The sequence below is a fragment of the Enterococcus sp. LX10 genome (assembly GCF_023539285.1).
GTDB classification, from domain to species: Bacteria; Bacillota; Bacilli; order Lactobacillales; family Enterococcaceae; genus Enterococcus; species Enterococcus faecalis.
The window spans coordinates 1,955,932-2,013,602 of sequence record NZ_CP092784.1 but is presented as its reverse complement, the minus strand read 5'-3'; the positions used below and the strand labels follow the sequence as shown (position 1 = coordinate 2,013,602).

Here is a 57,671-nt window from a genome sequence, read left to right as displayed (position 1 = left end):
CAAGAAAATGTCTTAGGCATTATGCCAACAGGTGGAGGCAAATCAATTTGTTATCAGTTGCCAGCCTTACTTCTGGATAATTTAACATTGGTGATTTCACCATTAATTTCTTTAATGAAAGATCAAGTAGACGCCCTGAATTTAATGGGAATTCCAGCTACATATATCAATAGTACCATTTCCTATCAAGAAATGAATCATCGTATTCAACTAGCGGTTAACAAAGAAGTCAAGCTATTGTATGTTGCGCCAGAGCGATTAGAATCTTATGATTTTCAACAGATGCTGACACATGTACCGATTGATTTATTGGCAGTAGATGAGGCACACTGTATTTCACAATGGGGGCATGATTTTCGTCCAAGCTATTTGCGTTTAGCAGAGATTATCGATCAATTTCAACAACAACCAACTGTGATTGCACTAACAGCTACAGCAACGCCACAAGTAGCGGAGGATATTGTCAAGCAATTAAGAATTCCATCAGAAAATGAAATCAAAACAGGATTCGCTCGAGAAAATTTATCTTTTCAAGTCGTGAAAGATCAAAATAGAGACGTTTTTCTTTTGGAATATTTAAAGATGAATACTGGGCAATCAGGTATTATTTATGCAAGCACGCGGAAGGAAGTTGAACGAATTTATCATTTATTAGAGAATAAAAAAATTGCGGCTGGGATGTATCATGGGGGTATGAGTGAACAGCTACGTAGTGAAAATCAAGAAGCGTTCTTGTATGATCAAGTGCAAGTGATGGTAGCAACAAATGCCTTTGGTATGGGGATTAATAAGAGTAATGTTCGTTTTGTCATTCATGCACAAGTACCAGGAAATATTGAATCTTATTATCAAGAAGCCGGCCGAGCTGGTCGTGACGGTCTGCCTAGTGATGCTGTGTTAATGTTTGCTCCACAAGACTTACAAATTCAACAATACTTTATTGAACAATCTGAAATGACCATTGATTATAAGCAGAAAGAGTACTTGAAATTACGGGAAATGTCACAATATGCGAATGCACAAATGTGTTTACAAAAATATATTTTACGCTATTTTGGTGAAGAAGGGACGGACTGCGGTCGCTGCTCGAATTGTCTGGATAATCGAGAATTAGTCGATATTACGGTCGATGCCCAAAAAGTCTTGTCTTGTGTAAAACGTATGGGAGAACGTTTCGGTAAGGGCTTAGTTGGTAAAGTCTTGACTGGTTCAAAAGATCAAAAAATTGATCAATGGCATTTTGATCGTTTGCCAACATACGGACTAATGAAAGGTCGCACGCAAAAAGAAGTCACACAGCTGATTGATTATTTAACAGCAGAACGTTATTTAATTCCTTCTGATGGGCAATTTCCGTTGTTATCAGTCTCGACAGAAGGTGTTCAGGTGCTCTTAGGGGAACGGAAGGTCTTCCGAAAAGAAGACCAAAAAGTTCGAAAGGTAGCAGTGGATGATGCCTTGTTTGAACGATTGCGCGAATTACGTATGGACATGGCTCAAGAGGCAGGCGTGCCGCCATATGTAGTCTTTTCCGATAGTACACTTAAAGAAATGTGTGAAAAATTACCGCAAACAACGATTCAATTATTGCAAATAAAAGGGGTCGGCCAAAATAAATTAGATAAATATGGCACCGCCTTTTTAGAAGTAATTAAAGAATATCAAGAAACAAAAAAATGATATAGTTTGTTATTTTATTTAAAATTAAAAGCAGAAAATAAGAAAAAAGTCTTTTAATGTATTTGTTGTTGTATTGATAAAATAAGCTTGTTATATAAAGAGATTTCTTACTTAATATATCGCTTGGTTTTAGAAAATTTCTTAAAGGAAATTTTCTGAAATCATCATGTATCTAACTGAGAATTATGTTATAATTATTTAATTAAGATAGGGAGGTTCTGTACAAATGGACGAAGGAATTTCAAAGAAATTTGCCATTCAATTATTAGAAGACGATGCAGAACGCATTAAAATGCTTATTCGTAATCAAAAAAACAGTTTGTGCATTTCTCAATGTAAAGCATTTGAAGAAGTGGTGGATACACAAATGTATGGTTTTTCAAGACAAGTGACCTATGCGACCCGTTTGGGGATTTTAACTAATGATGAAGGACATCGCTTACTAAGTGATTTAGAACGCGAATTGAATCAATTATATACAGATGTTTATGAAGAAACACAAGAAAAAAACGAGATTGGCAAGGAGGGTTAAGCTTTGCCAAACAAAGTAAAGAAACGGCATTTGCTAGACTATAGTATTTTTATTCCATATTTAATTTTAAGTATCGTGGGATTGATTATGGTATATAGTTCCACATCCGCATTACAAGTAATGAAAGGTTTTTCACCTACTTCATTCGTTATTAACCAGGTTGCCTTTTGGGTAGTAGGGTTAGTTGCAATGTTTTTTATTTATAAGATGAAAACATCCGTTTTCCAGAATCGAAGTTTTATCATGTTTGCTATTGCAGTAATTACGGTTATGGTTTTAGCCGTTCGGATTCCTGGTATCGGGAAAGAAATTAATGGCGCACGTGGTTGGATTGAGATTGGTGGATTTTCGATGCAACCAGCTGAGTATTTAAAAATCATGGTTGTTTGGTACTTGTCTTATATTTTAGCACGGCGACAAAAGACAATTAATGGAGGCATAGATCAATTTAAACAAGCTGCCGGGCGCCCGTTGATGCTCGTTTTTGTATTAATTGCTCTAGTTGCAATCCAGCCTGACTTCGGGAATGCGGCCATTCTAACATTAATTACCATCGTGATGGTTTTAGCAAGTGGGATTAATTATATGTATACCTACTTGGTCGGTGGCTTGGGCATTTTAGGTAGTATCACGGCTATTCAGTTATTAATTATGTCTAAAGGAAAAATTTTCCCAGCGCGTTATCAATATATTTATAATCGTTTTGCTGTCTTTAAAAATCCATTTTTAGATGAACGGAACTTAGGCCATCAGTTAGCTAATTCTTATTATGCAATCAGTAATGGCGGCTGGTTTGGCAAAGGTCTAGGGAATAGTGTTCAGAAAAAAGGCTTTTTACCAGAAGCACATACGGACTTTATCTTTGCGATTACTTTAGAAGAGTTAGGCATTATCGGCGGTCTAGCGATTTTAGGATTGTTGATGTTTATGATTGCGCGAATTATTTTAGTTGGTGTACGCTCGAAGAAACCTTTTAATTCACTAATGTGTATTGGAATTGGTACAATGTTATTAATTCAAGTCTTTATTAATGTTGGTGGGATTACTGGGATTATTCCATTAACAGGAATTACTTTCCCGTTCTTGAGTCAAGGTGGGAATAGTTTGCTGATTATTTCGATTGCTGTGGCCTTTGTCCTGAATATCAGTGCAGATGAAACACGTCAGAAATTAGAAAATGAGTACTATTTATCTTTAGAACAGAACCAATAAATTTGAAGGAAATTGATGGTAGGAGTGACGTTATGAAAAAGGTATTAGTTGCCAATCGTGGCGAAATTGCGATTCGAATTTTTAGAGCTTGTACAGAATTAGATATCCGTACAGTAGCGATTTATGCTGCAGAAGATGAGTATTCTGTTCATCGTTTCAAAGCAGATGAAGCGTATTTAGTTGGTAAAGGGAAAAAACCAATTGAAGCCTATTTAGACATTGAAAATATTATCCAAATTGCCAAAAAATCGGGAGCAGATGCCATTCATCCTGGTTATGGCTTTTTATCTGAGAACTTGCGCTTCGCCGAACGTTGTGAAGAAGAAGGAATCATTTTTGTTGGACCTAAAACACACCATTTAGATATTTTTGGCGATAAAATTAAAGCGAAAGAAGCAGCTGTAGCTGCGGGGATTGCTTCGATTCCAGGCTCAGATGGGCCAGTAGCAACGGTGGAAGAGGTCGTAGCCTTTGGTGAAACGCATGGCTTTCCTATCATGATTAAAGCTGCTTTAGGTGGCGGCGGTCGCGGGATGCGGGTTGCCCACGATGCCAAGGAAGCACGAGAAGGTTACGAAAGAGCAAAAAGTGAAGCGAAAGCAGCCTTTGGTTCTGACGAGGTTTATGTTGAAAAGTATATTTCTAATCCTAAACATATCGAAGTACAAATTTTAGGCGATCATCATGGGAATGTCTTGCATTTATTTGAACGTGATTGTTCCGTTCAACGGCGCCACCAAAAAGTGGTAGAAGTCGCACCATGTGTATCAATGAATGAAGAACAACGAGCAGCCATTTGTTCGGCTGCTGTGCAGTTAATGGCGCATGTCGGCTACGTGAATGCGGGAACGGTTGAGTTTTTAGTAGAAGGGGATCAGTTTTATTTTATTGAAGTGAATCCTCGTGTTCAGGTAGAACATACTATCACAGAAATGATTACAGATATTGATATTGTGATCTCTCAATTACAAATTGCGCAAGGGCTTGATTTGCATAAAGATATGCATTTGCCAAAACAAAACGAATTGACATTAAAAGGCGCGGCTATTCAATGTCGGATTACGACTGAAGATCCCCTGAACCAGTTTATGCCAGACACAGGGAAAATCGATACGTATCGTTCACCAGGTGGTTTTGGTGTGCGTTTAGATGTAGGGAATGCTTATTCTGGCTACGCTGTGACGCCCTACTTTGATTCTTTATTGGTTAAAGTCTGTACGCATGGTTTCTCTTTTGAACAGGCAATCAGTAAAATGCAACGCTGCTTAAAAGAATTTCGGATTCGTGGCGTGAAAACAAATATTCCGTTTTTACAAAATGTTGTGAGCTATCCAGCGTTTCAATCTGGCGAAGCCAAAACAACCTTTATTGATAATACACCTGAATTATTTGAATTTCCTCGTATGCGCGATCGTGGCAATAAAACGATGAAATACATTGGAGAAGTAACGGTCAATGGGTTCCCTGGTATTGAACGAACGGAGAAAAAATATTTTGAAGCTCCGCGCGTGCCGACAGATATTGAAGTTCCAGAAAAAGTGATCACAGCTAAAAATATTCTAGACGCTCAAGGAGCAACCGCCGTCATCGATTGGGTTAAGGATCAAGAAAGCGTGTTAATGACAGATACCACATTCCGTGATGCGCACCAAAGTTTATTAGCTACTCGTGTGAGAACACAAGATTTTAAAGCAATTGCTGGTCTAACTGATGCAGCCCTGCCTGAGCTGTTTTCTAGTGAAATGTGGGGTGGCGCTACGTTCGATGTTGCCTATCGCTTTTTAACCGAAGACCCATGGCAACGTTTAAGAAAAATTCGTCAGTTGATGCCAAATACACTTTTACAAATGCTGTTCAGAGGATCTAATGCGGTAGGCTATCAAAATTACCCTGATAATGTTATTGAAGAATTTATTAAAGAATCCGCTCGCCAAGGAGTCGATGTTTTTCGAATTTTTGATAGCTTAAACTGGATTCCTCAAATGGAAAAAAGTATTCAAGTCGTTCGGGATACCGGAAAAATTGCGGAAGTAGCAATTTGTTATACTGGGGACATCAATGATCCAGCCCGAGCAAAATATAATGTTCAATATTACCTTGATATGGCTAAAGAATTGGAAAATTTAGGGGCACAAATCATTGCGATTAAAGATATGGCTGGCTTATTGAAACCACAAGCTGCTTATCGTTTAATTAGTGAATTAAAGGCAGCCGCGGATTTACCAATTCATCTCCACACCCACGATACTAGTGGTAATGGGATCATCACTTATTCAGCAGCTACTAAAGCAGGCGTTGATATTGTTGACGTCGCAATGAGTGCGATGAGTGGCGCAACTAGCCAGCCAAGTATGAACAGTCTATATTATGCTTTAGTCAATGGTGAACGGACGCCAACTATTAACATTGATAATGCACAGAAAATCAATCATTATTGGGAAGATGTGCGCATGTATTATCAACCATTTGAAAATGGCTTAAATGCCCCGCAAACAGAAGTCTATATGCATGAAATGCCTGGTGGTCAATACTCTAATCTACAGCAGCAAGCAAAAGCGGTAGGCTTAGGGCACCGTTGGGATGAAATCAAAAAAATGTATCACACAGTGAATTTGATGTTTGGCGATATTGTAAAAGTGACGCCATCTTCAAAAGTCGTGGGAGACATGGCACTCTTCATGGTTCAAAATAATCTGACAGAACAAGATGTTTATGCGCATGGTGAAGAACTAAGTTTTCCTGAATCCGTTGTGACTTTTTTCCAAGGTGATTTAGGTCAACCAGTTGGTGGGTTCCCGAAAGAGCTGCAACGAATTATTCTAAAAGGTCGACCAGCCTTCACAGAGCGGCCAGGTGACTTAGCAGCACCTGTTGATTTTGCGAGAGTACAAGAAGAATTAGCCGAAAAAATTGGGTATCAACCTAAATTGGAAGAAGTTTTAAGTTATTTAATGTATCCACAAGTATTTTTAGAGTATCGTCAAAAATACGAAACCTTTGGAGATATAACCTTATTAGATACGCCAACATTCTTTAATGGTATTCGTCAAGGAGAGACATTGGAAGTTCAAATTGAACGAGGAAAAACGTTAATTATTCGTTTAGATGAAATTGGCGAACCTGATATTGACGGAAACCGTGTCTTGTTCTTCAATTTGAATGGGCAACGTCGTGAGGTTTTAGTTAAAGATGCCTCCATTAAGTCTGCTGTTCAAGTAAAACAAAAGGCGGAACCAACTAATAAAGAACAAATCGGCGCAACGATGTCTGGTTCTGTTCTACAAGTATTGGTCAAACGTGGCGATAAAGTAGAAAAAGGTCAGCCGTTGCTGATTACAGAAGCCATGAAAATGGAAACGACTATCGAAGCACGTTTTGCGGGCACGGTAGATCACATTTATGTTGAAGAAGGCGAAGCAATCAGCTCAGGTGATTTGTTATTAGAAGTGAAAGAAAAATAAGATGAGAGGGGAAAAAATGAAGCGATTTTGGGCCTTTACTGCTGTTTTTTTAACAGTTCTACTCATCGGATATTTAGAGCCAGTTTTTTTCCCTGCTGAAAAACCAACCGAAACAGCTCAAAGTGGGCGCTTATCCAGCGCTCACACCGCTGTTCCTCATGAAGAATTGCCAGCTTCTGGCTACGCAGCATACATAGGGAAAGATGTGGAAACCTTTATCCGCCAGTTTGGCAATCCTAAAGAAAAAATTAAAACAGGTCGTACGTATGAATTATGGACGTTCGGTTTGACGATGAATGATTACTTAGAAGTCAACGTTCGAGAAAATAAAGTCATCGCAATTAAGGCCTTTAACAATGACAAAATGATAGAACCGTTTAAGATAGATATGAAGCTTGCTGACTTGTCTGATTTAATGACGATTTATTCGAATTTTGCATTTAATTTTCATCATGAAGCTTACGATGTCGAGCTGATGGAAGAAGATATGAACTATCGACCACTGGTTGCTTTTGATAATGGCAGTTTTGCAGTGTTATTTTTTAATCAGCGGACAGGCGGTTTAATGGCAGTTAATTATGTCAATAAAGAAACGTTGCTCACGGAAATGCCGTATCAATTAAATGAAGGTTCTCCTTTGCCAGTTGATATAACGCAGTCAATGACCTTCGATCCTGTTCAAAGTAACCAAGCGATTTATGTCATGAATCTGGTTAAACAGCAAGAAAATCAAGCTGCTTTTTCAGTTTCCACACAAAGTCAAAAAGATGCCCAAACATTGTATCAAACGATGGCTAACCATACACCAACAATTTTGTCGGCAAATCGACAAGCAGAATTGTTACAAACGAGAGAGGAACATACAGCCATTCATCCCTTTCATTTGACTAAGGACGAATTTTCTTTATTAGTTAAAACGAGCAAACTTTCGTTGAGAGAACCAGCAGGTATTTTCCAAGAACCTGTTTATGATAGTACCTTTACTATTTTGTCATGGTTTTCGGACCCGCAATATGATAGCTATTTTGCTGAGTCAGAAACGACAGAATTGGGCGTTGCCTTTTCCAATGAAGGTGTGTTAGTCTTATTAGAGAAACGACCAGAAAATAGGCAAATCACGGAGAGTAGTGAAAAGTTATGATTGTAACAGAACATTTATTTGCAATTGAAGATCAAACAGAATGTTTAATTTCAGCACTTTTAGAAAGTGATGCTGTTCAAAACTATAAAGAAACAAAAAAAGCTATGTATGCTTCGGCGGAAGTTGCTCAGTTACAAAAAGCATTTTTAGAAGCTAAGTCAGCCTTTGAACGAGTAGAAGCTTATGGAATTCATGCACCCGATTTTCGGGAGAAACAACGAGCCCTACGTAAAGCGAAGCGGGCGCTTGATTTAAATGAAATCGTTGCAAATTATCGTTTTGCTGAGACAAACGTTCAAACGTTGCTAGATACAATTGGTTTAAAGATTGCGCAACTAATTTCTGAAGATATTAAAGTAGATGCTGGAAATCCTTTCTTTGAACGAGGAAAGAAACATTCAGGTTGTGGAGGAAGCTGCCATGCAAGCTAAAGAAGAAAAAGAATTTACGCTTCAAGAGCGTCGTTGCCTAATTGTTTGGGTATACACATTAAAACCGTTAAAACAGTTACGCCGATATGGACTGATTCACTATGTTTCACGAAAAATGAAATATGTGGTGATTTACATGAATGAAGAAAATATTGAAAGTAACATGGAAAAAATTAATCAGTTACATTTTGTTCGTAGTGTCGATAAATCGTATCGACCAGATGTCGAAATGAATTTTGCTGAAAAAATTGGTACCAAAGCGGCTTATCAAGAACAAGAAGACGATGGCTATGTAGTAGAGGAATTATCTACAGAGATTCGCTTAGCAGAGAATGTCTAATGTAAAAGAGTGAGAAATGTTATGAGAAATTTCAAACATTTTTCACTCTTTTTGTTATAATGAATTATAAAAGAATGATTGATAAAGGAGTCGAAACAATGCGTGTTATTTCTGGAGAATATGGTGGCCGACGCTTGAAAGCGTTAGATGGTGACAATACTAGGCCCACAACAGATAAAGTAAAAGAATCTATTTTTAATATGATTGGTCCATATTTCGACGGTGGAATGGCGCTGGATTTATATTCAGGAAGTGGCGGGTTAGCGATTGAAGCCGTTTCTCGTGGAATGGACAAAAGTATTTGTATTGAAAAGAATTTTGCTGCACTAAAAGTAATTAAAGAAAATATTGCGATTACAAAAGAACCAGAAAAATTTGAAGTTAGAAAAATGGATGCTAATCGTGCCTTAGAACAGTTTTATGAAGAGAAGCTACAATTTGATTTGGTCTTATTGGATCCGCCCTATGCCAAACAAGAAATTGTTTCACAATTAGAAAAGATGTTAGAACGGCAGTTATTAACAAACGAAGCCGTTATCGTTTGTGAAACAGATAAAACTGTCAAATTACCGGAAACGATTGGTACACTAGAAAAAACAAGAGAAACCGTTTACGGAATCACTCAAGTAACGATTTATCGTCAGGAGGCGTAGGATGCGTAAAATTGCTCTATTTCCCGGAAGTTTTGATCCGATGACAAATGGTCATTTAAATTTGATTGAACGCAGTGCGAAGTTATTTGATGAAGTCATTATTGGTGTTTTTATAAATACAAGTAAGCAAACATTATTTACGCCAGAAGAGAAAAAATATTTAATTGAAGAAGCAACTAAAGAAATGCCAAATGTGCGTGTTATTATGCAAGAAACCCAGTTAACTGTGGAAAGTGCAAAATCATTAGGGGCTAATTTTTTGATTCGTGGCATTAGAAACGTCAAAGACTACGAGTACGAGAAAGACATTGCTAAAATGAATCAACATCTGGCACCAGAAATTGAAACGGTTTTTCTATTAGCAGAAGAACCATATGCACATGTAAGCTCCAGTTTACTAAAAGAAGTTTTACGTTTTGGGGGCGATGTGTCTGACTATCTTCCTCCAAATATTTATCACGCGTTAAAACAAAAGAAGAATGACTGGAGCTAAAATAATGAATAAAAAAACAGAGAAATTTTCGTTTAAATCACTCATTCCAATGGTATTGGCATTGCTGCTAATTGGTTTGTTTATCGTCCCCATTCCTTATTATATTGAAGGACCAGGAACGACTGAAAATTTAAAGGAGTTTGTAACTGTTGATGGGAAAAAAGATACGCAGTCTGGTGCTTTTTATTTAACAACGGTGGGCATTCGTTCGGCCACTATTTTTTCTGCCATAAAAGCAAACTTTTCGGATTTTCAAGAAGTTATGTCTAAAAAAGAATTAATGGGGGATAGTAGTAATAGCGAATATAATCGAATTCAACAATATTATATGGATTCCTCAAAAAACGCCGCAATTGAGCAAGCCTTAAAATTAGCGAAGGTTCCATATGAGATGAAATTTAAAGGTGTCTATGTGTTAGCGATGGAAGACAACTCAAGTTTTAAAGGAAAAATTGAAGTTGGCGATACCGTGACAGGCGTGGATGGCAAATCTTTTAAAAGCAGTGAAGAATTAATGAATTACATTAAAGCACAAAAAGTAAATCAAAAAGTCACTGTTCAATTTATTCAAGATGGCAAAGCAAAAGAAGCGACCGGCAAATTAATTGAATTGCCAACAGATAAAAAAGCGGGGATTGGTATTGGTTTGACCGATCATACAGAAATTGATTCTTCTATCCCAGTATCTATTGAAGCGGGTGATATTGGTGGGCCATCGGCTGGGTTAATGTTTACTTTGCAGACCTATGAACAATTAAGTCATAAAGATTTACGAAAAGGTCATGAAATTGCTGGAACGGGTACGATGAACAGTCAAGGAATCGTTGGTAGAATCGGTGGCATTGACAAAAAAGTTGTAACTGCCAGTGAGAACGGCGCAGAAATTTTCTTTGCACCTGATGATGAAATAACTCCAGAAATGAAAAAAGTTGAGCCAAAAATCAAATCGAATTATCAAGAAGCACAAGAAGCTGCGAAAAAAATTGGGACAAAAATGAAAATTGTCCCAGTAAAAACGGTTCAAGATGCCTTGAACTATCTAGAGAAATTAAAATAAAAGTACGCCTGGACCAAAAATTACTAGTGATTTTTGGTCCAGGCGCATTTTTTTGTTAAAAAATGCGTAATTATATTTTGAAGGGAGGACAAACGATGGATTGGTTGAAACAGTTACCCAAAAAGTGGCTATTGCTAGGTAGTGGCGCGTCTATAGTTATTTTGATAACTCTATTAGTGGGCATTTATTTGATGGTTAATAAGGAGCCACAAGTAGACACCACAATGTGGGAAGAAACAAGTTTGACCACTACGACAGAGGTCGCCACAGATGCCACAAAAGAAAGGGCAGAAACAATGATCTATGTTGATATTAAAGGAGCAGTGAAAGTACCAGGAATCTACCAACTAAAAAATCAGCAGCGGATTTGGGATGCTTTAGCTTTAGCTGGAGGCGTGAGCGAGGAAGCTGATACTGCCCAGGTCAATTACGCTCAAAAAGTAAAAGATCAAATGATTATTTACGTGCCCAAAAAAGGAGAACCAGTGGCACAGTCATTAGAAACGCTGCAGGAATCAGCACCTGCTCAGCAAAATCAGGGGGAAAAGATCAACCTTAATACGGCAACAGAAGCAGAGCTACAAACGATTTCAGGAATCGGTGCGAAAAAAGCACAAGAGATTATTCGCTTTCGTGACGAACAAGGACCGTTTAAAACCGTCGAGGAACTGAAAAATGTTCCAGGTATTGGAGAGAAAACAGTAGAACGTTTAAAAGACATGTTGACAGTGACTGGCTAACTTTTAACAGAAAATTCCTGAGAATTCTTGACTATGGGATGCGGATAACATACTATTTGTAATAAGATTAAATGATTTGGCAAATCGAACACAGGAGTCATTAAAAATAAAGGAGGTTTATTATGGAACGAATTCCATGGGACCAATATTTTATGGGACAAAGCGTCTTATTATCATTAAGAAGTACTTGCACACGGTTAACTGTCGGAGCAACCATTGTTCGCGACAAACGAATTATTGCAGGAGGTTACAATGGTTCAGTCAGTGGCGGAACGCATTGTATTGATGAGGGATGTTATGTTGTTGATAATCATTGCGTTCGAACAATCCACGCAGAAATGAATGCAATTTTACAATGTGCGAAGTTTGGCGTCCCTACAGAAGGGGCAGAAATTTATGTGACACATTTCCCGTGCCTGCAATGTACAAAGATGATTTTACAAGCAGGGATTAAAAAGATTTATTATTTAAAGGATTACCGTAATGATGAGTATGCCCTAAATTTAATTGAACAAGTAGGTGCCACGGTTGAAAAAGTGACTTTAGTACCAAAATATTTTGCCGAATTACAATGGGGAGAAGAATTTGCCACACTTGAGGACAATCCTTCCTCAGCTGAGGAATAATTGGTTCTTCGTAGCTCTGCTGACTAGTTGTGGGCTGTGGTGTCTTTTCGCACCTAGTTTATTAGGAGCTCTTCTTCTTTCTATCACTGTTATCCGTATTGTCTGTACAAAAAGTTTTCCTGTTATATTGGGAGGTTTTTTGTGCAGTTTTTTAATAGTAGGAGGTGTATTGATTTTCCAGTGGTTAAAGCCAGTCTCTTTGTTGCCTAAAGAAGTCCGCTTGTCAGGACAGCTAACGATATTGCCAGATGAAATACAAGTAGATGGCGATCAAGTAAAATTTCCTGCCAATTGGATCGTAAAAGGCAAAAGGCAGAAAGTGATGGCATTTTATCAATTAAAAAGTGTGAAAGAAAAACAGCAATGGCAACAACTAGCCACAACCATTCAGGCAACCGCTGTAGGTATTTTAGAATCCCCCCAAGGTCAAACCAACAAAAATGGCTTCAATTATCAACTATTTTTAAAGAATCAAGGAATCGAAGCTATTTTATTCATTGAGGAGATAGGACAACCGCGTTCCTTTTTTTCTTGGCGGTTTAAAGAAATCATTAGCGGCTGGCGGAAATGGGCGATGGTACATATTCAGAAAAATTTTGCTGATACTAGTGCAATGTACATGAATGCGTTGCTTTTAGGTTTTCGTAATGAAGAATTTGCTGAAATAAGTGATAAATTTTCAGCATTAGGCATTTTGCATCTTTTTAGTTTGTCAGGGATGCATGTTTCTTTTTTCCTTCGTTTATTTCGCTTGCTGATGCTAAGAATCGCTCGTCGAACGCAAGAAAGTTATTTTTTGTGGCAATGCGGTTTTTCTCTGATATATGCTGGTTTAACAGGATTCTCAGTCAGTGTCATGCGGGCGCTTTTACAAACAAACCTCAATACGTTCAATCGACGGTTTAATTGGCAGGTTCCGGCCCTCGATTGTTGGAGTTTAACTCTCTTAGTGCACTTGATTGTTCAGCCAACCCTCTTTTTTTCAGTCGGCGGTCAATTTAGTTACTTACTTTCCTTTGTTCTGCTGTTTTTAGAGCAAACATTAGTCGGTTATTCTTCGCCTTTCATTAAAAATTGTGTAGGCTCTTTCCTATTGGCTGTGGCTTCCTTACCTATTTTAGTCCAATCATTTTATGAATGGCCCTTGTTAGGGAGTTTCTTAACCTTTCTCTTGTTACCAATTTTTGAACGGTTCTTGTTACCGCTTTTGACGTTGAGCTTTTTTCTAGTGATTATTATGCCAGCACGCTATTTAGCAGCCTTGCTCGAACCACTATTTTTAACAATGAATGGTTTATTTGAGTGGGTGCTAGTTCACTTAAATCCGAAGCTGACCATCGGCTATTTAAATGCTTGGATACAAATTAGTTTGTTATTACTAATCGGACTTTCAATGATTTATTTAGCAGATAAGTCTAAAAAAATTTTTTTCTCAATCGGACTACTAATTGTTTTGATAAATAGTAAATACCTTTCGCCAATTGGCATTGTTGCAATGATCGATGTAGGCCAAGGGGATAGTTTGTTTATCCAAGCGCCTTTTCACAGAAAAAATACACTAATCGATACAGGTGGTCGGTTGTCTTTTGACAAAGAAGCTTGGCGGAAACGGAAAAATAGTCGATCAGGAGCGGAATATTCAGTGATTCCTTTTCTCAAAAGTCAAGGAGTCAAACGTTTAGATGAAGTGATCATTACACACGCACATGAAGACCATTTTGGCGATTTATTAGCCATTGCGCAGAAGGTTCCAATTTCTGTTCTTTATTTCCCTAAAGGAGCAGCTGAAGCCAATTTTTCGTTTCACCAAGTCTTGAAACAACTCCAAAAAAGCGGGACAGACTGTCGGCCAATTTTAGCGCCCAAGCGAATTAATGGGCCCGTTTCTTTTCAAATTTTATCGCCAAATAAGAGCAGTATTGGGGGCAATAATGACTCGATAGTGTTTTCCACACAATTAGGTGGACGGCATTTTTTATTTACTGGTGACTTGGAAGCCGAAGGAGAAGAACAAGTGTTGGCTCGCTATCCCCAGTTGAAAATCGACATCTTGAAAGTCGGTCATCATGGTAGTAAAACGTCGTCTACTAAAAGATTTATCAAACAGCTTAATCCGCGAGAAGCATTGATTTCAGCTGGACTGAATAATCGTTTTAAACATCCTCATCAGGAGACATTAGCGACGCTGAAGGAGCAAAAAATAAATTATTATCGGACCGATCTTCAAGGAATGATTTATTATCAATGGTTACCTTGGCAAGGGCTTTCTAAAGCCAAATTTGTTAAAGAACAAGACTAGTATTTCCAGAAGTAACATGATAGGATAAACAAGAGAAACGAGAAAAGGAGCGAGCCAATGGAGTTACAAAAAGCTTTGAAAGAAGTGCGAGAGCAAAAAATCGCTCCAGTGTATTTATTAATAGGAACAGAACTTTATTTAACTGAATTATTTAAAACAACATTGATGAAAGAATTGTTGACGGAAGAGGATGATCAATTTAACTTTTTCTCATTTGATATGGAGGAAACACCTTTAAGTGGAGCGATTGCTGAAGCGGAAACAATTCCGTTTTTTGGTGATTATCGCCTTGTCTTTGTGGAAAATCCTTACTTTTTAACTGCCGAAAGAAAAACAAACGGTGTGGAACATGATGTCAATCTTTTATTGAATTATTTGGAAAGTCCATCACCAACAACTGTTCTTGTTTTTATGGCCTCATATGAAAAATTAGATGAACGCAAAAAAATTACCAAAGCATTGAAAAAAAATGCCACAGTAGTTGACGTCAATCCAATGGATGAAAAGGCTATTCGTCAGTACATTTCTCAAACGATTGAGAGCGAAGGGTACACTATTCGCTCCGATGCTTTTGATTTATTACTTCAATTGACAGACTTGAACTTATCAAAAATTATGGGAGAATTACAGAAGCTGTATTTATATGCCCTTGAAACGAAGACAATTACACGAGGTGCGGTTCAAGAATTAGTCCCTAAGTCTTTGGAACATAATGTTTTTGACTTAACCAATGAAGTACTTTCTGGAAACAGTGAAAAAGCTGTTCAATTGTATGAAGATTTACTTTTACAAGGAGAAGAAACCATTAAGTTAAATGCAATCTTATTGAATCAGATTCGCCTTTTTCTACAAACAAAAATTTTGGCTAAGATGGGCTATCAACAAGCGAATATCGCTGATACATTAAAGGTTCATCCTTATCGAGTCAAGTTAGCGTTACAACAAGTCCGACGATTTGAATTGTCTCGATTAGAAAGACTTTATGATGAATTAGTTGAAAATGATTACCGCATGAAAACGGGCCAAATGGATAAAGAATTATTATTCCAATTATTTATTTTAAAATTGACTGCACAAGCAAAATAAGAAAGTGCCAGAGGCAAACGTCATACAACGATTGTCTCTGGCACTTTCTTTTTATTTAGCTCCTAATAGTTCTTCCTTTCCGTGAACAAGCTGTGTCAACATGGCACAGAAAGGTGTTGCTACGTTGTATTTTTGTCCTTTGCGCCAAACGGCACCATTGATGTAATCAATTTCTGTGAGACGATGATTTTTAATTAAATCTTGATACATAGACGGATAGTGCAAGCCAATACCGTTTGGATCATAAGTTTGAGCAATATGTGTATAGACTTCTGCTTGATCTAAATGAATGGCTTCTTTTTCTGCGACTGCTGCAAATTCACTGATTAATGTTTTAACAAGGGATTCACTAACAGGTAGTGCACCAAATTCGGCAATATTACAATCAAGGATTGTACACAAACCATTTAGCGTGCCATTGACACAGGCTTTCCGCCAAATAGAGTAGCGAACATTGCTACTATAGCTTGGATTTAAACCAGCTTGTTGGAAGACATCGACGACTTCTAAAGCAAATTCTTTACCAGAAGGATCAATATTTTCTAATTCAATTTCGCCATCACCTAAAAGTTTAACACGTCCCGGTCCTTCTAAACCAGCTGTCCACATGGTAATGCCAACCAAGATGTTTTCTTTTGGCACATATTTTTCTAGTACATCTTCATGACCTAAGCCATTTAATAAACATAGTACATACGTTTTTTCAGTAATCATTGGTTGAATCGCTTTAAACATTGCATCTAATTGTTGTGCTTTGGTTAAAGCAATAATTAAATCTACTTGTTCATTTTGATGGTCAATTTCTTCTGGTGAGAAGATTGGTAGTTTTGCGACAACTTCTTTTCCATTAAAATCAGCGATTAAACCATGTTCACGAATGGCTTCAATGTGCGCGGGCCATTGATCGATTAAAGTTACATCATTTCCGCCTTGATGCAACATAATTCCTAAACGGCTGCCCATAGCGCCGGCACCAGCAATTGCAATTTTCATGTGTATCCATCTCCTTAAAAGTTCTTTAACCGTTATTATTATACAGCAACTTTCCTAAAAATGAATAAATGGGACTTGCAAATTTGTTATTTTTTAAATGTTTCCTAAAAAGTAAGGATTGCATCAAATGGTAAAGTAAGCTAAAGTAAAGCGTGGAAAAGTTTATAAATGAAAGTAGAGGAATCGTTAATGACGAAAGAAAAATTTTGTCGAGAATCACGAGTGATTCAAACACATCGTGTATTTCCCTTTGATTTAAATCCCTTTGGTGCACTATTTGGTGGGAAATTAATGTCTTTAATTGATGACGCCGCATCCATTTCCGTTTCACGACATTGTCGGAGAGGGGCAGTTACAGCATCTTTAGATAACTTGAATTTTTTAAAACCTTTAAAAGAAAATCACTCAGTGTGTGTTGAAACGTTTGTTTCTGGCGTGCATCATAAATCGATGGAAGTATTTGTTAAAGTTGTAGGAGAAGATTTAACAACTGGAGAGCGTTATTTAGCGGCGACTTGTTTTACAACTTTTGTAGCCATTCCGTCTCATATGAATCCCGAAAGTGACTTCCAATTAGCGGCAGTCGTCCCAGAAACTGCAGAAGAAAAGTTGATTTGTTCCAATTATGAAACGAGAAGACAACAACGTTTAGCTTTGCGAGAAGAGACTAAATTATTTAGTCAACATCTCACAACAGATTTACCGTGGATTGATTCACCTTTATAAAAAAATGTCCGAGTCTTTGTGAAAACAGACTTGGACATTTTTTGATGAAAAAAGAAGCTAACATGAATGCTAACTTCTATCTCACATTATTTAGCTAATTTGCTTAAACGAATTTTATCGCGGTTAGCTTTGTTTTTATGGATTAAACCTTTAGTTGCAGCCATATCAACAGCTTTAACAGCTTCGTTGTATAAAGCATCGACGTTATCAGCTCCAGCAGCTACAGCTTCTTCAAATTTCTTGATTGCTGTACGCATTGCGTTTGTTTGAGATGAATTTTTCGCATTCGCGTTAGCACTTGTACGTACGCGTTTGATTGCAGATTCGATATTTGGCATTTGTTTCACCTCCGATGATTTAGGTTTTACACTGGTCAGCCAATGTAATTCAACAGTAATCATTATACCTAATCCATTGTTCCATTGCAATAAAAGACGACAAGTTTTTTTCCTTAACAGACAATTTCAAGAAAAAAATAAGAAAATTTGCCAGAGCCTTAAGAAAAAAGCATACATTTTTTTTAAAACATGCTATGATAAAATAGATAAATGAAAAATGGTGGTGTCTTTGTGAGTATTGCATTATTGGTAACGATTACTTTGGTAATGGGTGTAATTTTTGTTAACGGTTGGACGGATGCGCCGAACGCAATTGCAACCGCTGTCTCGACTCGGGTGTTAAAGCCGAATGTCGCAATTTGGATGGCTGTTGTGATGAACTTTTTAGGTGCATTAGTCATGACCTTTTTTAATGCCCAAGTAGCTGAAACGATTAGCAACATTGTTAGTTTTGACGCAAATGGAAACGCTTCACAGGTGGCTTTGGCTGCTTCGCTTTTTTCAATTGTGGTTTGGGCAGTTGCTGCGTGGTATTTTGGTATTCCCACAAGTGAAAGCCATGCGTTAATTGCCGGCTTGACTGGTTCGGCAATGGCATTAGGTGGTTTGGGTGCAGTCAATGGCTCGGAATGGATCAAAGTGCTTGTTGGCCTAGTTGTTTCTACCGTTATGGGCTTTGGCGGCGGTTATTTGATTGCCAAACTTGTTGTGAAAGCTTTCTCGGCTGTGCCTAGAAGAAAAGCCAACAAATTTTTTACAGTTGGGCAAGCCTTTGGTGCAGGAGCTAATGCTTTTTTACATGGTGCGCAAGATGGGCAAAAATTTATGGGCGTGTTCATGTTAGTGCTTTTTTATAATAATTTAGTCGAAAAAACAGGTGGCGGTTTTGTGATTCCGTTATGGGTTATGGTTCTGTGTTCCATTACAATGGGCATTGGAACTTCTGTGGGCGGCATGAGAATCATTAAATCAGTCGGGATGGATATGGTAAAGCTTGAACGCTATCAAGGCTTCACTGCAGATTTAAGCACGGCTATTTGTTTATTTTTAGCATCGGCTTTTGGGATTCCAGTTTCAACTACTCATACAAAAACAACAGCGATTATGGGAGTAGGTGCTTCTAAGCGAATCTCAAGTGTTGACTGGCGTATCGTGAAAGAAATGCTGATAGCATGGATTTTAACTTTCCCAGGATGTGGGCTGATCGCTTATGTGATGTCAAAATTATTTATTGCAATTTTTTAAGGAGAGAAAAACATGGCACGTAAAAAACAATTTGATTATTTTGGAGAATTAAACCAGTTAGCAACAAATGCTTATGAAGCGGCAAAGGTTTTGCAAGAAATTGTAGACAATTATTCATTAGAAAACTTAGTAAAAAAATCAGAAGCGATTCATCAATTGGAAAAAGAGAATGATGAAATTGTTCGCAAAATTTTAAATGAACTCTATATTTCCTTTATTACGCCGATTGATCGAGAAGATATTGTCGATATTACGGATCACTTAGATAACATTATCGATAGCATTAATAGTTTGTCTTATTTACTTGATCATTTAGTTGTCGAAGAAATGATTGCGCCCGCGCTAGAATTAACTGCTTATATTGTTAAAGCGACAGAAGGCGTTAAATCAGCAACGAAGGAATTTGCAAAATTTAAAAATTCTAAAACGTTAGTTTCATTGATTGATGAAGTGAATACGATTGAATCTCAAGGCGATAAATTATACAGTAGCGCCATGAAAGATTTGATGACCAACGAAAAAGATTTATTAAAAGTTATCAAGTGGAAAGATGTTTATGATCAGCTTGAGCGCACGATTAATGATTGTGAATCAGCTGTTAATATTATTGTCGGAATTGTCATCAAAAATACGTAAAGAAAAGAGAGGGGGAGCTGTTGGTTAAAGTAATTATTGATGCTGATGATTTTGGGATGTCAGAAGCGATTAATCATGGCATTATCAAAAGTTATGTCGATGGTTTAACGACGTCGACACTTTTGATGCCCAATTTACCAACAGCAGAACACGCCGTTGCGTTAGCAAAAAATTATCCAGGCTTATTTGTAGGTCAGCATACGAATTTTTTATTAGGGAAACCTTGTGCGGACCCATGTATGATTCCTTCACTGGTAGATGAACAAGGCAATTTTCATCGCTCTTCTTATTATCGTCAACAAAAGCAAGTAACCTTCGTATATGAAGAAGTACGACTTGAAACGATTGCGCAATTGACGCGCTTTAAGGAACTAACTGGACATTATCCTGAACATTTTGATTGCCATTCGATTGGGGATGAAGTGGTTGATCAAGTATTTTTAGAATTAGCAGAAGAGTACGGACTTCATACAACCCTGAAATATAGTGGGGAAAAAGAATATCCACCGCAACAAGGTTATTTCCAGGTGACACATTTGTTAGAGTCTGGGGCGCTATCTTATATTCACGAAGGCGTATCAGTGGAGAATTTTTTAGAAGATGACTTTGGTTTATTACGGATGCCGGAATTCGCAATTGCTGAGATGCATTTTGATGTTGGGTATTTGGATCAATTTGTGTTAGATAATTCTTCATATACCACTTTACGCTGCAAAGAATTAGCAACGATTTGTGATCCTCGTGTTCGTCAGTGGTTTGAAGAACAGGGGATTGAGCGAATAACGTTTGGCGATTTAAAAAAATAAAACCGTTGCTTTCAACAGTGAAAGCAACGGTTTTATTTTTATGAGAATAACCAGTAGCCAATTAAAATCGCACCTAAAATTACACGATACCAACCGAAAACTGTAAAATCGTTTTTCTTCAAGTAATTCAATAAGAATTTAATCGCAATGATGGAAACAACGAAGGCAACAATAGAGCCAGTTAATAAAATAATGATTTCTTCTGATCCAAACGTATTTCCTTTGGCCAAGAATTTAAAGATTTTTAAAAAACTTGCTCCAAACATTACTGGAATTCCTAAGAAAAATGAAAACTCTGTTGCAACAAAACGTGAGGCCCCAATTAAGATTGCCCCTAAAATGGTCGCTCCTGAACGTGAAGTTCCTGGAATTAATGCCAGTACTTGGAAAGCACCAACGATTAAAGCGGCTTTATAAGTGAAGTCTTTTAGATTAGTACACTTCGGTGCAACATTTTTATTTCGTTTTTCAATGATAATAAAAGCAATCCCATAAACAATTAACATAATCGATACTGTTAAAAAGTTATAAAAATGTGCATCTAAATAATCATCAAATTTTAGACCAATAACTGCCGCTGGTAAACAAGCGACTAAGACTTTAGACCAAAGAATCCAAGTATCTTTTTTCTCTTCGCCATTTTTCTTTGGTGAGAAAGGATTCAATTTGTGGAAGTATAAAATAACAACCGCCATAATTGCTCCCAATTGGATAACGACGTTGAACATTTCCATAAAATCTTTACTTAGATCGAGTTTAATAAACTCATCCACTAAAATTAAATGTCCGGTACTACTAATTGGAAGCCACTCGGTAATTCCTTCGATAATACCAAGAATAATTGCTTTCCATAGGTTAGCAAAAAGCATGTCACCATTCCTTTCTGAAATAAATGCAAAATACATCAAGTATAAGTATACCCGCTGACAAAGTAAATGCCAATGCAAATTCTTATTTTAAAATAAATTTTAGAATTATACAAAGGTGCCACTTGTAATTCATGAAACTTTTTTCTATACTAGTGATACTTTAAAAAATGGGGGAAGAGAAATGTTTGGATTTTTGAAGAAAAAGAATGAAGTTGTCGAAAATAATACAATGTATGCCGTTGCCAATGGAACCGTTATCCCAATTAGTGAAGTGAATGATCCTGTTTTTTCACAAAAAATGATGGGAGATGGCTACGCAGTAGTTCCAGAAAATGGTGAAATTTATGCACCTATTGAAGGAGAAGTTTTAAGCGTTTTCCAAACAAAACATGCCATTGGTTTAAAAATGACAAACGGTCTTGAAATTTTATTACACATGGGTATCGATACGGTGGAGTTAAACGGGGCACCGTTCACTATTAAAGTGAAAGAAGGCGACCAAGTGACTGCAGATACGGTGGTCGCAATTGCTAATTTAGAAGCAATTAAAGCAGCTGGTAAAGGAACTGAAATGGTTGTCATCATTACCAACATGGATAAAGTAGCACAATTTTCGTTAGAGAAAACTGGCGTGGTTACAGCTGGTACACCAGTTGGCTCTGCCACAGCCAATTAATGCATTAGACGAGGTCGGGACAGAACCGTTTAGCTCCGAGAAATAAGAAGAAATTTCCGAAAATTGATCTTTGATTTTTGGAGAATTTCGGCTTATTTCCGAAGGAGTTGGTTCTGTTCCCGCCGTTTATCAGTTTTTGAGCGTGGAGCAAAAATCCAAAGTGATTTTTGTTCCACGCTCGTTTTTTTTGAACATAAATAAAATTTTATTTTGGAATTAAAAAATATTTAGAAAAATAGTTGAAATTTTATTTCAAACAAGTTATAATGAAAGCGTATTAGAGAGGAGCTAAAAAGATGTATGGTATTTCAGTTTTTCTTGGTGAAGAGATTACAAACGATACAATTATTTATATCAAAAAGATGAAAGCGCTTGGATTTGATGGTATTTTCACTTCTTTACACATACCAGAAGATGATACTTCCCTTTACCGCCAACGCTTGACTGATTTAGGGGCAATTGCTAAGGCAGAAAAAATGAAAATTATGGTAGATATTTCAGGTGAAGCGCTAAAAAGAGCGGGTTTTTCTTTCGATGAATTAGAGCCTTTAATCGAGTTGGGCGTAACTGGCCTCCGGATGGACTATGGCATTACGATAGAACAAATGGCTCATGCTTCACATAAGATTGATATAGGATTGAATGCTAGTACCATTACACTTGAAGAAGTGGCTGAGTTAAAGGCTCACCAAGTGGACTTTTCTCGCTTAGAAGCTTGGCATAATTATTATCCAAGACCTGAAACCGGCATTGGAACAACATTTTTTAATGAAAAGAACCGCTGGCTTAAAGAATTAGGCTTACAGGTTTTTACTTTTGTTCCAGGAGATGGGCAAACAAGAGGCCCAATTTTTGCTGGTTTACCAACATTAGAAAAACATCGGGGGCAAAATCCTTTCGCCGCTGCCGTTGGTTTGATGGCTGATCCTTATGTCGATGCTGTTTATATTGGTGATCCCACAATTAGTGAGCGAACCATGGCTCAATTTGGTTATTATCACCAAACCAATCAATTTCTGTTAGAAGTAGCACCTAGCAAGAGCCGCTATTTGAAACGAATACTTGGGACTCATACCAATCGTTTAGATGCTGCAAGAGATATTTTGCGAAGTGAATTATCAAGAACGAGTGAAATGTTCAGAAAAGATGAAATTGAAACGATTGAGTCAGAGCAGACTGAAGCCCGTCCAGTGGGAACCGTAACGATTGATAATGAAAAATATGGTCGCTATATGGGAGAAATTCAAGTCACACTTGTGGACTTGCCGAAAGATGAAAAAGTCAATACGATTACACGAATTATTGAAAAAGATCAAACGATATTGCCGTTAATCAAGGCAGGCAATCAATTTACGCTAGTCACGGAAGGAACGATAGAGAATGAATTTAGAAAACTTAACAACTGAACGTAGAAATGAAAATACAATGGGCTTAGATGAGATGAGTGTCAAAGAAGCTTTACAAAAAATGAATCAAGAAGACCAAAAAGTTGCAATGGCAGTGGGTCAAGAATTAGCAGCCATTGAACCAGTGGTAGAAGCCATCATCAAAAGCTTCAATCAAGGCGGCCGCTTGATCTACATGGGCGCTGGTACGAGTGGTCGGTTAGGTGTCTTAGATGCAGCCGAATGCGTACCAACTTTTGGCGTCGAGCCAGAGATGGTTCAAGGCCTCATCGCTGGTGGTCAAAAAGCAATGACTGTCGCAGTAGAGGGTGCTGAAGATTCAAAAGAACTAGGTCGTCAAGATTTAGTTGATCTAAAATTATCAGCAAATGACATTGTTGTCGGGATTGCAGCCAGTGGTCGGACGCCTTATGTAATTGGCGGTTTAGAATATGCTACAACGGTGGGAGCAGCTACCGCAACTGTGGCATGTAATAAAGATGCCGAAATTAGTAAGTATGCACAAATGCCGATTGAAGTAGATGCAGGACCTGAATTTTTAACAGGTTCGACTCGCTTGAAATCTGGAACAGCTCAAAAATTAATTTTAAATATGTTATCAACTATTTCCATGATTGGTATTGGGAAAGTCTACAATAACTTAATGGTTGATGTAAAACCAACCAATGAAAAATTAGTGGAGCGTTCCAAACGGATTATTATGGAAGCAACGGGTTGTAGTTATGAAGTTGCCGAACTAAAATTTGTAGAAGCAGAAGAAAATGTGAAGTTAGCAATTGTAATGATTTTAACTGATAGTACTAAAGAAGAAGCAACACAAAAATTAATTGACGGGAATCAATTTATCAAGAATACATTAAATTAAGGAATTAGGAGGGTGTTTTAACATGGCAGAAGAAAGAATTAAACGCATTGCTGATGGGATTTATAAAGAAGTTGGTGGTCAAGAAAACGTGGACAAAGTCATTCATTGTATGACTCGTGTTCGTATGGATATCCGCGATTATGACAAAGTGGATATTGAAGGATTGAAAAAAATTGATGGCGTTATGGGCGTCGTAGAAGACGATACGTTGCAAGTAGTTGTTGGTCCAGGGACTGTTAACAAGGTTGCACAAGAAATGGTAGATCAAGCAGGTGTCAAATTGGGAGAACCATTTAATCATGGCACCACAACTGACGATTCAGCAGGCAAATCTGGAAAAGATTTAGTAGAAGAAAAAGCCGCTCAAATGAAAGCACAACAAAAAGCGAAACAAAATAACACTTCACCATTTAAAAAAGTGTTAAAAGCTATTTCTAGTATCTTTGTTCCGATGATTCCTGCCTTTGTTGGGGCTGGTATTATTGGCGGGATTGCAGCTGTTATGTCTAACTTAGTTGTTGCTGGTGATATTTCAGCTTCATGGCAACAATATATTGATGTCTTAAATATCATTAAAAATGGGATTTTTGCTTATTTAGCTCTTTACACTGGGATTAACAGTGCCAGCGTTTTTGGTGCAACGCCAGCGTTGGGTGGTGTTATTGGGGCAGTCACAATGTTGACAGGAATGAATCCGGATGCTCCAATCAGTAATATTTTCACTGGGGGAACATTATCTGCAGGACAAGGGGGAATTATCGGTGTTATTTTTGCCGTATGGTTATTATCATTGTTAGAAAAACAATTGCATAAAATTGTCCCAGAATCAATTGATATTATCGTAACGCCAACCATTTCACTTTTAGTGATTGGCTTAGCAACTATTTTCTTAATCATGCCTGTAGCCGGAGCTATTTCTAATGGCTTAGTTGGTATTATCAATGTTGTCTTAGAAAAAGGTGGCATGGTTGCTGGCTTTACTCTTGGTTTAACCTTCTTGCCAATGGTAATGTTTGGTTTACATCAAATTTTGACGCCAATCCACATTGAAATGATTAATCAAACAGGGATGACTTTGTTATTACCAATCTTGGCCATGGCTGGTGCGGGACAAGTCGGTGCAGCTTTAGCATTATGGATTCGTTGTAAATCAGATAAAAAATTAGTTGAAATGATTAAAGGTGCCTTGCCAGTTGGGATTTTAGGTATTGGTGAACCGTTAATCTACGGAGTTACTTTACCATTAGGACGTCCATTCATTACTGCTTGTATCGGTGGTGGTATTGGTGGTGCGGTGATTGGGGCCTTCGGTAATGTTGGTGCGATTGCTATTGGACCAAGTGGGGTGGCTTTAATTCCATTAATTGCCAACAACCAATGGCTTGCTTATGTATTAGGTTTATTGGCTGCTTACGCAGGTGGTTTTGTAGCAACGTTATTCTTTGGGATTCCTAAAGATATGCAAACAACTAAATAATAAATAGAAAAAGGAGAACTTGGCTTCTCCCTTTTTCTTTGTTAAAATTTAATTGCGTAGGAAATGGTGTATCAGGAGGGGTGTTTATGCAACAAAATATTGTCTTATCTATCCAAGATCGTCTACAACAATTACCAAAATCAGAACGAAAAATCGCAGAATATATTTTAAAAAATACAGAAACAGTTATTTCAATGAATGCGCAAGAGCTAGCGAAACAAGCAGGATCAAGTCCAGCGGCAATTATTCGCTTTTGTCATTCTATGGATGTGAATGGCTTCACAGAATTGAAACTTTTATTATCTGCAAATCTTGGCCAAATGAAGCAGCAAATGTACACTGAAGTTACTAAGGGGGAATCAACAGCTGACATTAAACAAAAGTTACAAGCGCGCTTTGTTCATGTGGTTGAGCGAAGCGGTCAGACATTAGAGGATGTCGCAGTGAATGAAGCCGTTGATTTGTTGGAAGAAACAGAAGTAATTTTTGTCTATGGGTTGGGTGCCTCTTCGTTGGTTGCTCAAGATATTTATCAAAAATTTACGCGATTAGGCCGAACGGTATTTACAACATTGGACCATCATTTATTTGCTTCTATGTTAGGCTCAACAGAAAAGCCTAGTGTTTTTATTGTTATTTCTAATTCTGGAACGAATAAAGAAGCAAGTACTTTAGCTGATTTAGCGAAGCAGCAAGGGATTCCTATTATTAGTATCACACAAGATGAAAAATCAGTGATTGGTGAAAAAAGTGATATCGTCCTCCAAACCTCTAGTGGGGAAGACGTGCCATTGAGAAGTGCGGCTACTGTTTCCTTGGTGGCACAATTGTATGTAGTCGATGTTTTATTTTTTGCTTATGCAGCAAAAAACTATAAGGAAACCTTAGAAAAAATTCAAATCTCAAGAAAAAATGTAGAACGTTTAAAAGAATAAACAAAAAGAGAAGGTTATCTGTCATTTTGACAGATAACCTTCTCTTTTTTTACAATAAACGGCGCTTTTCAGCGATCTTTTTTCCCTTTTCAATATAAGAAATATCATTAATTCCTTGAATGGTAAATGTTCCTTTTTCGTAAGTTAAGGTCGTCACGCTACCATTCTCCAGTGCCATCTGCATAGGCAAACTTGCATCAATTAAAGAAAGTAAAAAAGAAATTGTTAGTCCATGGGAAACCACCATGACTTTGCCGCCACCATTTTTTTCTCGATGATGAGCGATATCTTCGAAACCAGACCAAACACGATCACGGATAACTTCATAAGGCTCCGCCCAGTCAGCCGTATCGGCTTCAATAATAGCATTTGCTAACTCGCGATAGGTAATCTTCGTGGTCATCATGTCCTCATAACTTTTAAAAGCTAAAATGCGTGGCACCACACCCCAAAGTTCACCATCATAGCCACCATCTAAAGAACCAAAACACCACTCACGAATCCGTTTATCGGTTAGGTAAGGAATCTTTTGGTGGTTTTGATGTTCTTGTAAAATAATCTGAGCGGTTTGCATGGCACGACCACTATCACTACTATAGGCTTCCTTAAAGTCTATGTCTCTAAGACCTAAGCCTAAATGATAAATGCCTTCTTCTCCTTGTTTGGTTAAGGGGGTATCTGACCAGCCTTGGGTACGGCCAATCGTATTAAACATCGTTTTTCCGTGACGAATAATATAAAGTGTCGTTGCTTCAGTCATTGCTACTCCTCCTAAGTTTCTTTAAATAGTGAATAAATCTCTAATTAAAAAATGGGTTTGTGGCTTTTTCATGTTGAATGGTTGTGGCATCACCGTGACCTGGATAAACAGGAAATTCTTCCGGTAAAGTGAATAGATAGGTCGTAATGCTGTGTAATAATTGTTGCATGTCACCAGTGTGTAAATCGGTACGACCAATACTACCTTTAAACAATGCATCCCCAACAACAACAAAATCATCAAAGACAAAGCTGACGCTACCAATTGAATGACCAGGTGTTGGGACTACGGAAAATTTCATGCCGCCAATTTCATAATCGGTTAGTTTAAATTCATGTTCGGCGGGTTGAACAATAATATTTGCTATATCATCATGTCTGCCTAATCCTGAAAGATTCAAAATAGGATTGGAAAGCCATGCTTGTTCTAATGGACTAACATAAACAGGGATTTGATAATGATGGCGCAATTCTTCTACCGCACCAATATGATCATAGTGAGTATGTGTTAATAAAATAGCGGCTGGTTTCTTCCCTAAACGGGTAATTTCTTGAATTAGTTTTGCTCCTTCTGCACCTGGATCAATAATTAATAATGCTTCTTCATTATAAACAAGATAACAGTTCTCTTGAATAACACCTGTTCTAATTTGTTCGATCTGTATCATCTCAGGACCTCCTAAAGTTCTAACGATTCTCTTCAAGTATACCGAAGAATCTTAAGAATAGAAAGTTTTCTTGTTTATCCAAAGAAAAAATAAATCATTCTTAGAATGTTCGGTTTTTGCTTGTTTGAACATGGATTTTTTTTAAAAAAACCACATTTTTATAGTTATTAAGCGAAAGTTTATGTATAATCTTCATGTGATAGTAAGGAGGAGTATTAAATGTTTCATTTTGTAATAAAAGGAACAGGTTTTTCTAGTAAAAATTTGCAAGAGATTAAAGTCTATGAAGAGACACTTTTTTGTATAGATGAGGCCGGAGTAATTCAGGAAATAATTGAACCAGATGCTGAAGCGTATGAAACTGTGCTAGCAGAACAAAAAGAGGCGCAACGTTTTCAAGAATTGCCCCAAGATTCTTATCTTTTACCCGGCTTTGTTGATTTACATGTCCATGCACCTCAGTGGGCACAATCAGGGACCGCCTTGGATATTCCATTGCATGAATGGCTGAATACGTACACGTTTCCTTTGGAGTCCAAATTTGCAGATTTAACATTTGCCCAACAAGTCTATGATGAATTGGTAACCCAATTGTTAGCTAATGGGACAACAACAGCCCTTTATTTTGCAACCATTCATTATGAAGCTAGCCGTTGTTTGGCAGAGATTTGTGCGGAAAAAGGGCAGCGTGGCTTAATTGGTAAAGTTGTAATGGATGATCTTAATGAGAATCCAGAGTACTATCGTGATCAAACAACGGAACAAGCATTAGAAGAAACGGAACGGTTTATTCAAGAAATTCAAACATTAGCGCAGCAAACAAAACAAGGCGTATATCCCGTTGTAACTCCGCGTTTCATTCCTAGTTGTACAGAAGAAGCACTTAAAGGATTAGGAGAATTAGCAGCGAAATATCAAGTCCATGTTCAAAGTCATTGTAGTGAGAGTGATTGGGAACATCAATTTGTTCAAGAACGTTTTGGAAAAAATGATGCTCAAGCATTGAATGATTTTGGTTTATTGACAGAAAAAGCAGTGATGGCACATGCAGGCTTTTTAGAAGAAGCAGATATGAATTTATTCCATGAAACAGGGACGGCTGTAGCGCACTGCCCAATCTCCAATGCTTATTTTGGTAATGCAGTAACACCGATTGCAAAATTAGTACATCAACATCAAGTAGAAGTTGGTTTAGGCAGTGATCTTTCAGGTGGTTTTTCACCAAGTCTTTTTGACAATTTAAAGCAAGCGGTTATTTCTTCTAGAATGTTAGAAGATGGCGTCGATGCTACAAAAAAACCAGAAGTACGAGGTGTTAAAACAGCACGGATTACAGTAAATGAAGCGTTTTATTTAGCTACTGCTGGCGGTGGCCAAGCGCTAAGTTTGCCAATTGGGAAATTAGAAAAAGGGTATGCTTGGGATGTTCAAATTATTAATACAAGCTTGTCACAAGCACGAATCCCTAAAAATCCAGGGGAATCATTGCTTGATATTTTCCAAAAAATCTTATATTTAGCACAACCAGAAAATATTCGAGAAGTCTGGGTACAAGGTGAAAAAGTACATGATAAAAATTTAATGTCAGCAACTAAAGGAGTATAAAAAATGAGTGAAAAGAAACAAAATAATCTTCATTTAACAGTGGGGCCAGAAGATTCAGTATCTTTTGGGCAGGCCACTATGTTAGGGATTCAGCATGTCTTAGCAATGGACGTGTACGTCGTACCTGTGATCATTGCTTCAATTATTGGGATTAGCACAGCACAAACGTCTTCTTTAATCCAAGCGACATTCATAGCAGCAGGACTTGCCACGATTATTCAATCTCATTTTTGTATGAGATTACCAGTTGCGCAAGGCCCTTCATTTATTCCAATCGGGGCAATTGCAGGAATTTATTTTGCCAATAACCAACAAGGAAATGGCTGGGGCGCAGTTTTAGGTGCTAGTTTAGTGGGAGCAATTGTTGTTATTATATTAGGATTTACTGGTATCTTTAATCGTTTAATCACTAAATTTGTTCCACCAATTGTGGGAGGAACAATTATTTTTGTGGTGGGGCTTTCGTTAATGCCAGTCGCTTTATCGGATAATATTTACCATGCAAAAGGGGAATTAGGACAAAATATTTTATTAGCATTTATAGCAGCGGGTACGTTGATCTTCTTTGCGCTCTTAGGTTCTGCTTTGAAAAAAGGGCGGATTTTCCGCGTTTCTTCTGTTATTTTGGCATTGTTATTTGGGAGCATCGCGGCACAATTATTAGGGGTACTTGATTTATCAGCCGTTAGTGAAGCGGCTTGGTTTAGTTTGCCTCAGTTACCATTAGTTAACTTTTCTTTCCAATTTGATTGGTCAGCTATTGCCACGATGTTAGTTATTTATCTGGTTTTAATGGCGGAAACAACAGGCACTTGGTTTGCTGTGAGTCATGTTGTCGCTGAACCTTTGACCGAAGAAAAAATTAATCGCGGCGTAATTGGTGAAGGCTTAGGTTGCTTAGTTTCTTCATTCATTGGCGGCACGCCAGTAACTAGTTACTCTACAAATGCTGGGATTATTTCAATCACTGGAGTTGCTAGTCGCAAGGTTTTTGTGGCTGCAGGTGCGTGGTTTGTCTTATTTGGCTTATCTGGAAAACTTTCCACCTTGATTTCGGCCATTCCGGCACCAGTTATCGGCGGCGTTTTTGTGGTTGTTTGTGGCATCATTTCTGTAAGTGGAATGAAAGTCATGAGTGATGTAACAATTCATGAAAAAGAGATGTATGTAATTGCCGTTCCGATTATTATGACATTAGCGTTGACATTGTTACCAAAAGAGTTTTTGGAAACTCTACCACAATTTTTACAATATTTATTTAGTTCACCCGTGGCAACTGCCTCAATTGTTGCTATTTTATTGCAGGCCATTTTACCAAACGTTCAAGAAGGGTAAAAAGATTAATTTTCGTTAAAACGCCTTTGACAAGTGGCGGTAAATAGTGTAAATTAACAATGGTGTTTGTAAACACGAACGTTAAACGACCGAATGTTCGGTTTTTACGTTATTCTTGTAAATAACTAGGAGGCAGTAAGTATGAAAGTTTTTGATTATGAAGATGTCCAATTAATTCCCAATAAATGTATCGTGAATAGTCGTTCTGAATGTGATACTACAGTAACTTTAGGAAAACATTCGTTTAAAATGCCTGTCGTTCCAGCGAACATGCAAACAATTATTGATGAAACGATTGCGGAAACCCTTGCTGAAAATGGTTATTTTTATATCATGCATCGGTTTGATGAAGAGGCGCGAGTGCCATTTATTAAAAAAATGCAACAAAAGGGCTTGATCACGTCAATTAGTGTGGGCGTGAAAGAAGGGGAATACGCTTTTGTTGAAACGTTAGCCCGAGAAGGTTTAGTTCCTGACTACGTGACAATTGATATCGCCCATGGTCATTCAAATGCGGTGATTAATATGATTCAACACTTAAAAAAATTTTTACCAGAAACGTTCGTTATTGCGGGCAATGTTGGAACACCAGAAGCCGTTCGCGAATTAGAAAACGCTGGAGCCGATGCCACCAAAGTGGGGATTGGACCAGGAAAAGTTTGTATTACTAAAATTAAGACTGGCTTTGGGACAGGTGGCTGGCAGTTAGCGGCTTTACGTTGGTGTGCCAAAGCTGCTCGGAAACCAATTATTGCAGATGGTGGGATTCGGACCCATGGAGACATTGCAAAATCTGTGCGTTTTGGGGCAACTATGGTCATGATTGGTTCACTATTTGCTGGACATGAAGAATCACCAGGTGAAACAAAAGTGGAAGATGGCGTTGTTTACAAAGAATACTTTGGTAGCGCCTCTGAATTCCAAAAAGGCGAAAAGAAAAACGTTGAAGGGAAAAAAATCTGGTTACGCCATAAAGGGAAGTTGGCAGATACTTTAGTCGAAATGCAACAAGATTTACAATCTTCCATTTCATACGCGGGAGGTCGCGATTTAGAAGCGATTCGTAAAGTTGATTATGTGATTGTAAAAAATTCTATTTTTAATGGTGATACCATTTAAGATTCAACTATAGACTGAAAAGAAGACAGCACGTAGTGCAGAAATTAAAATGATTTCTGCATTACGTGCTTTTTTTACTTTACCTATCGTAGTAATCGTGTTAAGATAATTACAACGACAGACGTAGTACGATAGTTGAAGTACTTGAGGGAGGAATTTATGTGATTGGTAGTGATGCAATTCGAGGATACAACGATACCTTTATTCTCTCAATCTTACAATCCGGCGCTTCATATGGTTATGCGATTTCTAAACGCATTCGTGAAATTTCTAAAGAACAATATTCGATTAAAGAAACGACACTTTATTCTGCTTTTACACGTTTAGAGAAAAATGGCTACATTGAATCATTTCCAGGAGAAGTAACGCATGGCAAAAAGCGGACCTATTATCAAATAACCCGTGCAGGAGAGCGTTATTTAGAGGAAAAGTTACTAGAATGGGAAGTAACAAAAGACGTCGTCGAAGCATTTGTAAAGGAGATGGGAAAATGAAAATTATAGAAGAATTTATTGATAGCTTATTTTCAGGCGTTGTTGAAACATCTGAAACAAAACAATTAAAGGCGGACTTATTAGCAAATGCTGAGGATCGTTATGAAGATTTGCTCAGCCAAGGAAAATCGGAAAATGAAGCAATTGGTACAATTATTTCTGAATTTGGTACTATTGATGAATTAATGGAAGAATTGAATTTAGAAAATAAACAAGTGGATGAAACAAACGATTTAATGAACGGTTTGCCAGAAATTTCAGTGGAGGAAGGACTTGACTATTTAGCTGTCCAACGTAAAGGTGCTATTCAAATTGGTCTTGGTGTTGTTGCAATCATGGTGGGTGTTGGCTTGCTGGTTGGTATGCGTGGTGTTCTTTCTAACGGTCTCGGTTTAGTTTGTCTTTTCATAGGTGTGGCAATTGGCGTTCCATTATTTATTGTTGCTGGTAATCGGTTTGTTGCAATGGATAAACAACTGGGGCAACGATTGATTCCGACTAAGTTAAAAAAAGAAGTTGCACAAAGAGAACAAAGTTTTCAACGATCATTTATTTTTTGTATGGCAGCGGGCGTCGTTTTTTGTATTTTGGGTTTAATCCCAGTTGTTGTCTTTAGTAGTGGCCTTCATCTGATGATGCGCCGTTCCATGCATCAAATGATGGGCGGACAATATTATAATGGAACGATGGGGATTAGTTGGCTCTTCTTTTTAGTATCGGTTGGTGTCTTCTTGTTTATATTTGGTGGAGTAATTAAAGGAAGTTTTAATAAATTGTTGAATGAAACTTATTTTTATTCAGAACATGTTGGTCATCCTGAGTATGCCCCTCAGCAAACAAAAACAGAGGAAGGACCTGTGGGAAATCCTGTCGGTGCAATTATTGCATCCGTTTATTGGCCCTTAGTTGTTGCACTCTATCTATTTATTAGTTTTGTTTTAGGGGATTGGCGGTTTAGTTGGTTAATCTTTATGTTCGCAGGAATCTTTTATAACACCATCCAAGCATTTTTACACAAACATTGAGACAAACCTGTTAATAGTAAAACAGAAAAGTGGGACATTCGTCAAAACGGCTGTCCCACTTTTCTTGTATTTTCGATTGACAAAAGCATTAAACTGGATTACTTTTAACTCATCCAATTGTTGAGGTGATGGCTATGTGGCAACTTAAAAAAGAACAAAATGTTCCCATTTATCGCAGTATTATGGAAATGATTGTTCAAAAGATTCAAACAGGCGAATTATTACCAGGCGAAAAAATCCCTTCGGAACGTAAACTGGCAGAATACTTGTCTGTCAATCGTTCAACCGTTGTTCATGCATTAGATGAACTGGTGGACTTAGGCTGGATTGTGCGAAAAAGAGGGAGTGGAACGATCGTCAACGAAGGAAAATGGGGGGTAATGATGACGCCACGAACGGATTGGCATCGTTATTTAGAACAAAATGTGTTCAAACAAGTTCATCCCTTGGTGGCAGAGATTGAGTTACGTGCTAAACAAAATTTGCCGACTGACTTAGATATGTATACAGGTGAGTTACCGTTAGACTTAATTCCCAGTTTCGATTTTCCAGCATTAAATTGGAAACAATTTTTAAAAGAGGAAGCACAAGATGAATTAGGTTATTTGCCGTTAAGAAAAGAAATCCAAGCCATTACAGCAACGGAATATCAGCTTCATTTACCAAGTGAAAGTTTATTGCTTACTTCAGGTGCGCAACAAGCACTTTTTTTAGTTTTACAAGTTTTATTGAGACAAGGAGATAGTGTTGCCGTAGAAGATCCATCTTTCTTCTATGCCTTACCAATTTTCCAAGCTGCTGGTGTGCGCTTATTTGGTGTGCCCATGACAGAGGAAGGGATTGATCTTGAAGCGCTAGAACAAACAATCCGACAACATCGCATCAAAATGGTTATGGTTAATCCTTCCTTTCAAAATCCCACTGGGACAGTAATGCCTTTAAGAAAAAGAGAACAGCTTGTGAAAGTCTGTCAAACGTATCAAGTTCCTATTTTAGAAGATGATGTTTTTGGGCAGTTAAGTTTTATCCCGAAAACAGAAATTCCTCCTTTAAAAAAATTAGATCCAGATAATGTCTTGTATATCGGTTCGTTGTCAAAAATTTTAGGTTCGACCACGAAAATTGGTTGGTTAAGTGCGCCCGCCTCCGTGACGAAACAAATTGCAGAAGCTAGAAAAATGATGGATGTTTCGTTGAGTATTTTTCCGCAGATGCTCGCTAAAATGGCGATTGAAGATTCTTCTTTTTCTGAAAAAATTACGTTATTAAATAAACAAGTGGAACAACGAGCAACAGCTGTATATCAAGTATTTAAATCGTTGCCAGAATGGGAAGTTTCGCCAGTAAAGGGCGGCTTTTATTTATGGGCACATTGGCGTCAAGGGGCACTTAAGCCAGAAGATTGGCAAGTGTTTTTACGAGAAGGTGTTTTGGTAGCACCAAGTGTCGCTTTTAGTGAAAAACGTGGAAGTATTCGCTTGAATTGTTCCAGAATTTCACCAGAAGAAATGCCTCTTTTTTGTGAGCGAATGGTACGGATTACACGACAGCTTTCTGAAAATAGACAAACAAAAATAGAACAGTAAGTAAGATTTTTCTTATAAAAATCATTTGCTGAGAGAAAACGCTACAACTTCCCTTTTCTAAACGAATATCCAATGCTATACTTAAAAAGTAAAAACAAAAAAACAAATGAGGTGTTTTCCATGTCTTGGGAACAAGTTTACCAACAATGGTTAAATGAAGAAAATATTCCAGAAAATTTAAAAAATGAATTAAAGGACTTAAATACAGATCCTGAAAAATGTGAAGATGCATTTTACGCACCATTAGAATTTGGGACTGCCGGGATGCGTGGAATTTTAGGCGCCGGTATTAATCGGATGAATATCTTTACAGTTCGTCAAGCGACAGAAGGGCTTGCACGTTTTATGGATACGCAAAATCCTGAAACAAAACGTCGCGGTGTAGCCATTGCCTATGATTCACGTCATATGTCTCCAGAATTTGCAATGGAAGCAGCTAAAACATTAGCTAAACATGACATTCCTTCTTTTGTGTTTGAAAGCTTACGACCAACACCAGAATTATCTTTTGCAGTCCGCTACTTTAAAGCTTTTGCGGGAATCATGATTACGGCTTCTCACAATCCAGCTGCCTATAATGGCTACAAAGTCTATGGTGAAGACGGTGGTCAAATGCCGCCAGCTGATGCAGATGCATTAACTAAATATGTTCGTAGTATCGAAAATCCTTTGAAAATTGATGTCTTATCAGATGAAGAAGTTGCCCACAGCGGTTTAATTAACATTGTTGGTGAAGAAGTCGATAATGCGTATTTGAAAGAAATTAAAACAGTTACGATTAATCAAGAATTAATTAACGAAATGGGTAAAGAATTAAAATTAGTTTACACTCCCTTACATGGAACTGGGAAAATGTTAGGAGAAAAGGCATTAAAACAAGCCGGTTTTGAAAAATTTGTTTTAGTACCTGAGCAAGCCGTTGCTGATCCTGACTTTACTACAGTTAAGTCACCAAACCCTGAAGAACATTCAGCTTTTGAATACGCGATTCGTTTAGGGGAAAAAGAAGGCGCTGATTTATTGATTGCAACAGATCCAGATGCTGATCGTTTAGGTGCTGCTGTGCGGATGCCAAACGGAGACTACCAAGTATTAACAGGAAATCAATTAGGTTCAATTATGATTCATTATATTTTAGAAGCCCATCAACAAGCAGGCACGTTGCCTCAAAATGCTGCGGTTCTAAAATCAATCGTTTCTAGTGAACTTGCTACAGCGATTGCTGAGAAATATAATACGAAGATGTTTAATGTTTTAACAGGTTTCAAATTTATTGCTGAAAAAATTCAACAATACGAAGAAGACCACAGTCAAACGTTTATGTTTGGTTTTGAAGAAAGTTATGGTTACTTAGTGAAACCTTTTGTTCGTGATAAAGATGCAATTCAAGCGTTAGTTTTATTAGCAGAAGTAGCGGCTTTCTATAAAAAACAAGGAAAAACATTATACGATGGCTTACAAGATATCTTTGAAGAATTTGGTTACTTTGAAGAAAAAACTATTTCCGTAACAATGAGCGGAATTGAAGGCAGCGGTAAAATCAAAGCTTTAATGGCAAAATGTCGTGAACAAGCGCCAACTGAGTTTGCCGGGATTCAAGTTACTCAAACGGAAGATTTTAAAGAATTAACACGCACTTTTGCAGATGGTCAAACAGAACAATTACAAACGCCTCCTTCTGATGTGCTGAAATATCATTTAGAAGATGGCAGTTGGATTGCTATCCGACCATCAGGAACAGAACCAAAAATTAAATTCTATCTAGCGACAAAAGCAACAAGTAGTTCAGAAGCTTCTGAAAAAATTGCTGCGTTTGAAGCAGTCGTTAATGAATTAACAAAATAAAATAAACGAAACAGGCTGTACGGAAAAAAGTACGAATGTTAGTGTTTGTGTCAAAAGCTAATTGACTTTTGACACAAACACTTTATTTAACTAAGGAGGGAATGCTATGAAAATTGGCTTTATCGGTGCTGGCAGTATGGGCGGTGCCATGATTAAAGGGTTACTAAAAGCTGAGGCAGTCAAGAAGGAACATTTATATGTGAAAGGTGGCTCAAGTGGAACAGCAGAAGCACTTCAAAAAGAGTGGGGCTTTCAACTTGTCACAGATTATGCACTTTTCCAAGAATGTAAGGTTATTTTTATTGCGACAGGAGCAAAGGTCGTGTTACCTGTCCTTCAGGAATTAGCCCCTCATTTTTCCAACGAAAGTCTATTGGTTTCTGTTGCAACAGGTCATACCATACAAGAAGCACAAATGGCCCTTGGCAATAAAGAAGCCAAAGTTGTTCATGCCATTCCTAATACACCAGTTAGCGTGAATCAAGGCGTGATTGGCGTAGCCTTGGCACCAACAATTGAAGGCCAAACGAAGGACCTGGTAATGGAACTTCTTGCTACTTTAGGGTTAGTCAAAGAAATTCGTGAAGCGCAACTGGAAACTTTTGGTACTGTGGCTGGTTGCAGTCCAGCTTTTGTTGATATCTTTATGGAAGCATTGGGAGATGCAGCAGTCTTAGAAGGGTTACCAAGAGACTTATCTTATGAAATTGTCGCTCAAATGATAAAAGGAACGGCGACCTTAGCCTTAGACACGAAAAAACATCCAGGAGCATTGAAAGATGAAGTGACTTCTCCAGGAGGAAGTACGATTCGCGGTGTTGTAGCTCTAGAAAAAAATGGCTTCCGTTATGCCGTGATGGATGCAGTTCAGCAAGCCAACCACGAATAGATGAAGAAAGTTGGAAAATCGACAAGTTTGTCATTTTTCCAACTTTCTTTGTGCCATATTTTTCGTAGGAAAGAACAATCGCAGTTCTTATTTTAAAAAACTCTGTGTTATAATGAGTGCAAAGTGAGGCGACTATAATGAAACAAATGGAAGAAATCAAACAAGTAAGTCAATTATATAAAGTATTAAGTGATCCAACACGTTTAAGAATTTTGCTACTTTTAAAAGAAGGCGAGCATAACGTAACGGCGATTAGTGAACAATTGGAAATGGAACAGTCCGCCGTTTCTCATCAACTAAAATTATTAAGAGATAGCCGGGTTGTCAAGGCACGTCGCGAAGGAAAAACGATTTTTTATACATTAGATGATCATCATGTAATAGATATTTTAAATCAGACCTTTGAGCATATTGAACATCGATAAAAAGTAGGAGAAAATAGCGTAACTAGAATAGCGCTGTTGATGGAGGTAAAAATGAAGGATACCTTAAAGATCGGGTTACTAGGATTAGGGACTGTAGGCACTGGCGTTTTAACTCTCTTGAAAGAACATCAAGAGAAAATTTCACAAGTGACAGGAATGAATGTAGTCATTGAAAAAGCATTTGTCCGAAATCTTGAAACGAAACAAGCGCAAGCGGAAGAATACGGTCTGTCTTTAACAACTTCAATTGATGATATTTTAGAAGATAAAGAGATTCAAATCGTTGTGGAATTAATGGGAACCATTGAACCAGCCAAAACCTATATCATGAAAGCTTTAGAAAAGGGCAAACATATTGTGACTGCCAATAAAGATTTACTGGCGCAACATGGGAGTGAATTAGTAGCGTTAGCCCAAAAACATCATTGTGATTTATATTACGAAGCAAGTGTTGCTGGCGGGATTCCTATTTTAAGAACAATTGCTAATAGCTTAGCGGCAGACAATATTCAACAAGTTTTAGGAATTGTGAACGGTACGACGAATTATATGCTTACGCAAATGGTTTCTGCTGATAAAAGTTATGAAGAAGCTTTAGCAGAAGCGCAAGCGCTGGGATTTGCTGAAGCGGATCCGACAAATGATGTCGATGGAATCGATGCAGCCTATAAAATGGTTATTTTAAGTCAATTTGCTTTTGGGATGAATGTTTCATTACCACAAGTTGATATTCGTGGAATTCGCGGATTGTCTTTAGATGATGTCGCTATGGCTAAACAACTGGGGTATGAAATCAAATTGATTGGCTCTGCTGAACAAAATGAGAATAGTATCTCGGTGGAAGTGGCGCCTATGCTAGTCAATCAAAAGCATCCTATTGCATCTGTTCGTAATGAGTACAATGCAGTATTTATAAAAAGTGCAGGCGTGGGCGAATCAATGTATTACGGTCCAGGAGCTGGCGCTAAACCGACAGCAACCAGTGTTGTCAGTGATTTAATTACGATTGCTAAAAACATTCGCTTGACAACGACTGGCCATATGTTCAATTCGTATCAACATAAAACCCAATTGACGCGTTCCGAAAATGTATTTGGGCAGTACTATTTTTCGTTAGATGTTCCAGATACACCAGGACAATTTTTGCAGTTGACACAATTAATGACTAAAGCAGAAGTCAGCTTTGATCAATTAGTTCAACAGAAATCAGATGGACAGCGAGCAAGAATTGTTGCCATTACACACCAGATATCAAAAGCACAAATGCAACAAGTTGTGACAGCTATTCAAAATACGGAAGCCTTTCAGTTATTGAATGTAATGAAGGTTATAGGAGATGAGTAAACATGTATGAAGGTTTGTTAAAACAGTATCAAGCGTATTTGCCCGTAACAGAAAAAACACCAATGATTTCTTTAGCCGAAGGAAATACGCCACTGATTCCTTTACCTAATTTATCCAAAGAATTAGGTATTCAATTATATGGAAAATACGAAGGCTTAAATCCCACTGGCTCATTCAAAGATCGCGGGATGGTGATGGCTGTAGCAAAAGCGGTAGAAGAAGGTGCCAAAGCGATTGTTTGTGCTTCTACAGGAAATACTAGTGCCGCCGCTGCTGCGTATGCCACAAGAGCAGGCATTAAAGCGTATGTAGTGATTCCAGAAGGAAAAATCGCACTGGGAAAATTGGCGCAAGCTATTATGTATGGGGCGGACATTATTTCGATTCCAGGTAACTTTGATGAAGCATTAAAAGCGGTGCGAGAGATTGCGAAAACTGAGGCAGTTGCGCTAGTTAATTCAGTGAATCCTTATCGCTTAGAAGGGCAAAAGACAGCAGCTTTTGAAGTTTGTGAACAATTAGGTCAAGCGCCCGATGTCTTAGCGATTCCAGTTGGAAATGCCGGCAATATTTCCGCTTACTGGAAAGGCTTTAAAGAATGGCATGAAAAACAAGGAACAACTTTACCAAGAATGCATGGTTTTGAAGCAGAAGGTGCCGCAGCGATCGTGAAAGGCCAAGTGATTGAGCAACCTGAAACCGTGGCGACAGCGATCCGGATTGGAAATCCTGCTAGTTGGCAACTAGCAGAACAGGCACGCGATGAATCGGGTGGTTTCATTGATGCCGTGACAGATCAAGAAATTTTAACGGCTTACCGAAAAATTGCTGCTCAAGATGGGGTTTTCATTGAACCTGGTTCGGCTGCTTCATTAGCTGGAGTTATTCAACATGTTAAAAGCGGTAAAATCAAAGCAGGTGAAACCGTCGTGGCAGTCTTTACTGGTAACGGACTGAAAGATCCTGATACAGCAATGGAGACAGAAGTAGCTATTTCAAAAATGAGTGACGTGGAAGAAATGCGTCTGCACTTACGAAAAGGAGTCGCAACACTATGAAAATAAGAGTACCTGCCACTAGTGCCAACTTAGGACCTGGCTTTGATTCATGTGGCATTGCATTATCCGCTTATTTAACAATCAACGTTTTAGGTGAAAGTGAATTTTGGGAAATTCAACATACTTTGGGAGAAGAGATTCCTACTAATGAAGAGAATTTATTAATTCAAACGGCATTGAAAATTGCACCAGAATTAACACCAAAAGTTATTCGGATGGTTTCTGACATTCCCCTTGCAAGAGGATTAGGCAGTAGCTCAAGTGTGATTGTAGCAGGAATTGAATTAGCTAACCGACTAGCACATTTAAATTTGTCCCCTAAAGAAAAGGTCCGTTTGGCCACAGAGATGGAAGGACATCCGGATAATGTGGCCCCAGCTATTTTAGGAGATTTCGTGGTGGCTAGCCATGTAGAAAACCAAGTCTACCATGTCAAACATCACTTTCCAATGTGTGATGTCATTGCATTTATTCCAGAGGAACCATTATTTACCGAAAAAAGTCGTGCTGTTTTGCCCGAAAAATTGGCTTATAAAGAAGCAGTCGCGGCCAGCTCAATTGCCAATGTAATGATTGCCGCAATTTTAAACGGGGATTTACCTTTAGCAGGCAAAATGATGGAACAAGATAAATGGCATGAAACGTATCGTCGTTCATTGGTTCCTCACTTAAAAGAAATTCGTCGTTTAACTCAGCAAAAAGGTGCTTATGGCTCTTTCTTAAGCGGTGCTGGTCCTACTGTTCTAATCTTATCGCCAGAAGAACGAACCAACGAAATTGTTCAAAGCTTGGAGAAATTATCTACCAAAGCGAGCATCCAAATTTTCAATATTGATCAAGAAGGCGTTCAAGTCTTTTAAAAAAAACGAGAAAAAATCACTAGTGATTTTTTCTCGTTTTTTTTAATCCTCGGAGGTTTCCGTGGAATAATAACTATGATCTTCTAAGTTCAAAGCATTAAGAATCATTGAGGCAGTTTCTTCAATTGAAAGAGAAGCGACATCAATAACGATACAACCTAATTTTTGATAAAGATCATTAGCAAAAGCCAGTTCTCGCCGAATTTTTTCAATATCTGAATAAGAAGTATTTTCAGGCAATCCATATGCGCGCATTCGTTCTTTACGAATACCGTTTAAAACATTGGGATCGTTGGTTAAACCAACAATTTTTTTAGGGTCCATTTCGAATAATTGTTTCGGTAAATGTGCTTCAGGAATTAGTGGCAAATTAGCAACTTTTAAGTTCTTGTTGGCTAAAAAGAGACTTAGCGGTGTTTTAGAAGTTCGGGAAACACCAAGAAGTAACACATCCGCTTCTAAAAAGCCTCGTGGGTCCTTGCCATCGTCATATTTGACAGCAAATTCCATTGCTTCAATTCGTTTAAAATAATTTTCATTCAGATGATGTAAGGCACCTGGTTCCCGCATAGGTGCGACACCTGTTAATCGTTCGATTTCCGCAACAGGTGGTGTCAAAATGTCAAAATGGAACAATTGATGCTCATTGAAAAATTGATTAGCAATCGCCACGAGATGATCATTAATGATAGTATGCAGTACCATGGCCTCTGCTTTTTTGGCATCTTCTAACGCTTGCACCAGTTTATCTTCGTCTTTAACGAATGTTCGTCTAATCAAAGTAAAATCAACAGTGGGGTACTGGGCCATTGAAGCAGCCGCCAATTTTGAAGCGGTCTCGCCAGCAGAATCTGAGATGACAAAAATCGTCACACATTTTTTTTCTTCAGAAATAGTCATAGAGGGTAAGTCCTTTCTTGCATTTTTAATAATTTTATTATACCATAAGTCCAGAATCTATTTCGTAATGATTCTGATTTAGGTTGGTGAGGGAGGAAATGGCGATGGCACCAGTAAAAACCAATATTGAACAAGCCTTAGAAACCATGAAAGCCAGTGGATTAAAATATACTAAAAAACGAGAATTACTGATGAGCTATTTGATTAAGCGAAATCGGTATGTTTCTGCACGTGAAGTGTATGAATTTATGAATGAAACCTTTAAAGGAGTCAGTTATGATACGGTTTATCGTAACTTGCATGACTTTGAGCGCTTAGAATTGCTAGAAAAAACAGAATTAAATGGCGAGCAAAAGTTTCGCTTCCGTTGTTGCCAAGAGGTGGAACATCATCATCACTTTATTTGTACGGTTTGTGGCAAAACGGAAGAAATTCACATGTGTCCGATGAATTTTTTTGAAGAACAGTTAAAAGGTTGTTCAATTGAAGGACATCGCTTTGAAATACTTGGTCGTTGTGCCGATTGTTGCGAAAAATAGCGAATAAGACGAAAAATCAAACAAAAATTTCGTATTTTATCAGTAGAGTGGTTGACGGTTATTTATGCTTTAGCTATAATATAACAAGGACAGTATTTTAATTTGTGGGTTTTTCCCACAAATAAGAAAAACGGTTACTTTTTAAGCTCGGAGGGAGGGAATAACATGTCAAAAACAGTCGTTCGTAAAAACGAATCTCTTGATGATGCTCTTCGTCGCTTCAAACGTTCCGTTTCAAAAGCGGGTACTTTACAAGAATCACGTAAACGTGAATTCTACGAAAAACCAAGTGTAAAGCGTAAGAAAAAATCTGAAGCAGCTAGAAAACGTAAAAAATTCTAGTTTTGAATGAATTGGAGTTGGTGGTATGTCATTGCTAACCACATTGAATGACGACATTAAAACAGCGATGAAAGCTAAAGACAAAGAAACTTTAGCCGTACTTCGTATGTTAAAGACTGCCATTCAAAATGATCAGATTAAAGCGGGCCGTGAATTGAACGGAGAAGAAGAACTCACTGTATTGTCTCGTGAGATGAAACAGAGAAAAGATTCTTTATCAGAGTTTGAAAAGGCGGGACGCGACGATCTTGTTGAAAAAGTAAAAGTTGAAATAGCAATTGTTGAAAAATATATGCCTCAACAACTAACAGAGGAAGAAATTCGTCAACTAGTTCAAGAGGTAATGACGCAAACTGGCGCCACTTCACCAAAAGATTTTGGTAAAGTGATGGGCGCTATGATGCCGAAAGTCAAAGGCAAAGCCGATGGCAACCAAGTTAACGCAATTGTGAAAGAATTATTACAAGAAAACTAAGAGCGTTATCGAAACTAGGACAGTATACTGTCCTAGTTTTTTTATGTAAAGAGAAAACCGGTAGCTTTTTACGGTTTTCTCTTTTTTGACTTTCAAAGTCAAATCAGGTACGACTTCTTTTTAAACAGATAAGAATGTGGTATCATTGTAAAGGACTATATAATAAAGGAGATGGACGTTTTTTGACAGATAATCAGTCAAAATCTTTGGAATTAATACTTACTGATTCTGATGATGCACACATGCTTTTAGGAACACATGATAAACATATCAAATTTTTAGAAGAGAATACCCACGTAACGATTAATAGTCGTGGCGAAGTTATTCAGTTAATTGGCGAATCATCAGAGGTAGAGTTAGTCGCTTCCGTGTTAAGAGCGCTACAAACATTAATTCAACGAGGCATCAAAGTGCATACGCCAGATGTCGTTTCTGCTTTAAAAATGGCCAAAGCTGGAAATTTAGAGGCGTTTATTGCCATGTATGAAGAAGAAATTATGAAGGACCATCATGGTCGGGCCATCCGAATTAAGAATGTTGGTCAAAAAAAATATATCGATGCAGTTAAAACTCATGACGTCATTTTCGGGGTGGGACCTGCGGGAACAGGAAAAACCTTTTTAGCCGTGGTGATGGCGGTAGCAGCTTTGAAAAAAGGCGAAGTACAAAAAATTATTTTAACTCGTCCAGCGGTGGAAGCTGGCGAAAGCTTGGGCTTTTTACCAGGTGACTTAAAAGAAAAAGTCGATCCTTATTTACGTCCAGTTTACGATGCCTTATATCAAATTTTTGGTATGGATCATACAAATCGTTTAATGGAACGCGGCGTTATTGAAATTGCCCCGCTTGCTTATATGCGTGGTCGTACATTGGATGATGCTTTTGTCATTCTAGATGAAGCACAAAATACCACGGTTGCCCAAATGAAAATGTTTTTAACTCGTTTAGGGTTTAGTTCAAAAATGATTGTTAATGGAGATACTAGTCAGATTGACTTGCCACGTGGTGTAACAAGTGGTTTAGTTAACGCCGAGCGTACGTTAAAAGACATTGAAAAAATTGCCTTTGTAAATTTTGAAGCCAGTGACGTTGTGCGTCATCCGGTTGTAGCACAAATTATTCAAGCCTATGAAAAAGAACAACAAAAGCATTCCTAAGCAGTTAGGGAAGGAGTGAAAGTACCTTTTGAAAAAAGTACTTACAAAGTTAGGGGATCGTTTAGGTAAGGCCTACTTACCTATTTTATTAGCCGTTTTTTCTCTTCTTTTATTTATGATTATGTTTGGCAGTGTCCATCAGAAAAGAGTAGAAATTAAAGAAGGTCAACTGGCCGAGAAAACCATTCGTGCAAATAAAAATATCGAGAATACCTACGAAACAGAACAAAGAAAAAAATTGGCAGCAGAAGCTGTCACCCCCGAATATATTTATCAAGAAGATACGGCATCTGTCCAACATAATCGTATTGATAAATTATTTAAATTGATTGATTCTGCGAATGAAAAAGTAGACAAAGAGTACAGCAATAAGCAAGCGAAGGCCAAAAAGGAAGAAACGATTCCTGCGCCGACCGTGGAAGAACGAGTAGCTAGCTTAAAGTCATTGTTTGAATCTTTACCGCAAGATGAAGTTACGTTTTATCAAAGTTTTCCTAATGTTTTTTATCAAACAATCTTTACATTAACCTCTGAGCAATTGGATAAGGTTCGTTCAGAAAGTTTGATGTTGGTGGATGACGCAATGCAAAATCACGTTCGAGAATCTGATTTGGATAAAATTCGCCAAGAAGCTAACGGTAAAATTCAATACTTAGATATTACGAGTACCATGCAACAAGTCATTCGTTACATTGTTAACCAAGGGATTGTGGTAAACGATATTGCCAATGAAAAACGAACAGAAGAGCTGCGTCAAAAAGCGATGAATGCTGTTCAACCCGCAATGATTTATCAAGGCGAAATTATTGTTCGTGAAGGTACTCAAATTGATGCAAAAGCGGTCGAAAAACTTGAGTTACTAGGAATGACTAGTCAAAATACCTCTATTTTTCCGATGGTGGCATTAGCATTAGCTATTTTACTTCAAGTTGAAGTGTTAATTTTCTTTACAAAACAAGTGACTGAGCCTTCGCGACAACGCTCGTTTATTATCTTTTACACGGGTGCTATGCTAATCAGTGTTATTTTAATGAAATTCTTCCAGATTTTCCAAACAGAGCAGTTGATGTATATTCCCTTGTTCTATCCGGCAGCCTTTGCGCCGCTGATTCTAAATCATTTTGTAAATCGTCGTTCAGGGATAATCGCTGCCATTTTCCAAGTCGTTTTTGCGTTATTTATCTTTTATAATTCTATTGGCACAAACTCGTTGACGGTTATTCTGATTATGTACTTATTCTCAGGATTTCTAGCAACAGTTGTTAAACGGAAACGGATGAGTGAGCAAGTTTTCCCAGCTTTAATGTGGGTAGTGGTCTTTCCTGTTTTCATGGCGGTTGTCTTAATGATTTATCAAGGAATGAGTTTAACAGATGGTAAAACGTGGACAGCTTTAATTTGTGCAGGTGCAGGAACGGTACTTTCATTTTTAGCAACAATGGGCTTGCATCCATATATCGAATTATTAGTGACTGATGATAGTATGATTGTCTTGAATGAATTAAGTAATCCGAACCATCCGTTGTTAAAACAACTGTTAGAAGAAGCGCCAGGTACCTATCATCATAGCATGATGGTGGCTAGTTTGAGCGCTAACGCTGTTGCTGAGATTGGTGGACGGTCGCTATTAACACGAGTTGCTTGTTATTACCATGACATTGGCAAAATTAAACACGCCAATTTCTTTGTGGAAAACTTACCTGCTGGCGCAGAAAATCCACATAACTTTTTATTGCCAGAAGATAGTAAACAAATTATTTTTGGCCACGTAATTGATGGCGCCAAAATTTTAGAAGAGTACAATATGCCGCAAATGGTGATTGACATTTGTCGTCAACATCATGGCACAACATTGATGAAATTTTTCTATGTGAAAGCAAAAGAACGCAATCCTGAAATTAAAGAATCAGACTTCCGTTATCCTGGGCCACGTCCACAAACACGAGAAGCAGGGATTGTGAGTATTGCTGATACTTGTGAGGCTGCTGTGCGGGCGATGGATCATCCGACCAACGAAAAAATTCAAGCCTTTGTGCATAATGTGATTCAAGATAGAATTTCAGATGGCCAATTAGATGAATGCGGGTTAACGATGAAAGAGATTCGCATCATTGAAAAATCATTAATTAATGGATTATGCAGTACCTTCCATTCACGGATTAAGTATCCAAAAATGAAAGCTGAAGCAGAAGAAATGAAAGATGAACAAGAAAAGAGAGATGACTAATGGATATTACTTTCATTGATGAAACCGAGAAAGTACCAACAGAAGAAATCAAAGAAATCGAAAATTTGCTGCAATTTGCAGCGGGTTTTCTAGAAATTGCCGAAGATACGGAGATGTCGGTGACTTTTACAGATAACGCAGGTATCCAAGTGATTAATCGTGACTATCGGGGCAAAGATATGCCTACAGATGTCATCAGTTTTGCTTTAGAGGATGAAGGGGAAGACGAATTGCCAATTATTTTTGATGATGAAGAGTTGGCAGAGCTACCACGTAATCTAGGTGATTTAATTATTTCAACAGAGCGAGCAGCAGAACAAGCAGTTGAATATGGGCACACATTGGAGCGAGAAATGGGCTTTTTGGCAGTACATGGCTTTTTACATTTGAATGGGTACGATCATATGGAACCTGAAGATGAAAAAGAAATGTTTGGTTTACAGAAAGAGATTTTAGATGCGTATGGCCTTAAAAGATGAGCAAACAGGAAAAAATAAACATTTTATTAATTCATTAGAATTTGCCTGGCAAGGAATCAAAACAGTTTTTCGAGAAGAACGTAATATGCGCAAACATGTGGCGTTTGGCGTCACGGCCATTGTGTTTGGTTTCTTGTTTTCCTTAACACTTGCTGAATGGCTGTGGTTGTTATTGGCCGTTTTTCTTGTCTGGTTGGCAGAAATTATCAACACAATTTTTGAAAATGTCGTAGATATGTTTACGGATTTTCACTTTCATCCAATCGGAAAAAAAGTCAAAGACATGGCCGCAGGAGCTGTTTTATTAACAGCCGGTTTCGCAGTGCTAGTAGGACTAATTCTATTTGTACCAAAAATTTTACAAATCATTCAAATGTGGAAATAAGAGGAGAAATACAATGACAACTGAACATAAATCTGGTTTCGTAGCCATTGTCGGCAGACCAAATGTTGGAAAATCAACATTGTTAAATCGAATTGTCGGCCAAAAAATTGCAATTATGAGTGACAAAGCACAAACAACTCGTAATAAGATTCAAGGAATTTATACAATTCCTGAAGCACAAATTGTTTTTATCGATACTCCAGGGATTCACAAACCTAAACACCGCTTAGGCGATTTCATGGTGGAAAGTGCCTACAATGCGATGCGTGAAGTAGATGCTACTTTATTTATGGTAAGTGCTGATCAAAAACGCGGGAAAGGTGACGACTTTATTATTGAACGATTGAAAAATAATAATAGTCCAGTCTACTTGATTATTAATAAAATTGACAAAGTCCATCCAGATGATTTATTGAGTATTATTGAAGACTATTCGAAACAAATGGACTTTAAAGAAATTATTCCCATTTCTGCCACTGAAGGAAATAATTTTGAGCATTTGATGGATGTTCTCGTTGAGCAAATGCCAGAAGGACCACAATATTTCCCTGATGACCAAATTACGGATCATCCAGAATATTTTATCGTTTCCGAATTAATTCGTGAAAAAGTGTTACTTTTAACAAGAGATGAGATTCCTCATTCTGTCGCTGTCGTTGTGGACTCAATGAAACGGGATGAAAACGATAAAGTCCATGTCCAAGCAACCATTATTGTGGAACGGGACAGTCAAAAAGGTATCATTATTGGCAAAGGCGGAAAAATGCTGAAACAAATTGGTACCAAGGCGCGTCAAGATATTGAATATTTATTAGATGACAAAGTGTATTTGGAGCTTTGGGTAAAAGTCCAAAAAGACTGGCGTGACAAAAAAATCTATTTACAAGATTTTGGTTATCGCAAAGAAGAATATTAAGAAAGTAGTGTTTGGGAAGCGAGTGTATAAACGAACTTTCCAAACACTACACTAATTTACATAAGAAATGGAAGTGAATTGAATGGCATTAGGGGAGACCAAAGGCATTATTTTATTTACGAAGGATTTTAAAGAGAAGGATAAACTCGTCAAAATTTTTACAGAATCCTATGGGAAATTGATGTTTTTTGTGAAAGGCGCGCATCGAAAAAATAATCCTCTTTTGCCAGCGATTCTGCCATTTACAGAAGCCGTCTACATCGGAAATTTTAGAGAAGAAGGCTTATCTTTTCTCAATAGCAGCAAAGAAGTTCAACCTTTTCGAAACATTCAACAAGACATATTTATTAACGCATATGGAACATATATTTTAAACTTAGTCGATGCAGCAATTGAAGATCAGCACTATGACCCTAATTTATTTCAATTTACCCACATGGCATTATCCGCTTTAAATGAGCAAAAAGATCCGGAAATCATTACAAATATTTTTGAAATTCAATTGTTAGAACGGTTTGGTGTACGACCAGAATGGCATCATTGTGTGGCTTGTGGCGAAACACAAGGGAAATTTGATTATTCCTCAAAATATAGCGGTGTGCTTTGTGAAAAACATTGGCATTTAGATGAACAGCGCTACCATGCAGATCCTAGAGCAATTCATTTTATTCGCTTATTTTCGCAAGTCTCCTATGAAAAAGTCCAAAACATTCAAGTAAAAGAAGAAACTAAGAAAAGTATTCGAGAAACGATTGATATGTTATACGATGAATATGTCGGGTTGCACTTAAAAAGCAAAAAATTTATTGATCAAATGAAAACGTGGGAAAATACGTTAAAAATTCCACCACGAAAGAAGGAAGAAAAAGAAACATAAACAAGCAGTCGTTTTTCTAAAAAAAATTTGACAACTTCCCTCAGACACCGTATTATGATAGAGAAGTTAAATACGTACGAAGAAAAAGAGAAGTAAAAAGAACCCTCTGTTAAGCGAATCTGGGAGAGTGGGAGCCAGAAACACGGAACTTTTGAAAGGCACTTTGGAGTACGACAAACGAAGCTGCCGATGAACACATCGGAAGTAGGGTGGAACCGCGATAATTATTCGTCCCTATGTCTATTAATAGGCATGGGGACTTTTTGCTGTGAATCACTACGATTGGCGCAAATGCGACAGAGTAGATGATGAACAGTACAAGGTGACCAAAGGGAACGTTGTAACCGAATAAAAAAAGCAAACAGTTAACACCAAAAGAAAAATAGTAACGTTTATTCAAAAAAGCTCAATTGGCGCAAAAGTGTCAGAGCAGATGTGGAACAGTACAAGGTGACCAAAGGGAACGTTGTCTCCTCTGTGCTAAAACAAACTGTTTAGCCAAAAACATGGAGCAGATGTGGAACGTTATAACAGCATAAAAATTATCCCATTCTACAAAATTGTTTCTCTGTAGCCCTTTTTAAATTTACATTCCCGAAGCAAAGCCAATCCCTATGTCTATAAAAAATATTCCAAGGAGGAAAACAATGAAAAACAAGTTAACCGTACAAGAAATGATTTTAACCTTGCAAAAATTTTGGTCATCTAATGGCTGTATGTTAATGCAAGCCTATGATACAGAAAAGGGAGCCGGCACCATGAGTCCTTACACGTTTTTACGTGCCATTGGACCTGAACCATGGAATGCTGCCTACGTAGAACCTTCTCGTCGTCCAGCTGATGGACGCTATGGTGAAAATCCAAACCGTCTATACCAACATCATCAATTCCAAGTTGTAATGAAGCCTTCTCCTGAAAATATCCAAGAACTTTATCTAGAAAGTTTGAAATTATTAGGAATTGATCCATTAGAACATGACATTCGTTTTGTAGAAGATAACTGGGAAAATCCTTCAATGGGCTGTGCTGGTTTAGGTTGGGAAGTTTGGTTAGATGGCATGGAAATTACCCAATTTACGTATTTCCAACAAGTCGGGGGCTTACAATGTCATCCTGTCACTTCTGAAATTACTTATGGGTTAGAACGCTTGGCATCATATATCCAAGAAGTCGAAAGTGTCTATGATCTAGAATGGACACAAGGCGTTAAATATGGTGAAATTTTTGTCCAACCTGAATATGAACATTCAAAATATTCCTTTGAAATTAGTAACCAAGAAATGCTTTTAGAAAACTTTGACAAATTTGAAAAAGAAGCTAAACGCTGTATTGAAGAAAGCTTAGTTCACCCAGCCTATGATTATATTTTAAAATGTAGCCATACATTCAATTTATTAGATGCTCGCGGCGCTGTCTCTGTAACGGAACGTGCAGGATATTTAGCCCGCATTCGGAATATGGCTCGTTCCGTAGCGAAAATTTTTGTGGCTGAACGTGAAAAATTAGGGTTCCCATTATTAAATAAAGATCAAAGTGTATCCAAGGAGGCAGAATAACATGGCAAAAGATTTATTATTAGAAATTGGCTTAGAAGAAATGCCCGCACATGTTGTCACACCAAGCCGTATCCAACTTGAAGAAAAAGTAATCAAATTTTTAGATGAACATCATTTAGACTATGAAACAGTGCAATCCTTTGCCACACCTCGTCGTTTAGCCGTGAAAGTAACTGCGATTCCTGAAAAACAAGCGGATGTTGAAGAAGAAGTAAAAGGTCCAGCGAAAAAGATTGCTTTAGATGCTGAAGGAAATTGGTCAAAAGCTGCACAAGGTTTTGTACGCGGCCAAGGAGTCACAACTGAGGACATTGTTTTCAAAGAATTAAATGGTGTCGAATATGTCTATGTGACGAAGTTTACCAAAGGCCAAAGTGCCAAAGAAGTATTAACAAAATTAAATGACGTGATTACAAGTCTAACTTTCCCGGTAACAATGCACTGGGCAAACTATGATTTCGAATATATTCGTCCAATTCACTGGATTGTGGCACTACTTGATGATGAAGTAATTCCTTTCAACGTGTTAGACGTGACGACAGGGCAAACTTCTCGTGGCCACCGTTTCTTGGGAGACGATGTGACGTTCCAACATGCTAATGAATATGAAGCAAAATTAAAAGAACAATTTGTAGTGGTTCAACCGAATGAACGGAAACAAATGATTGTTGATCAAGCGAACGCACTCGCTGCAGAAAAAAATTGGCAGTTAGCTTTAGATGAAGAGTTATTGGAAGAAGTTACGAATTTAGTGGAATATCCAACTGCATTTGTAGGTAGTTTTGATGAAAAATATTTATCTGTTCCAGATGAAGTATTAGTGACTTCTATGAAAGAACACCAACGTTACTTTGAAGTTCGTAACGACCAAGGCTTATTAATGCCGCATTTTATCGCTGTTCGCAATGGGGATAATGTTCACCTTGAAAACGTGATTAAAGGAAATGAAAAAGTGTTAATTGCTCGTTTAGAAGATGCAGAATTCTTTTACAATGAAGATAAAAAATTAACGATTGAAGCATGTGTTGAAAAACTAAAAAATGTGACTTTCCATGAAAAGATTGGCTCAATTTATGAAAAAATGCAACGGGTTGCTCTAATTGCACAAATCATTGGTCGAAAAGTTGGCTTATCTGAGGAGGAATTGGAAGATTTAAAACGTGCCTCTGAAATTTATAAATTTGACTTAGTAACAAATATGGTTGGTGAATTCCCAGAATTACAAGGAATTATGGGAGAAAAATATGCCTTATTACAAGGCGAAAAACCAGCTGTAGCAACGGCTATTCGAGAACATTATCTACCAACTTCCAGTGAAGGTGAATTGCCAGAAACAGCAATCGGGGCTGTTTTAGCCTTAGCCGATAAGCTTGACAGCGTCTTTTCATTCTTCTCAGTTGGTATGATTCCAACAGGTTCTAACGATCCTTATGCACTTCGTCGTCAAACCTATGGCGTTATCCGAATTATTGAAGATAAAGGCTGGACCTTCCCATTAGTCCAATTACAAACAGAAGTTGATGAAGCAGTGAATCAAGATGTTGAGAAATATGGCGTTTTACTAAACGAAGGACAAGCAGAAGTCGTTGAATTTGTGAAAGCTCGCTTACGTCAATTATTAATGACGAAAAATGTTCGCCATGACATTATCGATGCAGTGGTGTCTGCTGAGCAAGCCGATTTATCGAAATTATTTGCTTCAGCGAATATTTTAAAAAGCCGTTTTGAAGATCAAGATTTTAAACCATCAATGGAAGCCTTAACGCGTGTTATTAATTTAGCGAAAAAAGGTCAAGAACTTTTAGGTGATACTGAAGAAGGGATTGATCCAAGTCTATTTGAAAATAAGGCAGAAAAAGAACTGTATCAAGCAGTTAACGATTTATCTGAAGCATTTGCGATACGCACGATTGCAGAAAACTATGAAGCACTAGTAAATCTACGTCCGTTAATTGATGCGTACTTCAATGAAACGATGGTTATGGTTGAGGATGAAAAAGTCAAACAAAACCGATTAAAACAATTAATGCAAATTGCTAAAATGGCGTTATCAATTGCTAGCTTAGATTTATTAATTGTAAAATAAAAAGCGCTGCTTTTCGACCGCTAAGGAGGAACCGACAGCATGTCTGAAACAACGTTTGAACAAATTTTAACACAATTATCAAAGCCAGCTGTTCGTGCACTAACGAATGAAAAAATCGACAGTGTGGATGAACTCTACGCACGAGGCCGAAAAGCGTTACTTTCGTTGCATGGCTTTGGTCCAAAGTCTATTCGAACTATTGAAGAGATGACTGGGAAAGAATTGAAGTAAAAAAAGGATCGCCGTTTAGAGGCGATCCTTTTTTTATTTACGTTTTTGTTTTCCAGCATTGCGACCTTTATTGCCGTTTGCTTTTGGTTGGTTCGTTTTTTGCGTTACTTTGTTTGTTTCTTTTGGTGTCACATCCTTAATAGGAGTAACCACTTGTTTTGGTGGGTTATTTTTCAATTCTTCTTGTACTTGTTTTTTAATTCTTGGACGTAAGAGGATATTTGTGATGGCAGATTGAATACATGTGAAAATACCACCAACTACCCAGTAAAGCGCTACGCCTGCAGGTGAGCTAAAGGACATGAAAACAATCATTAATGGTGAAACAATCAGCATTGATTTCATTGTTTTCTTTTGTTCTTCAGGAATACCAATCATTGAAATATAACCTTGAGCTAAATAGGCTAAACCAGCTAATGCCACTAAAATCATATTTGGTTGCCCTAAATTCATTCCTAAGAAGCTTGCCGTGGCAATACCTTTTGTATAACGAGCAGCAAAGAACAGAGAAGAGAAAATAGGCATTTGAATTAATAAAGGCAAACAACCAATTCCGCCAACCATACTCACATTGTTTTCTTTATAAATCCTTTGTAGTTCTGCTTGTGCGGCCATTTGTTCTTCACGCGTACTTGCTTGTTTCATTTTTGCTTGTGCAACATCCACTTGAGGTTTGATTGCTTGCATTTTTTCCGTTTGGATAAAGCTTTTTTTCGATTGATGTAAGCCTAACGGTAAAATAATGATCCGTACAATAATGGTGATAAAAATAATCGCCCAACCATAGTTCCAATTAAAGTTATCGACAAGATAAGTAATTGCATTACTCATCGGTAAAACAAGGAAGTTATAGACAAAACCTTCACCAGTTGGTTGTCCATCTGCTCCTGTTTTCACACAGCCTGATAAAAACATTACTAAAAATAGTAAGCCAGAGCCGTAAAGCCATCGGTTTAATTTACGCATGTAATTCGGTCCTTTTCTAAAAAATTTTTACATGGTTAACTATACTTGAAACAGCGCTCTTTTTCAATCAAAATCGAAAAGAAGCTCTTACAAAAATCAATAAAAAGCAGGAACTACTTGCTGTTCAAGGCTTCTTCCCAAAGAAATCAATCGTTAGAAAGTAAGTTTATTGGATTACTTTAAATTGTTCCGTTTCTTCTAACAAAGGGTCTTCTTGAATATCAACATACGTTACACGTCCCGCTGGACTGGGGGAATCTTTGATTTTTTTGATAAATGTTTCCATTATGTCTTCAGGTGCAATTGCTGTGATTGAAACGGACCCGTCGTCTTCGTTTCTCACTGAACCAGTGACACCTAATTGATCTGCCACCATTTTGGTCATGTAGCGGAAGCCAACACCTTGGACACGCCCTTGTACATTCATTCTTAGTTTTTCCATGAGAGACACTTCCTTTGCTTTTTTCTTTATGATAGCGATTTTTCTTGGTTCTAGCAAGTATCCAAGCAAGCTAGAAGCATGCTATAATACAAAGGCGAGGTGACTTATGAAAGAAATTACATCAACGAAAAATAACCAATTAAAAGAATGGAAAAAATTACACAAAAAGAAGTACCGAGAAGAACTGAACCAATATATAATAGAAGGATTTCATTTAGTTGAAGAAGCCGTGAAGGCCAACGCCGATGTTCAGTGGATTTTGTTTAACCAAAGAGGTCAACAAGAATGGGGAACTTGGTTAGCTGAACAAGAAACAGAAAAATTAATTTTTGTTAGTGATGAGGTTTTAAATAGCTTGTCGGAGCTGCCAACTTCACAAGGAATTTTGGCAATTGTCACCTTGGAAACGCAACAAGAGCAGTCGCTTTCTTTTAAAGGTGGTTGGTTACTTTTAGATAATATCCAAGACCCTGGTAATGTTGGTACGATGATTCGCACAGCTGATGCAGCAGGTTTAGCAGGTGTGATTTTAGGTAAGGGCACAGCAGATATTTACAATACAAAAGTGTTGCGCTCAATGCAGGGAAGTCACTATCATTTGCCGGTTCTCCAACGAGAATTGACCGAAGTGGTTCAGGCATTCAAGAAGCAAGGTCTACCAGTTTTCGGTACAGAACTAAATGAAGCTGCGATTGCTTATTATGAACAAGAGGCAGTGGAAAATTATGCGTTGATTTTAGGCAATGAAGGTAGCGGGGTTTCGCCAGAATTGTTAGCAGAAACCACGAAAAATCTTTATATTCCAATGAAAGGTCAAGCAGAATCATTGAATGTCGCTATCGCAGCGGGCGTGTTAATGTTTTATTTTGAAAATAATCAATAACAGAAATGAGTGTCAAAAAATGCTGACTATCAAAAAGACAACCCAGTTAACAGAAAAAGAATTAGAAACCATTATGGCTATTTGGCTGCAAACGAATCTAGAAGCTCATCCATTTGTCGCGCCAACTTATTGGCAAGAAAATAAAGCATTTGTCCGCGCTGCGTTACCAAAAGCAACACTGATCTTAGCAGAAGAAGAGGATCAGATAATTGGGTTTTTAGGATTAATGGATAACTATATCGCAGGAATTTTTATAAAAAAAGCGTTTCAAGGGAAGGGTATCGGTCAGAAATTACTGCAAGTAGCAAAAGAAGAACAGGATGTCTTATCTTTGGCTGTTTACAGGGAAAATCAAGCAGCTTATGCCTTTTATCAAAAACAAGGCTTTGTCCAACAAAAGCGAACCATCGATGAAACGGGAAACGAAGAATGTCATCTTGTTTGGCAAGCGCAGTAGGAGCGACATTTCTAGTTTTAAGGCTTGCTATTTTTCTGAAAATATCTTATACTGTTAAAGGTGTGATTTTCACACACGAAATCCACATTCTTTTCCATCTGCGAAGTGGTGCTACTACGGTAGTTCTTCAAGGAGTTGACGAAAAGAAGAGGAAAATAAAAACCAAACTGGAGGAAACACAACATGGCAGTAATTTCTATGAAACAATTACTAGAAGCCGGCGTACACTTTGGTCACCAAACTCGTCGCTGGAACCCAAAAATGAAGAAATATATCTTCACAGAAAGAAACGGTATCTACATCATTGACTTACAAAAAACAGTGAAATTAGTAGATGCAGCTTACGATTACATGAAAAACGTTGCAGAAGAAGGCGGCGTTGCTTTATTCGTAGGAACTAAAAAACAAGCACAAGAAGCAATCAAAGATGAAGCAATCCGCGCTGGTCAATACTATGTAAACCATCGTTGGTTAGGTGGTACGTTAACTAACTGGGATACAATCCAAAAACGTATTGCTCGCTTGAAAAAAATCAATGCAATGGAAGAAGACGGCACTTTCGAAGTTTTACCTAAGAAAGAAGTTGCTGGCTTAAACAAAGAACGTGAACGTTTAGAAAAATTCTTAGGTGGTATCGCTGATATGCCAAGAATTCCAGATGTAATGTACATCGTTGACCCACGTAAAGAACGCATTGCTGTTCAAGAAGCACACAAATTAAACATTCCAATCGTTGCAATGGTTGATACAAACTGTGATCCTGATGAGATCGATGTTGTAATCCCTTCAAATGATGATGCAATCCGCGCCGTGAAATTAATCACTGCTAAAATGGCTGACGCTTTCATCGAAGGTAACCAAGGGGAAGACCAAGCAACTGAAGAGTTATTCGTTGAAGAAACACCAGAAGCAACTTCAATCGAAGAAATCGTTGATGTTGTTGAAGGAAATAACGAATCAGCTGAATAATAATGATTACGGAGCTGTCTCAAAGGCTAGGCGACAAAAAGCCTGATTC

The 57,671-nt window shown here is 37.8% G+C and carries 58 protein-coding genes (1 of these 58 running past the window's edge); 50 read left to right on the top strand and 8 right to left on the bottom strand.

Annotated features, from left to right (window positions below):
- The 14 genes from recQ to holA form a co-directional block, all read left to right on the top strand.
- Window positions 1-1,680: the 3' portion of a DNA helicase RecQ gene (recQ, locus tag MKZ30_RS09460; RefSeq protein ID WP_002368957.1), read on the top strand. 90 nt of this gene lie to the left of the window's left edge; the window shows 1,680 of its 1,770 coding nt (coding positions 91-1,770); the start codon falls outside the window, past its left edge; it ends in the stop codon at window positions 1,678-1,680.
- A gap of 226 nt (window positions 1,681-1,906) precedes the next feature.
- Complete coding sequence (locus MKZ30_RS09455; protein WP_002356684.1) at window positions 1,907-2,212, top strand: Fpa/YlaN family protein; 306 nt, start codon at window positions 1,907-1,909, stop codon at window positions 2,210-2,212.
- A gap of 3 nt (window positions 2,213-2,215) precedes the next feature.
- The gene (locus MKZ30_RS09450; protein ID WP_033591652.1) at window positions 2,216-3,424 is read left to right on the top strand and encodes an FtsW/RodA/SpoVE family cell cycle protein; all 1,209 of its coding nucleotides are present in this window, start codon (window positions 2,216-2,218) and stop codon (window positions 3,422-3,424) included.
- Between the two features lie 32 nt (window positions 3,425-3,456).
- Window positions 3,457-6,885: a pyruvate carboxylase gene (locus MKZ30_RS09445; RefSeq protein ID WP_033601295.1), complete on the top strand. Its 3,429-nt coding sequence runs from the start codon at window positions 3,457-3,459 to the stop codon at window positions 6,883-6,885.
- Window positions 6,886-6,901: 16 nt separating this feature from the next.
- Window positions 6,902-8,026, top strand: coding sequence for a CAP-associated domain-containing protein (locus tag MKZ30_RS09440; protein WP_002379682.1), 1,125 nt, complete (start codon window positions 6,902-6,904; stop codon window positions 8,024-8,026).
- Window positions 8,023-8,457, top strand: a complete 435-nt coding sequence (locus tag MKZ30_RS09435; RefSeq protein ID WP_002356689.1) for a YlbF/YmcA family competence regulator — start codon at window positions 8,023-8,025, stop codon at window positions 8,455-8,457. The genes MKZ30_RS09440 and MKZ30_RS09435 overlap by 4 nt, the downstream gene beginning before the upstream one ends.
- Complete coding sequence (locus tag MKZ30_RS09430; protein ID WP_002359714.1) at window positions 8,447-8,797, top strand: YlbG family protein; 351 nt, start codon at window positions 8,447-8,449, stop codon at window positions 8,795-8,797. The genes MKZ30_RS09435 and MKZ30_RS09430 overlap by 11 nt, the downstream gene beginning before the upstream one ends.
- A gap of 59 nt (window positions 8,798-8,856) precedes the next feature.
- Window positions 8,857-9,450, top strand: a complete 594-nt coding sequence (gene rsmD / locus MKZ30_RS09425) for a 16S rRNA (guanine(966)-N(2))-methyltransferase RsmD (protein WP_002414371.1) — start codon at window positions 8,857-8,859, stop codon at window positions 9,448-9,450.
- Window position 9,451: 1 nt separating this feature from the next.
- Window positions 9,452-9,943 carry a pantetheine-phosphate adenylyltransferase gene (gene coaD, locus MKZ30_RS09420; RefSeq protein WP_002356693.1) on the top strand — a complete coding sequence of 164 codons (492 nt, stop codon included), beginning with the start codon at window positions 9,452-9,454 and terminating at the stop codon, window positions 9,941-9,943.
- Complete coding sequence (locus MKZ30_RS09415; RefSeq protein WP_033601296.1) at window positions 9,930-11,000, top strand: SepM family pheromone-processing serine protease; 1,071 nt, start codon at window positions 9,930-9,932, stop codon at window positions 10,998-11,000. Before coaD ends, MKZ30_RS09415 begins: the two co-directional genes overlap by 14 nt.
- A gap of 62 nt (window positions 11,001-11,062) precedes the next feature.
- On the top strand, window positions 11,063-11,740 hold the full coding sequence (locus MKZ30_RS09410; protein WP_249958757.1) for a helix-hairpin-helix domain-containing protein: 678 nt from the start codon (window positions 11,063-11,065) through the stop codon (window positions 11,738-11,740).
- A 122-nt stretch (window positions 11,741-11,862) separates the two neighbouring features.
- Window positions 11,863-12,366 carry a ComE operon protein 2 gene (locus MKZ30_RS09405; RefSeq protein WP_002395327.1) on the top strand — a complete coding sequence of 168 codons (504 nt, stop codon included), beginning with the start codon at window positions 11,863-11,865 and terminating at the stop codon, window positions 12,364-12,366.
- Window positions 12,367-12,400: 34 nt separating this feature from the next.
- Window positions 12,401-14,665: a DNA internalization-related competence protein ComEC/Rec2 gene (locus tag MKZ30_RS09400; protein ID WP_161284244.1), complete on the top strand. Its 2,265-nt coding sequence runs from the start codon at window positions 12,401-12,403 to the stop codon at window positions 14,663-14,665.
- A 57-nt stretch (window positions 14,666-14,722) separates the two neighbouring features.
- Entirely contained in the window at window positions 14,723-15,751 is a 1,029-nt protein-coding gene (gene holA, locus MKZ30_RS09395) for a DNA polymerase III subunit delta (protein ID WP_033601299.1), read from the top strand.
- 51 nt (window positions 15,752-15,802) lie between these two features.
- On the opposite strand, the gene MKZ30_RS09390 is transcribed toward holA, so the two are convergent.
- Window positions 15,803-16,744 (bottom strand): 2-dehydropantoate 2-reductase, encoded by a 942-nt coding sequence (locus MKZ30_RS09390; protein WP_249958756.1) that lies wholly within the window; start codon window positions 16,742-16,744, stop codon window positions 15,803-15,805.
- A gap of 168 nt (window positions 16,745-16,912) precedes the next feature.
- Here MKZ30_RS09390 and MKZ30_RS09385 point away from each other — a divergent pair, with 168 nt between their 5' ends.
- Window positions 16,913-17,470, top strand: a complete 558-nt coding sequence (locus MKZ30_RS09385; protein WP_002382741.1) for an acyl-CoA thioesterase — start codon at window positions 16,913-16,915, stop codon at window positions 17,468-17,470.
- 86 nt (window positions 17,471-17,556) lie between these two features.
- Here the strand turns inward: MKZ30_RS09385 and rpsT are convergent, their stop codons facing one another.
- The gene (rpsT, locus tag MKZ30_RS09380) at window positions 17,557-17,808 is read right to left on the bottom strand and encodes a 30S ribosomal protein S20 (protein WP_002356703.1); all 252 of its coding nucleotides are present in this window, start codon (window positions 17,806-17,808) and stop codon (window positions 17,557-17,559) included.
- A gap of 210 nt (window positions 17,809-18,018) precedes the next feature.
- On the opposite strand from rpsT, the gene MKZ30_RS09375 reads away from it, so the two are divergent.
- From MKZ30_RS09375 to MKZ30_RS09365, 3 genes are read left to right on the top strand one after another with little or no spacing between them, the layout of a single operon-like run.
- Window positions 18,019-19,053, top strand: a complete 1,035-nt coding sequence (locus tag MKZ30_RS09375) for an inorganic phosphate transporter (RefSeq protein ID WP_002356704.1) — start codon at window positions 18,019-18,021, stop codon at window positions 19,051-19,053.
- A gap of 12 nt (window positions 19,054-19,065) precedes the next feature.
- Window positions 19,066-19,689 (top strand): DUF47 domain-containing protein, encoded by a 624-nt coding sequence (locus tag MKZ30_RS09370; protein WP_002356705.1) that lies wholly within the window; start codon window positions 19,066-19,068, stop codon window positions 19,687-19,689.
- 20 nt (window positions 19,690-19,709) lie between these two features.
- Complete coding sequence (locus MKZ30_RS09365; RefSeq protein WP_033601300.1) at window positions 19,710-20,495, top strand: ChbG/HpnK family deacetylase; 786 nt, start codon at window positions 19,710-19,712, stop codon at window positions 20,493-20,495.
- 38 nt (window positions 20,496-20,533) lie between these two features.
- Here MKZ30_RS09365 and MKZ30_RS09360 read toward each other — a convergent pair whose 3' ends face one another.
- Window positions 20,534-21,364 (bottom strand): undecaprenyl-diphosphate phosphatase, encoded by an 831-nt coding sequence (locus MKZ30_RS09360; RefSeq protein ID WP_002356708.1) that lies wholly within the window; start codon window positions 21,362-21,364, stop codon window positions 20,534-20,536.
- A gap of 115 nt (window positions 21,365-21,479) precedes the next feature.
- Here MKZ30_RS09360 and MKZ30_RS09355 point away from each other — a divergent pair, with 115 nt between their 5' ends.
- The 5 genes from MKZ30_RS09355 to MKZ30_RS09335 all read left to right on the top strand — a co-directional run bounded on the left by MKZ30_RS09355 (window position 21,480) and on the right by MKZ30_RS09335 (window position 26,723).
- Window positions 21,480-22,040, top strand: coding sequence for a PTS sugar transporter subunit IIA (locus MKZ30_RS09355; RefSeq protein WP_002382745.1), 561 nt, complete (start codon window positions 21,480-21,482; stop codon window positions 22,038-22,040).
- A gap of 296 nt (window positions 22,041-22,336) precedes the next feature.
- Window positions 22,337-23,446: a DUF871 domain-containing protein gene (locus MKZ30_RS09350; protein ID WP_033601025.1), complete on the top strand. Its 1,110-nt coding sequence runs from the start codon at window positions 22,337-22,339 to the stop codon at window positions 23,444-23,446.
- On the top strand, window positions 23,421-24,311 hold the full coding sequence (murQ, locus tag MKZ30_RS09345) for an N-acetylmuramic acid 6-phosphate etherase (protein ID WP_002362196.1): 891 nt from the start codon (window positions 23,421-23,423) through the stop codon (window positions 24,309-24,311). Before MKZ30_RS09350 ends, murQ begins: the two co-directional genes overlap by 26 nt.
- 22 nt (window positions 24,312-24,333) lie before the next feature.
- On the top strand, window positions 24,334-25,788 hold the full coding sequence (locus MKZ30_RS09340; protein WP_033601024.1) for a PTS transporter subunit EIIC: 1,455 nt from the start codon (window positions 24,334-24,336) through the stop codon (window positions 25,786-25,788).
- Window positions 25,789-25,874: 86 nt separating this feature from the next.
- Window positions 25,875-26,723: a MurR/RpiR family transcriptional regulator gene (locus MKZ30_RS09335; protein WP_033601023.1), complete on the top strand. Its 849-nt coding sequence runs from the start codon at window positions 25,875-25,877 to the stop codon at window positions 26,721-26,723.
- 49 nt (window positions 26,724-26,772) lie between these two features.
- On the opposite strand, the gene MKZ30_RS09330 is transcribed toward MKZ30_RS09335, so the two are convergent.
- Both MKZ30_RS09330 and MKZ30_RS09325 read right to left on the bottom strand, forming a co-directional pair.
- A complete protein-coding gene (locus MKZ30_RS09330) occupies window positions 26,773-27,483 on the bottom strand; it encodes a histidine phosphatase family protein (RefSeq protein ID WP_002359733.1) in 711 nt (236 codons plus the stop codon).
- A 40-nt stretch (window positions 27,484-27,523) separates the two neighbouring features.
- Window positions 27,524-28,150 (bottom strand): MBL fold metallo-hydrolase, encoded by a 627-nt coding sequence (locus MKZ30_RS09325; RefSeq protein WP_002356716.1) that lies wholly within the window; start codon window positions 28,148-28,150, stop codon window positions 27,524-27,526.
- Between the two features lie 219 nt (window positions 28,151-28,369).
- Here MKZ30_RS09325 and guaD point away from each other — a divergent pair, with 219 nt between their 5' ends.
- The 12 genes from guaD to thrB all read left to right on the top strand — a co-directional run bounded on the left by guaD (window position 28,370) and on the right by thrB (window position 41,735).
- Window positions 28,370-29,755: a guanine deaminase gene (gene guaD, locus MKZ30_RS09320; protein ID WP_033600663.1), complete on the top strand. Its 1,386-nt coding sequence runs from the start codon at window positions 28,370-28,372 to the stop codon at window positions 29,753-29,755.
- Between the two features lie 3 nt (window positions 29,756-29,758).
- Window positions 29,759-31,090: a nucleobase:cation symporter-2 family protein gene (locus MKZ30_RS09315; protein ID WP_002359736.1), complete on the top strand. Its 1,332-nt coding sequence runs from the start codon at window positions 29,759-29,761 to the stop codon at window positions 31,088-31,090.
- A gap of 141 nt (window positions 31,091-31,231) precedes the next feature.
- Window positions 31,232-32,209 carry a GMP reductase gene (gene guaC / locus MKZ30_RS09310; protein WP_002362677.1) on the top strand — a complete coding sequence of 326 codons (978 nt, stop codon included), beginning with the start codon at window positions 31,232-31,234 and terminating at the stop codon, window positions 32,207-32,209.
- 161 nt (window positions 32,210-32,370) lie between these two features.
- A complete protein-coding gene (locus tag MKZ30_RS09305; protein WP_002382752.1) occupies window positions 32,371-32,703 on the top strand; it encodes a PadR family transcriptional regulator in 333 nt (110 codons plus the stop codon).
- Window positions 32,700-33,728 (top strand): permease prefix domain 1-containing protein, encoded by a 1,029-nt coding sequence (locus tag MKZ30_RS09300; RefSeq protein WP_002382753.1) that lies wholly within the window; start codon window positions 32,700-32,702, stop codon window positions 33,726-33,728. Before MKZ30_RS09305 ends, MKZ30_RS09300 begins: the two co-directional genes overlap by 4 nt.
- Window positions 33,729-33,862: 134 nt before the next feature.
- On the top strand, window positions 33,863-35,314 hold the full coding sequence (locus MKZ30_RS09295) for an aminotransferase-like domain-containing protein (protein WP_025194205.1): 1,452 nt from the start codon (window positions 33,863-33,865) through the stop codon (window positions 35,312-35,314).
- A 120-nt stretch (window positions 35,315-35,434) separates the two neighbouring features.
- On the top strand, window positions 35,435-37,159 hold the full coding sequence (locus tag MKZ30_RS09290) for a phospho-sugar mutase (RefSeq protein ID WP_033600662.1): 1,725 nt from the start codon (window positions 35,435-35,437) through the stop codon (window positions 37,157-37,159).
- Window positions 37,160-37,265: 106 nt separating this feature from the next.
- Window positions 37,266-38,048: a pyrroline-5-carboxylate reductase gene (proC, locus tag MKZ30_RS09285; protein WP_002382757.1), complete on the top strand. Its 783-nt coding sequence runs from the start codon at window positions 37,266-37,268 to the stop codon at window positions 38,046-38,048.
- Between the two features lie 116 nt (window positions 38,049-38,164).
- On the top strand, window positions 38,165-38,473 hold the full coding sequence (locus tag MKZ30_RS09280; protein WP_002382758.1) for an ArsR/SmtB family transcription factor: 309 nt from the start codon (window positions 38,165-38,167) through the stop codon (window positions 38,471-38,473).
- Between the two features lie 51 nt (window positions 38,474-38,524).
- Window positions 38,525-39,817, top strand: a complete 1,293-nt coding sequence (locus MKZ30_RS09275; protein ID WP_033600661.1) for a homoserine dehydrogenase — start codon at window positions 38,525-38,527, stop codon at window positions 39,815-39,817.
- A 2-nt stretch (window positions 39,818-39,819) separates the two neighbouring features.
- Entirely contained in the window at window positions 39,820-40,875 is a 1,056-nt protein-coding gene (gene thrC, locus MKZ30_RS09270) for a threonine synthase (RefSeq protein ID WP_002356733.1), read from the top strand.
- The gene (gene thrB / locus MKZ30_RS09265; RefSeq protein ID WP_002356734.1) at window positions 40,872-41,735 is read left to right on the top strand and encodes a homoserine kinase; all 864 of its coding nucleotides are present in this window, start codon (window positions 40,872-40,874) and stop codon (window positions 41,733-41,735) included. Before thrC ends, thrB begins: the two co-directional genes overlap by 4 nt.
- A 42-nt stretch (window positions 41,736-41,777) precedes the next feature.
- Here thrB and MKZ30_RS09260 read toward each other — a convergent pair whose 3' ends face one another.
- A complete protein-coding gene (locus MKZ30_RS09260) occupies window positions 41,778-42,635 on the bottom strand; it encodes a pyruvate, water dikinase regulatory protein (protein ID WP_002382760.1) in 858 nt (285 codons plus the stop codon).
- Window positions 42,636-42,733: 98 nt separating this feature from the next.
- On the opposite strand from MKZ30_RS09260, the gene MKZ30_RS09255 reads away from it, so the two are divergent.
- From MKZ30_RS09255 to MKZ30_RS09200, 12 genes are all read left to right on the top strand, one after another.
- The gene (locus tag MKZ30_RS09255) at window positions 42,734-43,174 is read left to right on the top strand and encodes a Fur family transcriptional regulator (protein WP_002387080.1); all 441 of its coding nucleotides are present in this window, start codon (window positions 42,734-42,736) and stop codon (window positions 43,172-43,174) included.
- Window positions 43,175-43,339: 165 nt separating this feature from the next.
- Window positions 43,340-43,516 carry a 30S ribosomal protein S21 gene (gene rpsU, locus MKZ30_RS09250; protein ID WP_002356740.1) on the top strand — a complete coding sequence of 59 codons (177 nt, stop codon included), beginning with the start codon at window positions 43,340-43,342 and terminating at the stop codon, window positions 43,514-43,516.
- A gap of 25 nt (window positions 43,517-43,541) precedes the next feature.
- Window positions 43,542-43,991, top strand: coding sequence for a GatB/YqeY domain-containing protein (locus MKZ30_RS09245; RefSeq protein WP_002356741.1), 450 nt, complete (start codon window positions 43,542-43,544; stop codon window positions 43,989-43,991).
- Window positions 43,992-44,233: 242 nt separating this feature from the next.
- Entirely contained in the window at window positions 44,234-45,148 is a 915-nt protein-coding gene (locus tag MKZ30_RS09240; protein ID WP_369810298.1) for a PhoH family protein, read from the top strand.
- A gap of 28 nt (window positions 45,149-45,176) precedes the next feature.
- Window positions 45,177-47,375: an HD family phosphohydrolase gene (locus tag MKZ30_RS09235; RefSeq protein ID WP_002382763.1), complete on the top strand. Its 2,199-nt coding sequence runs from the start codon at window positions 45,177-45,179 to the stop codon at window positions 47,373-47,375.
- Window positions 47,375-47,854: an rRNA maturation RNase YbeY gene (gene ybeY / locus MKZ30_RS09230; protein ID WP_002356745.1), complete on the top strand. Its 480-nt coding sequence runs from the start codon at window positions 47,375-47,377 to the stop codon at window positions 47,852-47,854. The genes MKZ30_RS09235 and ybeY overlap by 1 nt, the downstream gene beginning before the upstream one ends.
- Window positions 47,838-48,239, top strand: a complete 402-nt coding sequence (locus MKZ30_RS09225; RefSeq protein WP_002382764.1) for a diacylglycerol kinase family protein — start codon at window positions 47,838-47,840, stop codon at window positions 48,237-48,239. The genes ybeY and MKZ30_RS09225 overlap by 17 nt, the downstream gene beginning before the upstream one ends.
- Window positions 48,240-48,252: 13 nt before the next feature.
- Complete coding sequence (gene era / locus MKZ30_RS09220; protein ID WP_002359745.1) at window positions 48,253-49,155, top strand: GTPase Era; 903 nt, start codon at window positions 48,253-48,255, stop codon at window positions 49,153-49,155.
- A gap of 82 nt (window positions 49,156-49,237) precedes the next feature.
- A complete protein-coding gene (gene recO / locus MKZ30_RS09215) occupies window positions 49,238-50,032 on the top strand; it encodes a DNA repair protein RecO (protein ID WP_002374343.1) in 795 nt (264 codons plus the stop codon).
- Between the two features lie 647 nt (window positions 50,033-50,679).
- Window positions 50,680-51,588, top strand: coding sequence for a glycine--tRNA ligase subunit alpha (glyQ, locus tag MKZ30_RS09210; RefSeq protein WP_002379669.1), 909 nt, complete (start codon window positions 50,680-50,682; stop codon window positions 51,586-51,588).
- Between the two features lies 1 nt (window position 51,589).
- On the top strand, window positions 51,590-53,674 hold the full coding sequence (gene glyS, locus MKZ30_RS09205) for a glycine--tRNA ligase subunit beta (RefSeq protein ID WP_033600660.1): 2,085 nt from the start codon (window positions 51,590-51,592) through the stop codon (window positions 53,672-53,674).
- Between the two features lie 39 nt (window positions 53,675-53,713).
- Entirely contained in the window at window positions 53,714-53,905 is a 192-nt protein-coding gene (locus MKZ30_RS09200) for a DNA-directed RNA polymerase subunit alpha C-terminal domain-containing protein (RefSeq protein WP_002382766.1), read from the top strand.
- A gap of 33 nt (window positions 53,906-53,938) precedes the next feature.
- On the opposite strand, the gene yidC is transcribed toward MKZ30_RS09200, so the two are convergent.
- Together yidC and MKZ30_RS09190 are read right to left on the bottom strand one after the other, a co-directional pair.
- Window positions 53,939-54,871 (bottom strand): membrane protein insertase YidC, encoded by a 933-nt coding sequence (yidC, locus tag MKZ30_RS09195; protein ID WP_002382768.1) that lies wholly within the window; start codon window positions 54,869-54,871, stop codon window positions 53,939-53,941.
- 166 nt (window positions 54,872-55,037) lie between these two features.
- Complete coding sequence (locus MKZ30_RS09190) at window positions 55,038-55,313, bottom strand: acylphosphatase (protein WP_010706543.1); 276 nt, start codon at window positions 55,311-55,313, stop codon at window positions 55,038-55,040.
- A gap of 106 nt (window positions 55,314-55,419) precedes the next feature.
- On the opposite strand from MKZ30_RS09190, the gene MKZ30_RS09185 reads away from it, so the two are divergent.
- The 3 genes from MKZ30_RS09185 (at window position 55,420) to rpsB (ending at window position 57,622) form a co-directional block, all read left to right on the top strand.
- Window positions 55,420-56,196 (top strand): TrmH family RNA methyltransferase, encoded by a 777-nt coding sequence (locus MKZ30_RS09185; protein ID WP_002356757.1) that lies wholly within the window; start codon window positions 55,420-55,422, stop codon window positions 56,194-56,196.
- A gap of 19 nt (window positions 56,197-56,215) precedes the next feature.
- Window positions 56,216-56,653, top strand: a complete 438-nt coding sequence (locus MKZ30_RS09180; protein WP_002382772.1) for a GNAT family N-acetyltransferase — start codon at window positions 56,216-56,218, stop codon at window positions 56,651-56,653.
- 183 nt (window positions 56,654-56,836) lie between these two features.
- Window positions 56,837-57,622 carry a 30S ribosomal protein S2 gene (gene rpsB, locus MKZ30_RS09175; protein ID WP_002356759.1) on the top strand — a complete coding sequence of 262 codons (786 nt, stop codon included), beginning with the start codon at window positions 56,837-56,839 and terminating at the stop codon, window positions 57,620-57,622.
- Window positions 57,623-57,671 lie beyond the last annotated feature (49 nt).

Bases quoted from the DNA above. Each gene is read 5' to 3' on its own strand.
- MKZ30_RS09455 (WP_002356684.1), top strand. From the start codon at position 1,907: ATGGACGAAGGAATTTCAAAGAAATTTGCCATTCAATTATTAGAAGAC.
- MKZ30_RS09445 (WP_033601295.1), top strand. From the start codon at position 3,457: ATGAAAAAGGTATTAGTTGCCAATCGTGGCGAAATTGCGATTCGAATT.
- MKZ30_RS09440 (WP_002379682.1), top strand. From the start codon at position 6,902: ATGAAGCGATTTTGGGCCTTTACTGCTGTTTTTTTAACAGTTCTACTC.
- MKZ30_RS09435 (WP_002356689.1), top strand. From the start codon at position 8,023: ATGATTGTAACAGAACATTTATTTGCAATTGAAGATCAAACAGAATGT.
- MKZ30_RS09430 (WP_002359714.1), top strand. From the start codon at position 8,447: ATGCAAGCTAAAGAAGAAAAAGAATTTACGCTTCAAGAGCGTCGTTGC.
- rsmD (WP_002414371.1), top strand. From the start codon at position 8,857: ATGAATTATAAAAGAATGATTGATAAAGGAGTCGAAACAATGCGTGTT.
- coaD (WP_002356693.1), top strand. From the start codon at position 9,452: ATGCGTAAAATTGCTCTATTTCCCGGAAGTTTTGATCCGATGACAAAT.
- MKZ30_RS09415 (WP_033601296.1), top strand. From the start codon at position 9,930: ATGACTGGAGCTAAAATAATGAATAAAAAAACAGAGAAATTTTCGTTT.
- MKZ30_RS09410 (WP_249958757.1), top strand. From the start codon at position 11,063: ATGCGTAATTATATTTTGAAGGGAGGACAAACGATGGATTGGTTGAAA.
- MKZ30_RS09405 (WP_002395327.1), top strand. From the start codon at position 11,863: ATGGAACGAATTCCATGGGACCAATATTTTATGGGACAAAGCGTCTTA.
- holA (WP_033601299.1), top strand. From the start codon at position 14,723: ATGGAGTTACAAAAAGCTTTGAAAGAAGTGCGAGAGCAAAAAATCGCT.
- MKZ30_RS09390 (WP_249958756.1), bottom strand. From the start codon at position 16,744: ATGAAAATTGCAATTGCTGGTGCCGGCGCTATGGGCAGCCGTTTAGGA.
- MKZ30_RS09385 (WP_002382741.1), top strand. From the start codon at position 16,913: ATGAAAGTAGAGGAATCGTTAATGACGAAAGAAAAATTTTGTCGAGAA.
- rpsT (WP_002356703.1), bottom strand. From the start codon at position 17,808: ATGCCAAATATCGAATCTGCAATCAAACGCGTACGTACAAGTGCTAAC.
- MKZ30_RS09375 (WP_002356704.1), top strand. From the start codon at position 18,019: ATGAAAAATGGTGGTGTCTTTGTGAGTATTGCATTATTGGTAACGATT.
- MKZ30_RS09370 (WP_002356705.1), top strand. From the start codon at position 19,066: ATGGCACGTAAAAAACAATTTGATTATTTTGGAGAATTAAACCAGTTA.
- MKZ30_RS09360 (WP_002356708.1), bottom strand. From the start codon at position 21,364: ATGCTTTTTGCTAACCTATGGAAAGCAATTATTCTTGGTATTATCGAA.
- MKZ30_RS09350 (WP_033601025.1), top strand. From the start codon at position 22,337: ATGTATGGTATTTCAGTTTTTCTTGGTGAAGAGATTACAAACGATACA.
- murQ (WP_002362196.1), top strand. From the start codon at position 23,421: ATGAATTTAGAAAACTTAACAACTGAACGTAGAAATGAAAATACAATG.
- MKZ30_RS09340 (WP_033601024.1), top strand. From the start codon at position 24,334: ATGGCAGAAGAAAGAATTAAACGCATTGCTGATGGGATTTATAAAGAA.
- MKZ30_RS09335 (WP_033601023.1), top strand. From the start codon at position 25,875: ATGCAACAAAATATTGTCTTATCTATCCAAGATCGTCTACAACAATTA.
- MKZ30_RS09330 (WP_002359733.1), bottom strand. From the start codon at position 27,483: ATGACTGAAGCAACGACACTTTATATTATTCGTCACGGAAAAACGATG.
- MKZ30_RS09325 (WP_002356716.1), bottom strand. From the start codon at position 28,150: ATGATACAGATCGAACAAATTAGAACAGGTGTTATTCAAGAGAACTGT.
- guaD (WP_033600663.1), top strand. From the start codon at position 28,370: ATGTTTCATTTTGTAATAAAAGGAACAGGTTTTTCTAGTAAAAATTTG.
- MKZ30_RS09315 (WP_002359736.1), top strand. From the start codon at position 29,759: ATGAGTGAAAAGAAACAAAATAATCTTCATTTAACAGTGGGGCCAGAA.
- guaC (WP_002362677.1), top strand. From the start codon at position 31,232: ATGAAAGTTTTTGATTATGAAGATGTCCAATTAATTCCCAATAAATGT.
- MKZ30_RS09300 (WP_002382753.1), top strand. From the start codon at position 32,700: ATGAAAATTATAGAAGAATTTATTGATAGCTTATTTTCAGGCGTTGTT.
- MKZ30_RS09295 (WP_025194205.1), top strand. From the start codon at position 33,863: ATGTGGCAACTTAAAAAAGAACAAAATGTTCCCATTTATCGCAGTATT.
- MKZ30_RS09290 (WP_033600662.1), top strand. From the start codon at position 35,435: ATGTCTTGGGAACAAGTTTACCAACAATGGTTAAATGAAGAAAATATT.
- proC (WP_002382757.1), top strand. From the start codon at position 37,266: ATGAAAATTGGCTTTATCGGTGCTGGCAGTATGGGCGGTGCCATGATT.
- MKZ30_RS09275 (WP_033600661.1), top strand. From the start codon at position 38,525: ATGAAGGATACCTTAAAGATCGGGTTACTAGGATTAGGGACTGTAGGC.
- thrC (WP_002356733.1), top strand. From the start codon at position 39,820: ATGTATGAAGGTTTGTTAAAACAGTATCAAGCGTATTTGCCCGTAACA.
- thrB (WP_002356734.1), top strand. From the start codon at position 40,872: ATGAAAATAAGAGTACCTGCCACTAGTGCCAACTTAGGACCTGGCTTT.
- MKZ30_RS09260 (WP_002382760.1), bottom strand. From the start codon at position 42,635: ATGACTATTTCTGAAGAAAAAAAATGTGTGACGATTTTTGTCATCTCA.
- MKZ30_RS09255 (WP_002387080.1), top strand. From the start codon at position 42,734: ATGGCGATGGCACCAGTAAAAACCAATATTGAACAAGCCTTAGAAACC.
- rpsU (WP_002356740.1), top strand. From the start codon at position 43,340: ATGTCAAAAACAGTCGTTCGTAAAAACGAATCTCTTGATGATGCTCTT.
- MKZ30_RS09245 (WP_002356741.1), top strand. From the start codon at position 43,542: ATGTCATTGCTAACCACATTGAATGACGACATTAAAACAGCGATGAAA.
- MKZ30_RS09240 (WP_369810298.1), top strand. From the start codon at position 44,234: ATGCTTTTAGGAACACATGATAAACATATCAAATTTTTAGAAGAGAAT.
- ybeY (WP_002356745.1), top strand. From the start codon at position 47,375: ATGGATATTACTTTCATTGATGAAACCGAGAAAGTACCAACAGAAGAA.
- MKZ30_RS09225 (WP_002382764.1), top strand. From the start codon at position 47,838: ATGGCCTTAAAAGATGAGCAAACAGGAAAAAATAAACATTTTATTAAT.
- era (WP_002359745.1), top strand. From the start codon at position 48,253: ATGACAACTGAACATAAATCTGGTTTCGTAGCCATTGTCGGCAGACCA.
- recO (WP_002374343.1), top strand. From the start codon at position 49,238: ATGGCATTAGGGGAGACCAAAGGCATTATTTTATTTACGAAGGATTTT.
- glyQ (WP_002379669.1), top strand. From the start codon at position 50,680: ATGAAAAACAAGTTAACCGTACAAGAAATGATTTTAACCTTGCAAAAA.
- glyS (WP_033600660.1), top strand. From the start codon at position 51,590: ATGGCAAAAGATTTATTATTAGAAATTGGCTTAGAAGAAATGCCCGCA.
- MKZ30_RS09200 (WP_002382766.1), top strand. From the start codon at position 53,714: ATGTCTGAAACAACGTTTGAACAAATTTTAACACAATTATCAAAGCCA.
- yidC (WP_002382768.1), bottom strand. From the start codon at position 54,871: ATGCGTAAATTAAACCGATGGCTTTACGGCTCTGGCTTACTATTTTTA.
- MKZ30_RS09190 (WP_010706543.1), bottom strand. From the start codon at position 55,313: ATGGAAAAACTAAGAATGAATGTACAAGGGCGTGTCCAAGGTGTTGGC.
- MKZ30_RS09185 (WP_002356757.1), top strand. From the start codon at position 55,420: ATGAAAGAAATTACATCAACGAAAAATAACCAATTAAAAGAATGGAAA.
- MKZ30_RS09180 (WP_002382772.1), top strand. From the start codon at position 56,216: ATGCTGACTATCAAAAAGACAACCCAGTTAACAGAAAAAGAATTAGAA.
- rpsB (WP_002356759.1), top strand. From the start codon at position 56,837: ATGGCAGTAATTTCTATGAAACAATTACTAGAAGCCGGCGTACACTTT.